The sequence below is a fragment of the Rhodovibrio sodomensis genome (assembly GCF_016583645.1).
GTDB lineage: Bacteria > Pseudomonadota > Alphaproteobacteria > Kiloniellales > Rhodovibrionaceae > Rhodovibrio > Rhodovibrio sodomensis.
In genome coordinates this window covers 1-43,156 of the sequence record NZ_NRRL01000033.1, presented here as the reverse complement: position 1 = coordinate 43,156, position 43,156 = coordinate 1, and the positions used below count along the sequence as shown (strand labels likewise).

Genomic DNA, 43,156 nt, shown 5'->3' with positions numbered 1-43,156 from the left:
GGACCACGCGCGCGAGCCCGAAGCGCTTCTTGAGCTTGTCGATCTGGCTGGTGAGCGTGGTCGGGTCGGCGGTGTCGCCCTCGAACACCTCGACCGCGATCGGCACGCCCTCCGGGTCGCAGAGCAGACCGTAGACGATCTGCGGCCGGTCTGCGCGATGATCGCGGCTGTAGCCGTGCCGGGCGAGCGCGCAGCAGCGGCCCTCCAGATAGGACGAGCTGACGTCGTAGAGCGTGCCCTCGCTGAGATGCCGGTTGGCGAGCGCGGTCTCGATGTGCGGCTGACGCGCCACCAGCCAGTCCAGCGCGGCGTAGACCTCATGCTCGCGCACCTCGCCCAGGCCCAGGCGCCCGTTCAGGCTGGAGGCGGCCGTCTCAGCGTTGAGGGCGCGCACGGTGGCGAGCTTGGAGCAGGGCTGGATGATCCGCTGGGCGATCATCGCCAGCACCAGGTCGCGCGACCGCTGATCGGCCGGCCGGCTGCGCCGGCCGAGCAGCAGTTTCGGCAGGCCCAGCCGCTCGGCCGTGCCCAGCACGGCGGCGACGTGGCCGTGCGGCAGCGAGCGCGAGATGGTCAGGGCCTGCTCGGCGCGTTCCACCGCGACGCCGCCTTTGAGCAGGGTCCGCAGGCCCTCGACCAGGTCCGTCGGCCAATCGCTCAGATTGGCCACGGTGCGCTTTTTGATCTTGCCGCCCTCGCGGCGGCTTTCCCGCAGCAGGACGGCGGGCGGCGACTGGCGATTGGGGACTGACTCGATGTACATGGCTCATGCGAATCGTACCGAGATCCTGATGTCAAGGATAGACCACCGTCGTTTACATGGGTACACAAAGCCGCCCACAGCCGGATTCTTTGTTCACATTGAGAAACTTAGCCGGCTACCCAATAAAAAGTTCCGTTTAAAGTTCGCCTTAAGGGAGAACCCATCGTCGCCCTGGTGACCCCGATACCGTTTACCGAGCCGTACTTTCTAAATATGTCCGATGCCGCGCATGCTTGTGTTAGCAGTGCTCAAGGTCGTATGTCCGCTGCAAAGCACTCATCACGAATAGCGGGACGGCTTGGCAGGGACGTGGACGAACGAATTCCCGACTATGCTCAGTCACCTTCACAGCACCCACGCATACGGAAGAAGAGGCAGCCATGAGCGCCATCGTTGAAGTCCGCGGCCGGGAGATCCTGGATAGCCGCGGCAATCCCACGGTCGAGGTCGATGTTCTGCTGGAAAGCGGCGCCTTCGGGCGGGCCGCGGTGCCCTCGGGCGCGTCCACAGGCCAGCACGAGGCGGTCGAGCGGCGCGACGGCGACAAGGGCCGCTACCTCGGCAAGGGCGTCCAGGACGCCGTCGCGTCGGTGAACCACGAGATCCAGGACACGCTGCAGGGCTTCGAGGCGGGCGACCAGGTCAAGCTCGACCGCACGCTGATCGCGCTCGACGGCACGCCCAACAAGGACCGGCTGGGCGCGAACGCGATCCTGGGCGTCTCGCTCGCCGCGGCCAAGGCGGCCGCCGAGGAGGCTGGCCTGGAGCTCTATCGCTACGTCGGCGGGGCCGCCGCGCGCACGCTGCCCACCCCGATGATGAACATCGTCAACGGCGGCGAGCACGCGGACAACGCGCTCGACTTCCAGGAATTCATGGTCATGCCGGTCGGCCAGGACAGTTTCGCCGAGGCGCTGCGCTGCGGGGCCGAGGTGTTTCACGCCCTAAAGGCCCGGCTGAAGAAGCACGGCCACAACACCAACGTCGGCGATGAGGGCGGCTTCGCCCCGGCGGTCAAAAGCACCAACGAGGCGCTGGAGCACATCACAGGCGCGATCCAGGACGCCGGCTACACGCCCGGCAGCGAGGTCGTGCTCGCGCTCGACTGCGCGGCCAGCGAGTTCTTCGAGCACGGCCAGTACGTGCTGGCCGGCGAGGGCAAGACGCTCGATAGCGCCCAGTTCGCCGACTATCTGGCCGAACTGTGCGACAACCACCCGATCGTCTCGATCGAGGACGGCATGGCCGAAGACGACTGGGAAGGCTGGGCCGCGCTCACCAAGCGGATCGGCGACCGGGTTCAACTGGTCGGCGACGACCTGTTCGTCACCAATACCGAGCGGCTGGCGCGCGGGGTGCGCGACGGCATCGCCAACTCGATCCTGGTCAAGGTCAACCAGATCGGCACCCTGACCGAGACGCTGGAAGCGGTCGAACTGGCGCACAAGAACGGCTTCACCGCGGTGATGTCGCACCGCTCCGGCGAGACCGAGGATGCGACGATCGCCGACCTCGCGGTCGCCACCAACTGCGGCCTGATCAAGACCGGCTCGCTGTCGCGCTCCGACCGGACGGCGAAGTACAACCGCCTGCTGCGGATCGAGGAAGACCTCGACATCGCCGCCCATTTCGCCGGGCGCGGCGTTTTGCGGCAGTAACGGCGTGGGCCCGGCGCGCTTTCACCCCGGCGGCTCGGACGTCGTCGGGGTGGGGCCGCCGGACTCGCCAGACGGAATGAGCGACTCCGGCCCGAGTCCAAAACCAGAACATTAAGGAATCGGGTCCAAATTTCTGGAATCCCTGACTTTTCGTCGTTGACGGCTGCGCCGGTGCATGATTCGCTGCGGGCATGGCCATGGTCCGTGAAATACGTCGGCGCGCGCGTCAGATCGCCCCGCAGGTGCTGTTCGCCTGTATCGCGGGCTATTTCGCGTATCACGCCGTGCAGGGCGAACGCGGGCTGCTGGCCTACGTTCACCTGCAGCAGCAGTTGCAGCAGGCGAAGGCGGTGGACCGGGCACTCGATGCCCAGCGCGCCGAGTTGGAACAAAAGGTCAAGCTGCTGCGCCCGGACAGTCTGGACCCCGACATGCTGGAAGAGCGGGCCCGCGAGGTGTTGAACTACACCCGCGAGGACGAGGTTGTCGTGATGTCCCCTCTCGAGAGCCGGCCGCAGACCGGGGGCGATCGGTAGCGCCACCGCGTCCGCGGGCGCCGGCGTCGAGCTGCCGCCGTTGCCGTTCAGACATGGCGCGGTCCGGTTGGCGTCGGGCGCGATGTTGCGCTGCGGGCCTGCGCGCGGCAGACCGCGGCACCGGGCGCGGGCGCCCAATTGCCCGACAGACGTTACTTCGCCTGCCTTAACTAATCTACGGTTATTCATAGAAAATATATGTCTGACAGGCACTTATGCGATCTCCGGGATGCCCGAGAGCGCCTTGCGTTCGGGGGGCTATGGGCCTAGGCTACCTGCGACGCAGGTGCCCAACACGGGCGCTAAGCGATGAACAGCGCCGGTTTAGAGCGCGGTCGATCAACAGGGGTAGGTATGGCCAGTAAGAAGGGCGGCTCCGCCAGCGCCGGGACCACCGGCGCGCGCAAGACGTCGACCAGCGGCAGTTCGACCGCGGCGAGGTCGAAGTCCCGCAGCAGTACCAGCCGGTCGTCCAATCAGGACCCGACCCATGGCCTGTCGAAGGACCGCCTGCTGCAGCTTTACCGCGACATGCTGCTGATCCGCCGGTTCGAGGAGAAGGCGGGCCAGCTGTACGGCATGGGCCTGATCGGCGGCTTCTGTCACCTCTACATCGGTCAGGAAGCCGTCGTCGTCGGCATGAAGGGGATCACCAACGACGACGATCCGGTGGTCGCGTCCTACCGCTGCCACGGCCACATGCTGGCCTCCGGCATGGAGGCGCGCGGTGTGATGGCCGAGTTGACCGGTCGTTCCGGCGGCTACTCCAAGGGCAAGGGCGGCTCGATGCACATGTTCAGCGTCGACAAGTCGTTCTACGGCGGACACGGCATCGTCGGCGCGCAGGTGCCGGTCGGCACCGGCATCGGCTTCGCGATCAAGTACAACGGCGAGAGCAAGGTCTGCCCGACCTACCTGGGCGACGGCGCCGTCAATCAGGGGCAGGTTTACGAGTCGTTCAACATGGCCGCGCTCTGGCAGCTGCCGGTGCTGTATGTGATCGAGAACAACAAGTACGGCATGGGCACCAGCGTCGAGCGCGCCTCCGCGACCACCGAGCTGTACCAGCGCGGCGAGGCCTACGGCATTCCGGGCGAACAGGTCGACGGCATGCACGTGCTCAACGTCATGGCCGGCGCCCAGCGCGCGGTCGACCACGTGCGCTCCGGCAAGGGTCCGTACATTTTGGAGATGCTGACCTACCGCTACCGCGGCCACTCGATGTCCGACCCGGCGAAGTACCGGTCCAAGGAAGAGGTGCAGAAGATGCGCACCGAACAGGACCCGCTGCTGCGCCTGCGTGAGGTCATGGAAAACCACGCCGGGGTCACCGAGGACGAACTCAAGCAGGTCGACCGCGAGATCAAGGATCTGGTCTCCGAAGCCGCGGAGTTCGCGCAGAACAGTCCCGAGCCCGACCCGAGCGAGCTTTACACCAACGTCGTGATGGAGGCGTAGCCCGCGCGCCGGGACGCCCGATCCGCAGATCCGGCGGGCGCCCGACGGGCGCGCCCGCCGATCGAGGCGATGCCTGCCAAACACCCCGGACCGCCGCGTCCGTCCGCACCGCGGGCCGCAGCCGCGTGCGAGGCGCCGCGGCGGAGACCTCCGGGGATCAAAGAAGAACCGCTCTGCTCTGGGAGGGGTGGATGCCCATCGAAGTGCTCATGCCGGCGCTGTCGCCGACCATGACCGAGGGAAACCTCGCGAAATGGCACAAAAAGGAAGGTGACCCGGTCGCCAACGGCGACGTGCTCGCCGAGATCGAGACCGACAAGGCGACCATGGAGGTCGAGGCGGTCGACGAGGGGACCATGGGCCGCATCCTGGTGCCCGAGGGCACCGAGGGCGTTCCGGTCAACCAGGCGATCGCGCTCCTGCTCGGCGAAGGCGAAAGTCAGGCCGATCTCGACAAGGCCCAGCCGTCGGATGGCGGCGGGGGCGCCGGTCAGCCCCAGCCGGAAGCCCAGGCGGCCGATGGCGGCGGCGCGCCGCGCCCTGCGCCCGCGGCCGCCAGTGCGCCGCCCGCGGGCGAGCAGGTCGACAAGGCGATGCGCGACGCCGAGGGCAACGTGAAGATGCCGCCCACGGTCGCCGAGGAGCCGCGCACCTCGTTCCCGTCGAAGCAGCCGGACGAGCCGGAGTGGACCGGACCGACCAAGACCGAGACGGTCCGCGAATCGATCCGCGACGCCATGGCCGAGGAGATGCGCGCGGACGACCGGGTCTTCCTGATGGGCGAAGAGGTCGCCGACTACGAGGGCGCCTATAAGGTCACGGTCGGCATGTTGAAGGAGTTCGGCCGCCGGCGCGTGGTCGACACGCCGATCACCGAGCACGGCTTCACCGGGCTCGGCATCGGCGCGGCCTTCTACGGCCTGCGGCCGATCGTCGACTTCATGACCTGGAACTTCGCCATGCAGGCGATCGACCAGATCATCAATTCGGCGGGCAAGAAGCTCTACATGTCTGGCGGGCAGATCCATTGCCCGATCGTGTTCCGCGGCCCGAACGGCCCCGCGAGCCGGGTCGCCGCCCAACACAGCCAGGAATACGCCAGCTGGTACGGCCACATCCCGGGGCTGAAGGTGGTCTCGCCCTACCACGGCGCCGACTTCAAGGGCCTGCTGAAAAGCGCGGTGCGCGACCCCAACCCGGTGCTGATCCTGGAAAACGAGCTGCTGTACGGCCACAGCTTCGAGATCCCGGACACCGACGACTGGACGGTGCCGATCGGCAAGGCCTGCGTGCGCCGGCCGGGCACCGACGTCACGCTGGTCGCGCACTCGCTGATGGTGCACCGCGCGCTGGAAGCGGCCGAGCGGCTGAGCCGGGACGAGGGCATCGAGGCCGAGGTCGTCGATCTGCGCTCGATCCGCCCGTTCGACGTCGACACGGTGGTCGCCAGCGTGAAGAAGACCAACCGCGTGGTCTCCTGCGAGGAAGGCTGGCCGTTCGCCGGCATCGGCTCCGAGATCGCCGCGCTGTGCATGGAGTACGCGTTCGACTATCTGGACGCGCCGGTCACGCGCGTATGCGCCAAGGACGTGCCGCAGCCCTACGCCGCCAACCTGGAAAAACTGGCCATCCCGGGCAGCGAGGAGGTTTTCCAGGCCGCCCGGCAAGTCTGCTACCGCGCTTAAGCAAGCCAGCCCGCGCCCGACCGCCGGGCGCCGGGCCGCCAGGGGACACGACGCCGCGCGCCCGGGAGCCCGTCTCACGACCGCCCGCGCGGCCGAGATCAAGGGGAGCCGTCAAAGATGCCCGTCAATATCCTCATGCCGGCGCTGTCGCCGACCATGACCGAGGGCAACCTGGCCAAGTGGCACGTCAAGCCGGGCGACACCGTCTCCAGCGGCGACATCGTGGCGGAGATCGAGACCGACAAGGCGACCATGGAGGTCGAGGCGGTCGACGAGGGCACGGTCGGCAAGCTGCTGGTCGAGGAAGGCACCGAGGGGGTGCCCGTCAATCAGGCGATCGCCATCCTGTTGGAGGAAGGCGAGAGCGCGGCCGACCTGGACAAGACGCCCGCCCCGCCAGCCGGCGACGGTGCGGACGGCGGCGGCGCGCAGCCGGCCGCTGAGAGCGGTGGCGGCGGGTCCGCGGGCGGCGCCTCCGGCGCGGGCGGCAGTTCCGCGCCGCAGTCGGCCGCGTCGGCGCCGGGCACGCACGCCAGCCTGGAGAACGCGCCGCCGGCCCCGCCGGCGCCCAAGGACGCGTCGGGCAAGCGCGTGTTTGCCTCCCCGCTCGCCCGGCGGATGGCGAAGCAGGCGGGGATCGACCTCGCCGGCCTGAACGGCAGCGGTCCGCACGGCCGGATCGTCCGCTCGGACGTCGAGCAGGCGATCGAGCGCGGCACCCCGGCGCAGCAGCCCGCGGCCCAGCCGGCCGGCCAGCCGCAGGCGCAACCGCAGCAACCGGCCGCGCAGAAGCAGCCGGCCCCGGCGCAGGGCGTGGACGCCAAGGCTTCCGCCGAGCAGCTCGGCATGGCCTACGAGGAAGTCCCGCTCAACAACATGCGCAAGACGATCGCCAAGCGCCTGAGCGAGTCCAAGCAGACGGTGCCGCACTTCTACCTGTCCGTCGACATCGAGATGGACGAGGTGTTCCGGGTCCGGAAGGAGCTGAACGACCGGGCCCAGGCGCGCGGCGAGGACTACAAGCTGTCGGTCAACGACTTCATCATCCGGGCCTGCGCGCTGGCGCTGAAAACGGTGCCGCAGGCGAACGCCGCCTACAACGGGTCGAGCGCGCTGTTCTTCGAGCACGCCGACGTCTCGGTCGCGGTCGCGATCGAGGGCGGCCTGATCACCCCGGTGATCAAGAAGGCCGAGACCAAGGGCCTGGCGACCATCTCCAAGGAGATGAAGGACCTCGCCAAGCGCGCGCGCGACGGCAAGCTGAAGCCGGAGGAGTACCAGGGCGGCACCTTCTCGCTGTCCAACCTGGGGATGTTCGGGATCACCAACTTCCAGGCGATCATCAACCCGCCGCAGGCCTGCATCCTGGCGGTCGGCAAGTCCGAGCAGCGCCCGGTGGTCAAGGACGACGCGCTGTCGGTGGCGACCATGATGTCGTGCACGCTGTCGGTCGACCACCGGGTGGTCGACGGCGCGATCGGCGCCAACTTCTTGAGCGAGCTTCGCAAATTGCTGGAAGACCCGATGAGCATGCTGCTCTAACTGCTTGAAGAGAGAGCAAGATGCTGAAAGGTGGCTTCACCTTTCCGCATCGTGCTCTAGAGCAGCGCTGGCGGCGTCATCCGGCACCACTGACACGACCCGATAGGACAGGGCGGACCCCATGGCCGAGAACAGCTTCGACATCGCCGTCGTCGGCGGCGGGCCCGGCGGCTACGTCGCCGCGATCCGGGCCAGCCAGCTGGGCTTCAAGACCTGCGTCGTGGAGCGCGAGCACCTGGGCGGGATCTGCCTCAACTGGGGCTGCATCCCGACCAAGGCGCTGCTGCATACGGCGCAGATCAACCATCTGCTGCACTCGCTCGACCAGTTCGGCTTCAAGGCGGACAACGTGTCCTTCGACGTCGCCAAGGTGGTGAAGCACAGCCGCGACACCGCGAACAAGCTGTCGCAGGGCGTCACGCACCTGCTGAAGAAGAACAAGGTCACGGTCATCGACGGCCACGCCAATCTGGCCGGGCAGGGCAAGCTCGCGGTCGAGAAGGACGGCAAGCACGTCCAGGACGTCCAGGCCAAGCACATCATCTTGGCCCCGGGCGCGCGGGCCCGCCAGCTGCCGCACGTCGAGGCGGACGGCGAGAGCGTCTGGACCTACAAGGACGCCATGGTGCCCAAGCAGATGCCCAAGAAGATCCTGGTGATCGGCTCGGGCGCGATCGGCATGGAGTTCGCCTCGTTCTACCACGACATGGGCGTCGACGTGACGGTGGCCGAGGTGGTCGATCGCATCCTGCCCGCCGAGGACCGCGAGATCTCCGACTTCGCCCGCAAGACCTTCGAGAAGAAGGGCATCAAGATCCATACCGAAGCCAACGTCGAGAAGGTCGACAAGGGCAAGAACGGCGCGACCGCGACGATCAGGACGAAGGACGGCAAGACCCAGCAGCTGGCGGTCGACAAGGTCGTCCTGTCGGTCGGGATCGTCGCCAACACCGAGAACCTCGGCCTGGACGGCACCAAGGTTCAGGTCGAGAAGTCGCACATCAAGACCGACCAGTGGATGCGTACCGGCGAGCCCGGCGTGTACGCGATCGGCGATGCGACCGGCGCGCCCTGGCTGGCGCACAAGGCGAGCCACGAGGGCGTGATCTGCGTGGAGAAGATCGCCGGGCTGAACGATGCCCACCCGCTGGACTACAAGAAGATTCCGGCGTGCACCTACTGCAGCCCGCAGGTCGCCTCCGTCGGCCTGAGCGAGCAGGCGGCTAAGGACGCCGGGCACAAGGTCAAGGTCGGCCGCTTCCCCTACCGCGGGAACGGCAAGGCGCTCGCCATGGGCGAGGACAACGGCATGGTCAAGACGGTGTTCGACGAGACCACCGGCGAACTCCTGGGCGCGCACCTGATCGGCGCCGAGGTCACCGAGCTGATCCAGGGCTACTCGATCGCCCAGACGCTCGAGACCACGGAGACCGACCTGATGCATACCGTGTTCCCGCACCCCACGCTCTCGGAGATGATGCACGAGAGCGTGCTTGACGCCTACGGCCGGGCCATCCACTTCTAACCGACGGATTACAGCGTCACGGGGCGACATGACGACAGTGGACAGCCAGCCGACCGAGAGCGCCACCAGCCGCACGTTCAAGGGCCAGACCAAGGACCTCAGCGGCAAGGTCCGGCATCCGGAAAAGGCGCACAAGCCGGACAATCCGGTGGCGCGCAAGCCGGACTGGATCCGCGTCAAGGCGCCGACCTCGCGGGAGTACCAGAACACCAAGAAGGTGGTCCGCGACAACAAGCTCCACACCGTCTGCGAGGAGGCCGGCTGCCCCAACATCGGGGAGTGCTGGGCCAAGGGTCACGCCACCATGATGATCATGGGCGAGACCTGCACGCGCGCCTGCACCTTCTGCAACGTCGCCACCGGCAAGCCGGAGCCGCTCGACCCGTTCGAGCCCGCGCGCGTGGGCGACGCGGTCGCCCAGCTGGGCCTGCAGCACGTGGTGATCACCAGCGTCGACCGCGACGACCTGGATGACGGCGGGGCGGAGCACTTCGCCCGCGTGATCCGCGCGATCCGCCATCAGGCACCCGGCACCACGATCGAAATCCTGACCCCGGACTTCCTGCGCAAGGACAACGCGCTGGAAACCGTCGTCGCGGCCAGGCCGGACGTCTTCAACCACAATCTGGAGACGGTGCCGCGGCTCTACGTCCCGGTCCGTCCGGGGGCGCGCTACTTCGCCTCGCTGCGCCTGTTGGACCGGGTCAAGGACCTCGACCCGACGATGTTCACCAAGTCCGGCATCATGGCCGGGCTCGGCGAAACCAAGGAAGAGATCCTGCAGGTGATGGACGACCTGCGCAGCGCGCGGGTCGACTTCCTGACCATCGGTCAATACCTGCAGCCCACCCGCAAGCACCACCCGGTCGACCGCTTCGTCCCGCCGGACGAGTTCAAGACCTACGAAAAGCGCGCCTACAACAAGGGTTTTCTGATGGTGTCCGCGTCCCCGCTGACGCGCTCCAGCTACCACGCGGGCGAGGACTTCGAGCGCCTGCGGGCCGCCCGCGAAGCCCAGCAGGCCGCCGCGCAATAAACCCGCCCCGCGCGCGGCATCCGTACCCGCGCGTCGACGCCAGCGAGGCCCCATGCCCACGCATGCCGAACAGCGGGCGCTGCCGTACACGCCCCAGCAGATGTACGACCTGGTGGCGGACGTCGACCGCTATCCGGAGTTTCTGCCGTGGTGCATCGGCTCGAAGATCCGCCGCCAGCGGGGCAACACGATCGTCGCGGACCTGGTGATCGGCTTCAAGATGATCCGCGAGCGCTTCACCAGTGAGGTCAAGCTGCAGCCGGACGGCATGCGCATCGACGTGCGCTACCTCGAAGGGCCGTTCAAGTACCTGAACAACTCCTGGGTGTTCTACGAGCACGAGAAGGGCTGCCTGATCGACTTCTACGTCGATTTCGAGTTCCGCACCCGCTTCCTGCAGCGGATGATGGAGCCGCTGTTCAACGAGGCGGTCCGGCGCATGGTCAAGGCGTTCGAAACCCGCGCCGGCCAACTCTACGGCACCGGCCCGCAGCGCCGCGGCGCCCGCGGCCAGTCCAGCGGCACCGCCAGCCGCGGCGCGTAGCGGTCAGCCGCCGGGGTCGGTAATCATCGCAGCAAGCCGGTGCCGAAAGGCCATCGCGCCAGCCCGAATAACTGTCACCCGCCGGCGCCCGGCAGCGGCGCGCCCTGGCTGACGGCGGCGTAGAGAACCGTGGTCACGATTGCGTTGTACAGGCCGTGCACGATGATCGGGGCCCAGATCGTGCCGGTGATCTCGTAGATCCAGGCCAGTACCAGTCCCAGCACCGCGATCGCTGGGATCAGGCCCGGGATCCCGTGCAGCACCGAAAAGCCGAGCGCGGAGCCGAACGCGGCGATCCAGATCCCCAGACGCTCGCGCAGCCAGCGGTAGAGCAGGCCGCGGAACGCCAGTTCCTCGACGACCGGCGCCAGCACGCCCGCGACCAGCAGCATCCCGAGGTAGAGGTCCCAGCCGAACCGCTCGGGCTTCAGCAGGTCCATCTGCGGGTTCTGGATCGGCTGGCCCATGATCTGCATCTGCAGGTAGCTGACGAAGCTGACCAGCGGGAACGCCGCGATCGCGACCATGACCGCCCGCCGGATCCAGCGGGTGTCGATGGGCCGGAACCCCAGGTCCGCCCAACTCACCCCGCGCCAGGCGACCGCGACGCCGTAGATCACGGCGAACAGGAACGCCGTCTGCACCGCCAACAGGCCCAGGATCACGGCCGTGCCGGGGCCGCCCTGGTCCATCGGCGTGACGCCGAATGGCTGCAGTAGGACCGGCAGCAGCAGGCGCGATCCGCCGAGCGCCAGGATCACGATCAGCAGCAGATCGGTGACCGACAGGGGCAGGCGGCCCGGGCCGCCGGCGGGCGCTGAGGAGGGGGCGGGCGCGTTGGGATCGGTCATTCGGGTGCGACGATATCCGGTTTAGGAAGCGCGCGCGTCGTTCAGCGCGCGGTGGAACAGGTCGAAGGCGATGGCCAGGCTGGCGTGGCGGATTTGGCCGCGGTCGCCGGTCAGGTCGTGACGGACCGTGTGCGTTTCCAGGCCGGTCGCGGCAAGTGCGAATTCCACCCGCCCGACCGGCTTCTCCGCCGTGCCGCCGCTGGGCCCGGCGACTCCGGTGACGGCGACCGCGGCGTCTACCGGCGCGCGCGCCAAGGCGCCCTCGGCCATCGCTTGGGCAACTTGCCGGCTGACCGCGCCGTGCGCGTCCAGCGTCGCCGGCGGCACGCCCAGCATGTCCCGCTTGGCGGTGTTGGTATAGGTGACGAAGCCGCGCTCGACGACCGCGGAGGAGCCCGGGATCTCCGTCAGCAGCGCGGCGATCAGCCCGCCGGTGCAGCTTTCCGCGGTGGCGAGCATCCAGCCGGCGTCCTTGTAGGCGTCGAGCAGGCGTTCGGCCTGGGTGCGCAGGTCGTCCGGAAACATCAGAACTGCCCCGTCAGGTAGAGGCCGGAGGCGCCCAGCGCGGCGGCGACCAGCCCGGCCAGGGCGTCGTCGGCCATGATCCCGATGCCGCCCGGCAGGCGCTCCAGCGCGTTGATCGGCCAGGGTTTCAGGGTATCGAACAGCCGGAACGCGGCAAACGCGACCAAAAAGTGCAGCGGGTCCAGGGCGAGCGGCGCCAGCGCGAGCCATTGCCCGCCGACCTCGTCGATCACGATCTCCTCGGGATCGGTCCCGCCGACCCGGCGCAGATAGGCGTGCGCGCCCCACGCGCCGCCCAGGAGCGCCGCCGCGCCCGCCGCCGCGAGCGCCCAGCCGCCGCCCAGCCACAGCAGCAGCGCGCCTGGCGGCAGCGCCGCCAGCGAGCCCCAGGTGCCCGGCATCCTGGGCAGATACCCAGCGCCCGCGAAGCTCAGCAGCAGGGCCAACGGCGACCAGCGGCCTGGGGTGTCGGGCGCGCGCGTCGCCATGGGGGGCTAGCGCTCCGCCGGGAGTTGGACGGTCACGGCGGCCTGCGCGGCGATCCCCTCGCGCCGGCCGGTGAAGCCGAGTCCCTCGGTCGTCGTCGCCTTGACCGAGACCCGGGTACTGGGCAGCTGCAGCAGGTCGGCGATCCGGGCGGCCATGCGCGCGCGATGCGGGCCGACCTTGGGCCGTTCGCAGATCAGCGTGACGTCGACGTGGACCAGCCGGGCGCCGCGGGCCTGCGCGATCTCCCGCGCGCGGGTGACGAACTGAGCGGACTCCGCGCCCTTCCACCGCGGGTCGCTGGGCGGGAAGTGGTGGCCGATGTCGCTTTCGCCGAGCGCGCCCAGCAGCGCATCGACCACGACGTGCAGGCCGACGTCGGCATCGGAGTGCCCGGCCAGCCCGACTTCGTGGTCGATCGCCACGCCGCACAGCATCACCGGTCCGGGCGTCTCGGCGAACCGGTGGACGTCGAAGCCCTGGCCGACCCGCGTTTCGGCCGCGCCCGCCAGCCAGCGTTCCGCACGGGTCAGGTCGTCCTGTGTGGTCACCTTGACGTTCTCCGGGTTGCCGCCGACCAGCGCGATCCGGTGGCCGGCCTGTTCCATCACGGCGGCATCGTCGCTCGCGTCCGCCGATCCGGCGGCCGCGCGGTGGGCGGCCAGGACGTCGGCGAAGCGGAAGCCCTGCGGCGTCTGCGCCCGCCACAGACCGGCGCGTTGGACGGTCTCCGCGATCGCGCCGTCGGCCGTGCCGCGCTTCAGCGTGTCGGCGACCGGGAGCGCCGGGATCGCGCCCGGATCCGTGGCGAGCGCGCTCAACACGCGGTCGATCGTCGCGGTGTCCACGAACGGGCGCGCCCCGTCGTGGATCAGCACCCGCGCCGGCGGGTCCGCCGCCAGGCTCTCCAGTCCGTAGCGTACCGATTCCTGCCGGCTGGCCCCGCCGTGCACCGGCGCCATCACGTTCAGGCCGGCCGCGGCCGATGCGTACGCCTGGGCGTCGTCCGGATGGATCACCGCGCGCACGCCGTCGATCCCCGGATGGGCGGCCAGCGCGCGCAAGCCATGGCGCAGGATCGGCTGGCCGGCCAGGGGCATGTACTGCTTGGGACGGTCGCCGCCCAGCCGGCTGCCGCGGCCGGCCGCGACGACCAGGGCGATCGTCTGGCTCAAGGGTTGTCCGTCGGCTCCCGGCTTGCGAAAAGGTGGCCGCGCACCGGCGCGCGGCCGGGCGATTGCCGGCCGAAGCCTAGAGCAAGATCGGGCGAGGTAAAATCACCTTGCTCCCGGAATCTCGCCCGTCAATGTCGCCGCGCTTTCCGAGCGGTCGCGTGCGCCGTGTCGCGCCGGCTCAGAGGTGATATAACGCCCGCGTCATGACCGCTCTGACCCTGTCGCTCGCCGCCACGATCGCCATGCTGCCGGCCGCCCTGCGCCCGCTGCGCCGGACGGATGCCGTGCCGGACGCGCTGTACTGGTGGCTGCTCGCCGTCGCCGTGCTGGGGCCGGTCGCCGATGTCGCGGTCGAGCTGTCGAGCGGCTGGCACACCGGCTTGAGCGCGACCCTCTGGGTCACCGTCGCGGCGAGCGCCCTGCTGTTCGCCGGGCTCGCCCTGACGGTGCGCGAAGCCTGGCGACTGGCGCCGCTGATGCTGGGCTATTTGGTTGTGCTGGCGCTGATCGCGACCGCCTGGACGCTGGCACCCGCCTCGGCGCGGGTGTCGATCCCGGTCGGGACCTGGGTGTTGGTGCACATCGTGCTGTCGGTCGCCGCCTACGCGCTCGCGACCGCGGCCGCGGTGGCCGGCGTGTCGGTTTTCCTGCAGGAACGCGCGCTCAAGGCGAAACGGCCGACCCGGGTGACCGCGATCCTGCCCTCGGTCGCGGATTCCGAGCGGCTGCAGATCGGCCTCCTGACCGCGGCCTGCGTGGTGCTGGGCGTCGACATCCTGTCCGGCATGGCGGTCGAGCTGGTCACCAGCGGCCAGCTGATGCGGTTTTCGCACAAGACGCTGCTGACCATGCTGGCGTTCCTGCTGATCGCCGGCCTGCTGGTCCTGCACAGCCGCACCGGCGTCCGCGGCCGCCGTGCCGCGCGGCTGGCGCTGCTCGCCTACCTCCTGCTGACCCTCGGTTACCCCGGCGTCAAGCTCGTCACCGACGTCCTGATGGGCTAGCGGCCACGGCCTGCACCCACGCGCGCTCGGGTGGAGTCACGGCTTAGGCGCCCGTGTTGGCGTCCCTTTGGATGACGATTCCGTTGCGCGGGCGGCGGAAGGTCCGTACAAACAGGCCGGGGGAAGCACGTTTTTTAGGCAGCGCGAAGGGTGTGCCTAGCTTATGGGCATGAACGTGGGTGCGATCGAGCTCGGCGGCGTCCGCCTGGACACACCGGTGATCCTGGCGCCGATGTCGGGCGTGACGGACAAGCCGTTCCGGCGGCTGGTCGGCCGCCTGGGCGCCGGGCTGTTGGTATCCGAGATGATCGCGAGCGAGGCGTCGGTGCGCGCGGCGCGCCGGGCGATGCGCGCGCGCAAGCTGCAGGAGGACTACGGCGACGAGGGGCCGATGGCGGTCCAGCTCGCCGGCTGCGACCCCGATACGATGGCTGAGGCCGCGCGCATCCAGCGCGACCGCGGTGCCGCCATCGTCGACATCAACTTCGGCTGCCCGGTCAAGAAGATCGTCACCAAGTACGCCGGCTCCGCCCTGATGCGCGAGGAGGCGCTCGCCGGGCGCATTCTGGAGCGGGTCGTGGAGGCGGTGCACCCGCTGCCGGTGACCCTCAAGATGCGGCTCGGCTGGGACCGCGACAGCCTGAACGCGCCGGCCTTCGCCCGGATGGCGCAGGACGCCGGGATCCGGCTGATTACGGTGCACGGCCGGACCCGTCAGCAGCTCTACAACGGCACCGCCGACTGGGCGGAGGTCGCGGCCACCAAGCAGGCGACCGACCTGCCCGTGATCGTGAACGGCGACATCGACACGGCCGCGGATGTCCGCGGCGCGCTGGCGGCTTCCGGCGCCGACGGGGTGATGATCGGCCGGGCGGCGTGCGGGGCGCCGTGGCGTCTGGGCCAGGTCATGCAGCTGCTGCAAACCGGGCGGATGGGTGCGGCCCCGGCGCTCGCCCGGCAGGCGGAGATCGCGCTGACGCATTACGACGCGCTGCTGTCGTACTACGGCAGCCACCGCGGCGTGCGGATCGCGCGCAAGCACATGGCCTGGTACGCCTCCGGCCTGCCCGGCGCGGCGGCGTTCAAGCGCGCGGTGATGGCCGCGGAGCGGCCGGATGCCGCGAAGGCCCTGGTCCGGCAGCTGTACGCCGACGCGCAGGATGCCGGTTCCGCAACCGCGCGCCCGCGGGCCGCCTGATGAGCGACCCGAAGAAGCCGCGCAAGCAGCCGCTGCCGGAGGCGGAATCCAGCGCGATCCTGAACGCGCTCGCCGATCCGGTGTTCACGGTCGACGCCGAGGGGCGCTTCGCCTCCCTCAACAACGCCGCCGAGCAGTTCCTGGGCTCCAGCGCCCGGCACATGGTCGGCCGGGCGCTGACCAAGGTGGTGTCGCAGGACAGCCCGCTGCACGCCCTGGTCGATCAGGTGCGCCGGCAGATGACCAGCGTGTCGCAGTACGGGGTCACGATCGAATCGCCGCGCTTCGGCAGCCGGTACGTCTCGATCGACGTCGCCCCGATCCCGGAGATGCCGGGCACCGTCGCGGTGACGCTGCAGGAACGCTCGATCGCGCGGAAGATCGACCATCAGCTGACCCACCGCAACGCCGCCCGGTCGGTCACCGCGATGGCGGCGATGCTGGCGCACGAGGTCAAAAACCCGCTGTCCGGCATCCGCGGCGCCGCGCAGCTGCTGGAGCAGGGCGCCAACGCCGGCGATCAGGCGCTGACCTCGCTGATCTGCGAGGAAGCGGACCGGATCGTGGCGCTGGTCGACCGGATGGAGATGTTCTCCGACGAGCGCCCGATGGAGCGCGGGCCGGTCAACATCCACGAGGTCCTGGAGCACGTCCGCCGGGTGGCGCAGACCGGCTTCGCCCGGAACGTCCGGGTGCGCGAGAGCTACGATCCCTCGCTGCCGCCGGTGCTGGGTAACCGCGATCTGCTGATCCAGGCGCTGCTCAACCTGGTCAAGAACGCCGCCGAGGCGGCCGGCGCGGAGAACGGGGAGGTGGTGCTGTCGACCCGCTATCAGCAGGGCGTGCGTCTGGCGGTTCCGGGCGGCGGGGCGCGCGTCGACCTGCCGCTGATGGTGACGGTGCAGGACAACGGCTCGGGCATCCCGGACGACCTGCAGGAGCATCTGTTCGATCCCTTCGTCACCACCAAGCCCGCAGGCAAGGGGCTGGGCCTGGCGCTGGTCGCCAAGATCGTCGGCGACCACGGCGGGGTGATCGAGTTCGACACCGAGCCGAACAAGACCGTCTTCCGGATCATGCTGCCCAAGGCCGAGGGAGAGGCGCCGCAATGATGCCGGCGACGATCCTGGTCGCGGACGACGACCGCGCGATCCGAACGGTGCTGAGCCAGGCGCTCGGCCGCCACGGCCACGAGGTCAAGGCGACCGGCAGCGCCGCGCAGCTGTGGCAGTGGGTGCAGGCGGGCTACGGCGACCTGGTGATCACCGACGTGGTGATGCCGGACCAGAACGGGCTGGAGCTGATCCCGTCGATCAAGAAGGCGCGTCCGGGCCTGCGGATCGTGGTGATGAGCGCGCAGAACACCCTGCTGACGGCCGTCAAGGCGACCGAGCGCGGGGCGTTCGAATACCTGCCCAAGCCGTTCGACCTGCGCGAGGTGATCAACATCGTCGAGCGCGCGCTGTCGGCGCCGCAGGTCAGCCCGTCCGCCGCCGGCAGTTCGCAGAACCCGACCGACGCGGAAGGCGAGGAGGAGCAGCTGCCGCTGATCGGGCGGTCGCCGGCGATGCAGGAAATCTACCGGGTGCTCGCGCGGCTGATGGGCACCGACCTGACGGTCACCGTCTACGGCGAGTCCGGCACCGGCAAGGAACTGGTCGCCCGCGCGCTGCACGATTACGGCAAGCGCCGCGCCGGGGCGTTCGTCGCGCTCAACATGGCGGCGATCCCGCGCGAACTGATCGAAAGCGAGCTGTTCGGTCACGAGAAGGGCGCCTTTACCGGCGCCAACCAGCGCTACGCCGGGCGGTTCGAGCAGGCCTCCGGCGGGACGCTGTTCCTGGACGAGATCGGCGACATGCCGCTGGAGGCGCAGACCCGTCTGCTGCGCGTCCTGCAGGAAGGCGAGTACACCACCGTCGGCGGGCGCACGCCGATCAAGGCGGACGTCCGGATCATCGCCGCGACCCACCGCGACCTGCGCCAGCTGGTCCGCGACGGGCTGTTCCGCGAGGATCTGTTCTACCGCCTGAACGTTGTTCCGCTGCGCCTGCCGCCGCTGCGCGAGCGCGCGGAGGATATCCCCGAGCTGGCCCGCCACTTCTTCGCCCGCTGCGAGAGCGAGGAGCTGTCGCTCAAGACGCTCGACGCGGATGCGATGAGCTACCTGAAGAGCTACCGCTGGCCGGGCAACGTGCGCGAGCTGGAAAACCTGATCCGCCGCCTGACCGCGCTGTACAGCCAAGAGGTGATCGACCTCGCCATCCTGCAGTCGGAGCTGGGCGACGCGCCGGCGGAGAAGGCCGAGCCGGCTCAGGCGCCGGTCGCGGGCGATTCCCTGGGCGGCGCGGTGGAACGCCACCTGCGCGACTACTTCGAGGCGCACGGCGAGAGCCTGCCGGCCTCCGGCCTGTACGACCGCGTGCTGCGCGAGGTCGAGCGGCCGCTGATCGAGCTGTCGCTGGCCGCGACCAAGGGCAATCAGCTGCGCGCGGCCAAGCTGCTGGGGCTGAACCGGAACACGCTGCGCAAGAAAATCCGCGACCTGGAGATCGACGTGGTTCGCGGATTGAAGTAGCTGTGGTTTTCAGGCAACAGTACCTGTAGCGCTAAGGTCACGCTCTCCGGCGGATCGTTCGGATCTGCGCGACCGCCGCCCGAGCTCGCCCGCCCGGGTCCGCCCGCCAAAAGCCGCCGCCGTCCGTTTGCTGGACCTTCCCGATGAGCGCTGACACCGAAACCGCCGAGACCGGCCACGCGCAGCATCCGGACGCCCCGCGGCCGCGCCGCGGCATCGGCCGGCTGGTCGCCTGGGCGGCGCGGCGGAACCTGGAGCGCAAGCTGGCGATCGTCCTGGTGGTGGGCGGGGTCGCCAGCGGGCTCGCCACCTTTGCCGCCATGACCGACAACTTCTCCGGCGTGGCGGATCCGACGACGATCCTCTTGCTGCTGAACGCCGACCTGGTGTTCCTGCTGGCGATCGGCGCGCTGATCGCCCGGCGGCTGGTGATGGTCTGGGTCGCACGCCGGCGGGGCCGGGCTGGGGCCCGCCTGCACGCGCGCCTGGTCGGGCTGTTCAGCCTGGTCGCGGTGGCGCCGGCGATCGTGCTTGCCGTGTTCTCGGTGCTGTTCTTCAACTACGGCCTGCAGGGCTGGTTCTCCGAGCGGGTGTCGACCGCGCTCGACGCCTCGCTGGAGGTCGCGCAGTCGTATCTCGCCGAGCACCGCGAGACGATCAACGCCGACGTGCTGGCGATGGCGAACGACCTGAACCGCGAAGGGCCGCTGTTGATGTACAACCAGCGGCGCTTCCAGCGCACGCTGGCGACCCAGGCGGCGCTGCGCTCCCTGACCGAGGCGGTGGTGTTCGATAGCTCCGGCCGGGTGATCGCGCGCGCCGGCTTCTCGCTGATGCTGGAGTTCGACCCCAAGATTCCACAGTGGGCGATGGCGCGGGCGAAGGAAGGCGACGTCGTCACCCTGACCGCGGACACCGAGGACCGGGTGCGGGCGCTGATCAAGCTGGACAACTTCGTCGACGCCTACCTCTACGTCGGGCGTCTGGTCGATCCCAAGGTGCTCAATCACATCGACCGCACCGAAAACGCCGTGCAGCTGTACAAGCAGCTGGAGGGCAAGCGCTCGACCATGCAGATCACCTTCGCGCTGATCTTCATGGTGGTGGCGCTGCTGCTGCTGCTCGCCTCGGTGTGGGTCGGGCTCGCCTTCGCCAACCAGCTGACCCAGCCGATCGGCCAGCTGATCATGGCGACCGAACGGGTGCGCAGCGGCGACCTGACCACGCGCGCCACGCCGCCGGACACGCGCGACGAGGTCGACAGCCTGACCCGGGCGTTCAACCGCATGACCGGCCAGCTGCAGACGCAGCAGACCGCGCTGGTCGATGCCAACCGCCAGCTGGACGAACGCCGGCGGTTTACCGAGGCCGTGCTGTCCGGCGTCACCGCCGGCGTGATCGGCCTGGATGCCGACGGCCGGGTCGACCTGCCCAATACCAGCGCCTGCCGGCTGCTGGAGACGACGCGCGACCGGCTGATCGGCCAGCCGCTGCACGAGGTCGCCCCGCAGATGGGCAACCTGTTGGAGCGGGCGCGCAGGCGGCCGGGCCGCGGCGCGCAGGACCAGATCCAGTTCACCGCCCAGGACGGCCGGACCCTGACCCTGCTGGTCCGGGTGACGGTGGAGCAGGAGGCCGGCCGGTCGATCAGCGGCTTCGTCGTGACCTTCGACGACATCACCGAACTGCTGGCAGCCCAGCGCAAGGCGGCCTGGGCCGACGTCGCCCGCCGGATCGCGCACGAGATCAAGAACCCGCTGACCCCGATCCAGCTTTCCGCCGAGCGGCTGAAGCGCCGCTACCTGAAGCAGATCGAGCAGGACCCGGAAACCTTCCAGGCCTGCACCGACACGATCGTGCGCCAGGTCACCGACATCGGCCGGATGGTCGACGAGTTCTCCAACTTCGCCCGGATGCCCGAGCCGGTGATGGAGGCCGAGGACCTGAATCAGCTGGCCGAGCAGGCGGTCTTCCTGCAGGAGACCGCCAACCCCGACCTCGCGTTCGTGCGCGAGTTGGCCGGGCAGCCGGCGCGGATCGCCTGCGACCGCCGGCAGATCGACCGGGCGCTGACCAACCTGCTGCAAAACGCGATCGAGGCGGTGCGCGCGCGTCCCGGCGGCCCGGACCTGCCGCCGGGCGAGGTGCGGATGCGGGTGCGCGCCGACGAGCAGTCCTGGACGGTCGAGATCCTGGACAACGGCCGCGGCCTGCCGCCGGAGGAGCGCGACAGGCTGACCGAACCCTACGTCACCACGCGCGCGCGCGGCACCGGCCTGGGGCTCGCGATCGTGAAGAAGATCATGGAAGACCACGGCGGCGAGATCGCGCTGACCGACCGGCCGGAAGGCGGGGCGTGCGTGCGCCTGATCTTCCCGTTCGGCGAGGAGCCGGGCCAGACCGGCGGCGCGCACGCCGGCGACGACCCCGAGACCACGGCCGGCCAGGCCCGTGCGCAGGCCTGAACGACCGACCCCGACACGCCTTTACGGATACCGGACCGAAAACGCCATGGCGCACGACATCCTGATCGTCGACGACGAAGCCGACATCCGCTCGGCGGTCACCGGAATCCTGGAAGACGAAGGCTACGAATGCCGGACCGCCGGCGACAGCGATCAGGCGCTGGAGGCGATCCGGACCCGCCGGCCCAGCCTGGTGCTGCTCGACATCTGGCTGCAGAACTCCGCCATGGACGGGCTGGAGATCCTGCAACTGCTGCACCGCGAGCACACGGACCTGCCGGTGGTGATGATCTCCGGCCACGGCACGATCGAGAGCGCGGTCTGGGCGATCAAGGAAGGCGCTTACGACTTCATCGAAAAGCCGTTCAAGACCGACCGCATGCTGCTCGTGGTCGAGCGCGCGATCGAGGCGGCGCGGCTGAAGCAGGAGAACGCCGAGCTGCGCCTGCGCGCCGGCACCGAGGCCGAACTGATCGGCCAGTCGCACCCGGTGCAGACGCTCCAGCAGTCGGTCCAGAAGGTGGCGCCGACCGGCAGCCGCGTGCTGGTCACCGGCCCGCCCGGCGCCGGCAAGGAGGTCGTCGCCCGCATGCTGCACCGCAAGTCGCGCCGGGCCCAGGGGCCGTTCGTCGTACTGAACTGCGCGATCATGCACCCGGACCGGCTGGAGACCGAGCTGTTCGGCGTCGAGGCGGAGGCCGACCAGTCGGAAAGCGGCGGCAAGATCGGCCAGTTCGAACGCGCCCACGGCGGCACGCTGGTGCTCGACGAGGTCGCCGACATGCCGCTGGAGACCCAGGGCAAGATCGTGCGCGTGCTGCAGGACCAGCGCTTCCAGCGGGTCGGCGGCAGCAAGCGGGTCGAGGTCGACGTCCGGGTGATCGCCTCGTCCAACCGCGACCTGGAGCAACTGCTCGAGGAAGGCCGGTTCCGGCAGGACCTGTATTACCGCCTGAACGTGGTGCCGCTGAGCGTGCCCAGCTTGCGCGAGCGGGTGGAGGACATTCCCCAGCTGGTCGACCACTTCATGAAGCGCGCGGCGGAGAGCGCGGGCCTGCCGCCGCGCCGGCTGAGCGACGACGCGATGGCGGCGCTGCAGGCGTACGGCTGGCCCGGCAACGTCCGGCAGCTGCGCAACGTGATCGACTGGCTGCTGATCATGGCCCCGGGCGAGGCGCACGACGCCGTGCGGGCCGACATGCTGCCGCCGGAGATCGGCTCCAGCGCGCCCGCGGCCCTGCGCGCCAACCACGACGGCGAGATCATGTCGCTGCCGCTGCGCGAGGCGCGCGAGTTGTTCGAGAAGCAGTACCTGGAAGCCCAGGTCCTGCGCTTCGGCGGCAACATCTCCCGCACCGCCCATTTCGTCGGCATGGAACGCTCGGCGCTGCATCGGAAGCTAAGGTCGCTGGGGATCCAGCCGGCGACCGAGCCGCGGTGAGCGGGGGCAGGGCGGCGACTTCGTTCGAGTCCCTCTGCCCGGTGGGAGACACTTGTGCACACGGCAGGATCCGCCCGGATGGGGTCCGTCGACACGGACGCCTGCAGCGTCCTACTCAGGATGAAGAGTAAGGTTTGTCAGGAACTTAACGATAGCTTCATGCCGAGGTGCCAACCGCAGGCTGGCGTGTCGAAGCACCCCATACGGGTGCTTGTGCCCGCGTCCAAGAATCGCCTGTGGGCGGAAGCGACGAAGGACGGGGGTTGCCGCACTGTCGCAGGCGGCGACTACTGCCTTTCCAAGACCGTCGCCTTCCGCGTGGCGGAGAGGAGAGCTGTGGCGGGTGCCGGGCAAAAGCCGTTTGGGCTGTCCTAGGTCAATAGCAGGCCAGGGCCGGGTACACCCGACCGCTACTCCGCCTTGTCCGCCGAGCCCGAGTTCAACAGGGTATAGCGTTCCTCGCCGATCCGCTCCATCAGGCCGAGCTGGGTTTCCAGGTAGTCGATGTGTTCCTCCTCCTCGCGGAGGATCTCGCGGAACAGGTCGCGGCTGGGGTAGTCGCCGATGCTGTCGGCGTACTTCGCCGCGTCGCGCAGCTCGGGGCAGGCGTCGTATTCGATTCGAAGATCGCACTCGAGGACCTCCTTCACGCTTTCGCCGATCTGCAGCTTGCCCAGGTCCTGCAGGTTGGGCAGGCCCTCCAGGAACAGGATGCGCTGGATCAGCTTGTCGGCGTGATTCATCTCCTCGATCGACTCCTGGTACTCCTTGGCGCCCAGCTTGGTGACGCCCCAGTCGTCCAGCATCCGGGCGTGCAGGAAGTACTGGTTGATCGCGGTGAGTTCGTTCTTCAATGCCTGGTTCAGGTATTGGATGACCTTGTTGTCGCCTTTCATGGCGCTGTCCCCTTCTGACCCGTCGAATACGCAGGCCAGTGTGGCGCACACATGCGGCGTTGACGAGATGAAATCGTCAGTCCGAAGGCTTGGCGGCGGCGCCTTCCAGATAGGCGCCGGTGGCGGCCGGCCGGGGCGCCATGTCGTTCAGGATCGCGCGGATCGAGCCGGCGCACTTGCCGCACTGCGCCTGGCAGCCGCAGGCCCGGTAGACGTCGGAAACCGTACAGCGGCCCTGGCCGGCGCAGACGCGGACACGCGTGTCGGAGATGGCGTTGCACAGGCAGACGTACACGGCTTGGGCAATCCTGCAAGTGAGACTGAATTGCAATTGCACCATCGACGGCGGGCGGCGTCAAGCACGGATCGACGGCCTTTCGATCGGCGCGCGGGATAGCCCGCCATGTCGCCTGCCGCCCGCCGTTCGGGCGGGTCGCGGAAGCGTTTTCCAAGCGTCCCGCCGTGATCTAGGCTGGCGCGCAAACGGGATACCGCGCGCCGCTCGCTTTCTGCAGGCCCGGCGCCGGTCCCGCCACATCACAACGGCAGGCAGCCATGAAGGTCATCATCTGCGGGGCCGGGCAGGTCGGCTTCAACATCGCGCGCTACCTGGCGAGCGAGAACGCCGACATCACGGTCATCGACCGCTCGCAGGAGCTGATCCAGCGGATCACCGATACGCTGGACGTGCAGGGCCTGGTCGGCTTCGCCTCCCACCCGGACGTGCTGGAGCGCGCGGGCGCGCCCGACGCCGACATGGTGGTCGCGGTCACCTACGCCGACGAAGTGAACATGGTGGCCTGCCAGATCTGCCACTCGATCTTCGAGGTGCCGACCAAGATCGCGCGGGTCCGCCACCAGTCGTATCTGGACCCGCAGTGGTCCGACCTGTTCTCGCGCGACAACATGCCGATCGACCACATCATCTCCCCGGAGATCGAGGTGGCGCGGGCGATCGGCCGGCGGCTGCAGGTTCCGGGCGCGTTCGACGTGATCCCGCTGTCCGACGGCAAGGTCTCGCTGATCGGCGTGCACTGCACCGAATCGACGCCGATCCTGAACACCCCGCTGCGCCAGCTGACCGGCATGTTCCCCGACCTGCACATCGTGATCGTGGGCATCCAGCGCGAGGGCCGCGGCATCGTGCCGACCGCCGACGACCAGCTGATGGAGGGCGACGACGTCTATTTCGTCGCCGAGACCTCGCACCTGATGCGCGCGATGGCCGCGTTCGGCCACGAGGAGCGGGAGGCGCGCCGGGTGATCATTGTCGGCGGCGGCAACATCGGCCTGAACCTCGCCCGCCAGGTCGAGGAGCACAACCCGCACGTCGCGCTCAAGCTGGTCGAGGTCGACAAGGCGCGGGCCGAGGAGGTCGCGCAGACGCTGGACCGCACGGTGGTGATCCACGGCAGCGCGCTCGACACCGAGATCCTCGAGGAGTCCAACGTCAAGTCGGCGGAGGCTATCGTCGCCGTTTCCAACGACGACGAGGTCAACATCCTGGCCTCGCTGCTGGCCAAGCGCTACGGCTGCCGGCGCGCGGTCACGCTGGTCAACAAGACCAGCTACGGCGGGCTGATCGGTTCGCTCGGCATCGACACGGTGGTCAGTCCGCGCGCGATCACCGTGTCGACCATCCTGCAGTACGTCCGGCGCGGGCGGATCAGGTCCGTGCACTCCCTGTCGGAAGGCTTCGGCGAGCTGATCGAGGCGGAGGCGCTGGAGACCTCCAGCCTGGTCGGCGTGCCGATCAAGGACGCGCGTCTGCCGGAAGGCGTGCTGATCGGGGCGATCGTGCGCGGCAAGCGGATCGTGATCCCGCGGGGCGAAACCGTGGTGCGCGCCGGCGACCGGGTGATCATCTTCTCCACCACCTCCAGCGTGAAGAAGGTGGAGCGGCTGTTCTCGGTGAAGCTGGAATTCTTCTAACCGCGGCTTAGCTGGATTCCTGCCCGCCGGATCGCTACACAGGGCCCGGCAATCCGACGTTTTCGACGCATCAGCTCGCGCTAGAGAGGCTCAACCGATGCCGCGCTACGCCTACGCCAACGGCCGTTTCCGCCCGCACAACCAGGCCAGCGTCCACATTGAGGACCGCGGCTACCAGTTCGCCGACGGCGTCTACGAGGTTGTGCCGGTGCACAAGGGGCAAGTGGTCGACGAGGAGCCGCACCTGGACCGGCTGGCGCGCTCGCTCGGCGAACTGCGTATCGACATGCCGATGTCGCGCCACGCCCTGAAGCTGGTCAGTCACGAGCTGATCCGGCGCAACGCGCTGACCAACGGCTTCATCTACATGCAGGTGACCCGCGGCGTCGCCCCGCGCGACCACAAGTTCCCGAAGGCCAAGCCGCGCCCGGCGCTGACCATGACCACCCGGCAGCTGCCGGCGAAGTCGGACGCGCAAGTGGACAGCGGCTTCGCGGTGATCACCGCGCCCGACCAGCGGTGGAAGCGCTGCGACATCAAGTCGATCTCGTTGCTGCCCAACATCCTGGCCAAGCAGCAGGCGGCCGAGGCCGGCTGCGACGAGGCCTGGCTGATCGACGCCGACGGCAACGTCACCGAGGGCGCGGCGACCAACGCCTGGATCGTCACGGACGACAAGAAGGTGATCACCCGGCAGGCGGACGCCTCGATCCTGCCGGGGATCACCCGCCTGTCGCTCACCCAGGTGATGGCGCGCGCCGGCTATGAGCTCGAAATCCGCCCGTTCAGCCAGCAAGAGGCGATGAACGCCACCGAGGCGTTCCTGACCTCCTCGACCAACTTCGTCATGCCGGTCACCAGGATCGACGGCCAGCCGGTCGGCAACGGCCATCCGGGCATCCTGACGATGCAGCTGCGCCAGACCTACATCGACGAGGTGGTGACCGGCGGCCGCGGCGCCGCGCCGGGCGACGTCTACCGCTCGATGGCGGTCTAGCGGAGCGGCGACGTGAGCCCCCGTTCGAGCGCCGAAGCGACCCCGGTCGGCCTGCTGTTCGACTGGGACAACACCCTGGTCGACAGCTGGGCGGCGATCCACCACGCGCTGCAGGTGACCTTCACCGAGCTGGGCCACCGCCCCTGGACGCTCGACGAGACCAAGGCCAACGTACGCAAGAGCGCGCGCGAGGCGTTTCCCGAGCTGTTCGGCGCGGCGGCGGCGCGGGCGATGGAAATCTTCTACGCCACCTTCGAGCAGGACCATTTGGCGAGCCTGACCCCGCTGCCGGGCGCCCATGCGCTGATCGAGGGGCTGGCGGCCGCCGGCTACCGGTTGGGCGTGATCTCCAACAAGCAGGGCCGGCTGTTGCGCGCGGAAGCGGCCGCGCTTGGCTGGGACCGGCACATGCTGGTGGTCGTGGGCGCCAACGATGCCGCGCACGATAAGCCGGATCCGGCGGTGGTGGACTACGCGCTGGCCGGCGGGCCGCTCGAACAGGCCGATCGGGGGCGGCTCTGGTTCGTCGGCGACACCGACATCGATCTGGCGTGCGCGCACAACGCCGGCTGCACACCGGTGCTGCTGCGCGCGGCCGCGCCGGGTCCCGGGGAGTTCGCGGACTGTCCGCCCAGCCGCCATTTCCCCGACTGCGGTGCCTTGCGGACCTATTTGCGCGGCGATTAGGGGTGTTTTTGCTCCGCACATCTTGATAGGCACCCCCGCGCATCCGACATTCCCGAGCGAGCGCGGAGCCATTTCGACGGGTTTCGTAAGCTGGAGGCGGGACCGTCGGTGAACTGTCGGCGTCGGCTCGAAAAGCGGGCCGGCGGCGAACCGATGCCGGCGGCTGGACGTAACAATAAGGGCGCGGTTTCGCACGCAATCCCCGCGGCGACCGACGCTTAAGACCGAACATAACAAAAGAGGGGACTACTGAATGGCCGCTGAAAAGTCCCAGAACGTTCAGGACGTGTTCCTGAACCACATCCGCAAGCACAAGGTCCCGGTGACCGTGTTTCTGGTCAACGGTGTCAAGCTGCAGGGCATTGTCACCTGGTTCGACAACTTCTGCGTCCTGCTGCGCCGCGATCAGCATTCGCAGCTCGTGTACAAGCATGCCATCTCGACCGTGATGCCGGCGTCGCCGATCTCGCTGTTCGAGGGGCAGAAGGAGGAGGCCGAAGCCTAAGTGAGCGGCAACCGGCCCGAGAAGGGCGTTCTCGACAGCGCGGTTCCCGGCCGCACCGACGACCGGCGCGCGTCCAACTACCGGGCGCTGGTGGTCCACCCGGACCTGCGCACCGGACAGGCGCTGTCGCGCACGCCCGAGGCCCGGTTGGCCGAGGCCGCCGGCCTCGCCGAGGCGATCGACCTCGACATTATCGAGGCGGAAGTCTGCCGCGTGCAGCGGCCCAATGCGGGTACGCTGCTGGGCAGTGGCAACGTCGAACGCTACCGCCTGATGGTGCAGGTGGAGGAGATCGGCATCGCGATCGTCGATGCCGATCTCTCTCCCGTGCAGCAGCGGAACCTCGAGCGGGCCTGGAACTGCAAGGTCGTCGATCGGACCGGCCTGATCCTGGAGATCTTCGGCGCCCGCGCGCGCACCAAGGAAGGCCAGCTGCAGGTCGAGCTGGCCGCGCTGACCTACCAGCGCTCCCGCCTCGTGCGGTCCTGGACCCACCTGGAGCGCCAGCGCGGCGGCTATGGCTTCATGGGCGGTCCGGGCGAGCGCCAGATCGAGATGGACCGCCGGATCATCGACGACCGGATCACCCGGCTGAAGCGCGACCTGGAAGAGGTCCGCAAGACCCGGGACGAGCACCGCAAGCAGCGCCGGCGCGTGCCCTATCCGGTGATCGCCCTGGTCGGCTACACCAACGCCGGCAAGTCCACGCTGTTCAACCGGCTCAGCCGGTCCACCGTGTTCGAGCACGACATGCTGTTCGCCACGCTGGACCCGACCATGCGCGGGGTCCGGCTGCCGGACGGCCGGGACGTCATCCTGTCCGACACGGTCGGCTTCATCTCCGACCTGCCGACCCAGCTGGTCGCCGCCTTCCGAGCCACCCTGGAGGAGGTGCAGGAGGCCGATATCATCGTCCACGTCCGCGACGTTTCGCACCCCGACAGCGAGGCGCAGAAGCAGGACGTCGAGCAGGTCCTGCGCGAGCTCGACGTCGGCCCCGCGGTCGACGCGGGCCTGGTCGAGGCGCTCAACAAGATCGACAAGCTGAGCCCGGAGCAGCGCGACGTGGTTGCCCAGCAGGCTGCGCGCGACCCGAACAAGGTCCCGGTGTCCGCCCAGACCGGCGAGGGCGCGGAGGCCCTCGGCCGCGCGGTCGAGGCGCGCTTGTCGTCCGGCTTCCGCTGCGTCGATGTCCACGTACCGCTGGAAGACGGCCGGGCGCTCGCCTGGCTGTACGACCGCGGGCACGTGATGGACCGGCAGGACGACGAGCGGTTCGCCCACCTGAAGGTCAACCTCGACCCAGCGGACGTGGAGCGCTTCCAGCACCGCCACGGCGGTCACATCCAGGTCGACCGCTGATCCCCGCAGCAGGCGGGTCGTGCTGCTGCGCTGCGCAACGGCGAACCGGCTAAATATTGCCCATGCCGGCTGGTTGACGGTCGGCGTTCGGGTTCGTATATGGCGGATAGCACTCGGCGGGCGAGAGTGCTAACAGCCGCGCCCGCAAGGCTCACCGGCCAAGCCCATCACGGCCGGTGGATACGTGCCAAGCCAACCTTTAAGTACGCAGACCGCGTAACCAAAAAGCCGAAACGTTAAACCGCCAAAAAGACAGTCGAGAGGGGTCCCATGAAATTCCGGCCGCTGCATGACCGAGTTGCCGTCGAGCCGATCGAGCAGGAGGAGAAGTCCTCCGGCGGCGTGATCATCCCGGACACGGCGAAGGAAAAGCCGATGCAGGGCAAGGTCGTCGCCGTGGGCGACGGCGCCAAGGGCGAGGACGGCAAGAAGGTGCCGCTCGACGTCAAGGAGGGCGACACCGTCCTGTACGGCAAGTGGTCCGGCACCGAGATCAGCCTGGACGGTCAGACCGTGCTGGTGATGCGCGAGTCCGACGTCATGGGCGTGGTCGCCTAGGACGGTCCGGGTCCAAGTAGCAAGAGAGACGGCTCAAGGAGGGAACGAGACGATGGCAGCCAAGGACGTACGCTTCAGTCAGGACGCCCGGCAGCGGATGCTGCGCGGCGTCGACATCCTCGCCGACGCGGTCAAGGTCACGCTGGGCCCGAAGGGCCGCAACGTGGTGATCGACAAGTCGTTCGGCTCGCCGCGGAGCACCAAGGACGGTGTGACGGTCGCCAAGGAGATCGAGCTTCAGGACAAGTTCGAGAACATGGGTGCCCAGATGGTCCGCGAGGTCGCGGTCAAGACCTCGGACGTCGCGGGCGACGGCACCACCACCGCCACCGTGCTGGCCCGCGCGATCGTGCGCGAGGGCGCCAAGGCCGTGGCGGCCGGCATGAATCCGATGGATCTGAAGCGCGGCATCGATCAGGCCATGCAGACGGTCATCGAGGACGTGCGCAAGCGCAGCCGCGACGTGTCCACCTCGGAGGAGATCACCCAGATCGGCACGATCTCCGCCAACGGCGACCCGGAAATCGGCGGCATGCTGGCCGACGCGATGAGCAAGGTCGGCCAGGAGGGCGTGATCACGGTCGAGGAGGCCAAGAGCCTGGAGACCGAGCTCGACGTCGTCGAGGGCATGCAGTTCGATCGCGGGTATCTCTCGCCGTACTTCGTGACCAACAGCGAGAAGATGCTCTGCGAGATGGAGAATCCCTACATTCTCCTGCACGAGAAGAAGCTGAACAGCCTGCAGCCGCTGCTGCCGCTGCTGGAGAGCGTGGTCCAGTCCAACCGCCCGCTGCTGATCCTCGCCGAGGACGTCGAGGGCGAGGCGCTGGCCACCCTGGTGGTCAACAAGCTGCGCGGCGGCCTCAAGGTGGCGGCCGTCAAGGCGCCCGGCTTCGGCGATCGCCGCAAGGCGATGCTGGAGGACATGGCGATCCTGACCGGCGGCCAGGTGGTCTCCGAGGATCTCGGCATCAAGTTGGAGAACGTCACCCTGGACATGCTGGGTGAGGCCAAGAAGGTCGAGATCACCAAGGACGAGACGACCGTCGTCGACGGCGCCGGCAAGCAGAAGGAGATCGACGAGCGCGTCAAGCAGATCAAGGCGCAGATCGAGGAAACCACCTCGGACTACGACCGGGAGAAGCTGCAGGAGCGCCTGGCCAAGCTCGCCGGCGGCGTGGCCGTCATCAAAGTCGGCGGCGCGACCGAGGCCGAGGTGAAGGAGCGCAAGGACCGCGTCGACGACGCCATGCACGCCACCCGCGCGGCCGTCGAGGAAGGCATCGTGCCCGGCGGCGGCACGGCGCTGCTCTACGCGGTGCACGCGCTGGACGGTCTGCAGGGCAAGAACAACGACCAGACCGTGGGCATCGACATCGTCCGCCGGGCGCTCCAGGCCCCGGTGCGCCAGATCGCCGAGAACGCCGGCTACGACGGCTCGGTGATCGCCGGCAAGCTGCTGGAGCAGAAGGACTACAACTACGGCTTCGATGCCTACACCGGCCAGTACACCGACCTGGTCAAGGCCGGCGTGATCGACCCGACCAAGGTCGTGCGCACCGCCATGCAGGACGCCGCGAGCGTGGCCGGCCTCCTGATCACGACCGAGGCCATGATCGCGGAGCACCCGGACGAGAGCTCCGAAAGCCAGGGCGGCGGCGGTGCCGGCGCCGGTGGCATGGGCGGCATGGGCGGTATGGGCGGTATGGGCTTCTAACAGCCCGTTCCCCCGTCGACCGCCCGGCCCAGCCCGAGCGTCCGGGAAAACGGTCCGACAGATTGGGGCCGCGGGGTTTCCTCGCGGCCCCTTTCTTTTGCCGGTATCCTCGTCGATATTGCGGGCACCATGCCCCGTTTCGATCCCGACACCGTCACCCGCCTGATCCGCGAAACCGCCGAAGCGGAGATCCTGCCGCGCCTCCGCCACCTCGCCGACGCGGACGTGATGCGCAAGCAGGGCGGCGAGTTGGTCACCGTGGCCGACGAGGCCGCCGAGGCGCGGCTGTCGGAGTTGCTGCGCGACCATCTGCCGGGTTCGGTGGTGCTGGGCGAGGAGGCGGCCGCGCGCGATCCCGGCGTGTTCGACCGGCTGCAAGGCGGCGACCCGGTCTGGGTGATCGATCCGATCGACGGCACCAACAATTTTGCCCGGGGCAGCGAGACGTTCGCCGTCATGGTGGCCCTGGTCCAGGGCGGCGAGACCCTGGCCGCCTGGATCGACATGCCGGCCAAGGGCACGCTGGTCGCCGCGGCGGCCGGGGGCGGGACCACGCGCGACGGCAAGCGCGTGCGGCTCGACCAGCCCGAACTCACGGCCGCGGAGATGCCGGGCACGCTCAACGCCAGCACGTTCGCGACCAAGGAGATGGCCCGTCAGGTCGACCGGCGCCGCGGACGTGTCGGCGCGGTCAGGACGCTGGGCTGCGCGGGCGCGGAGTACGTCCGGCTGGTCGCCGGCGAGATCCGCTTCGCCCTGTTCACCAAGCTGATGCCCTGGGATCACGCGCCCGGTTCCCTGATCCTAGCGGAAGCCGGCGGCGTCCCGCGCCTCCTCGACGGCCGCCCGTATGCGCCGACGGTGCGCGAGGGCAGCGGCCTGCTGCACGCCCACAGCGACCACGGCTGGCACACGATCTACGACGCCCTGTTCGGGGACGCGCAGGCCGGACCCGCCCGCCGACCGCCGGAAAACTAGACACACGCGCGCTGCCGCGCCATCTGTCGGCCATGATCGAATGGCGCGACGAGGGCATCGTGCTGTCCGCCCGGCCGCACGGCGAGGACGCGGCGGTGGTGCAGCTGCTGACCCGCGCGCGCGGCCGGCACGCCGGGTTGGCGCGCGGCGCGCAGTCGAAGCGCCAGCGCGGCACCTTCCAGCCCGGCAACCGGGTCGACGCGGCCTGGCGCGCGCGGCTGCCGGACCATCTGGGCAACCTGACGTGCGAGCCCTTGACCAGTCCGGCCGCGCGCCTGTTCGACCATCCGGCCCGGCTGGACGCGCTGTCCGCGGCGATGGGGATCGCCGAGCACGCGCTACCGGAGCGCACCGCGCATCCGGCGGCGTTCGAGGGCACCGGCGCCCTCCTGGACGCGCTCGACGGCGACCACTGGGCGGAGTCGCTGGTGCACTGGGAACTGCTGCTGCTGCGCGAGGTCGGCTTCGGCCTGGACCTGACGCAGTGCGCCGGCGGCGGACCCAACGACCAGTTGGCCTACGTCTCCCCGCGCACCGGCCGCGCGGTCTCGCTCTCCAAGGGCGAGCCGTACCGCGACAAGCTGCTCAGCCTGCCGGGCTTCCTCGCCGGCTATGGCGGCGGCGGCGCGCATGAAGTCGCCCTCGGCCTGAAGCTGACCGGCTATTTCCTGCGCCGGCACGTGTTCCATCCCGAGGACCGCGACCTGCCGGCCGCCCGCCTGCGGGTGGCCGAGCGGTTCGAACGCGACGCGGGCGCGGATGCCGGCGCGACCCTGGACCCGGCCCCCGGGACCGGCTAGACACCGGGGCCATGGCCAGGGCCAAATCCAACGTACCCCAGACCCCAGAGCCGCACCGCCCGCACGTTGTGATCGTCGGCGCCGGCGCGGTCGGCGTCGCCGCCGGGCTGCAGCTGCAGCTGGCGGGCGCGCAGGTCACGCTGATCGACCGCGGCGCGCCGGGCGAGGGGGCGACCTACGCCAACGGCGCGGTGATCGGCGAGGAGCACGTCGTCCCGGTCGCCACGCCGGGCGTGCTCCGCCAGCTGCCGCGGATGCTGCTGGACGGCAAGAGCCCGCTCGCGCTGCGCTGGTCCTACCTGCCGCAGCTGGCCCCCTGGCTGTGGCATTTCGTCAAAAGCGCCCGCTGGTCGGAGGTCGAGCGGATCTCGGTCGCGCTGAGCGACCTGCTGGACGGCTGCATGGGCGCGTTCACGCCGCTGCTGGATGTCGCGGGTGCGCGCGACATGCTGCGCAAGACCGGCTGGCTCGGCCTGTACGAGACCAGGGCCGGCTTCGACGGCTACCAGCGCAGCCTGGCGCTGCAGCGCCGGCGCGGCGTGCGCGCGGACGTGATCCCGGCCGCCGAACTGCGCCAGCTGGAACCCGCGCTGGGCGACACCGACCGCTTCCACGCGGGTATCTACTATCCCGACGTCGGCTACGCCGCCGACGGCCTGGGCCTGGTCCAGGCGCTGGCGCGCGCCTTTCGCCAGCAGGGCGGCCGGATCCTCCGGGAAGAGGTGCGCGACTTCGAGATCGGCGCCAACGGGCCCAAAACCGTGGTGACCGACCGCGGCCGGCATCCCTGCGAACGGCTGGTGATCGCCGCTGGCGCCCACTCGCGCGCGCTGACCCGGCGCCTGGGCAGCGATCCGCCGCTGGATACCGAGCGCGGCTACTCCCTGACCCTGCCCACCCCGGGGGTCCGCCCGCGCATGCCGGTTTATTCGACCGAGCGCGGGCAGGTCTGCACCCCGATCGACGCCGGCCTGCGCCTCGCCGGCACGGTCGAGCTGGCCGGCCTGGACGCGCCGCCGGACTGGACGCGCGCCGACCTGCTGCTGGAAAACGCCCGGCGCTGGTTTCCGGACCTGGACGGCACCGGGGCCGCGCGCTGGATGGGCTTCCGCCCGTCGATGCCGGACAGCCTGCCGGTGATCTCGCAAAGCCCGCGCTTCGCCAACACGGTATTCGCGTTCGGCCACGGCCACTGCGGCCTGATGCTGTCCGCGCGCACCGGCGAACTGGTCCGCGACATCATCCTGGACCGCCCGACGTCGATCGACGTGGCACCGTTTAGGGTGGACCGGTTTTGAGCCAGCCGAGACCGCATCAGTCGTTTGCGGTTGTGGCACAGCGCTGCAGCGGGTCCCTCTCCCTTGAGGGGAAAGGACAGGTGAGGGTGGGATTCCCCGGCGCATGCCGAGGAGTCCCACCCTCACCCTCCCACGCGATCTAACGATCGCGCGGGTCCCTCCCTCTCCCCTCAAGGGAGGGGGGAGGTCACATCGCCCTCAATCAACCAAAGGACCGCCCACCATGCTTGCAGCCCGCATCATCTGTGCCCTGTCCGCGCTCGTCTGCCTGCTCGTCGGGGTCTGGAGCCTGCTCGATCCCGGCGGGGTCGCCGGCATGGTCGGCTACGTCTTCGCCGGGCCCGTTGGGCAGATCGAGTTCGTCACCATCTACGGCGGCTTCTACACCGGGCTTGGGTTTTTCCTGGCGCTGGCGGCGATCCGGTCGGACTGGCTGGTCGCCGGCTTGGCGATGTCGACCTTGAGCGCCGGCGGCGCGTTCGTCGCGCGGCTGGCGGGGATGCTCGCGGTCGGCGCGGCGCCGGGGCTGACGCTCAACCTGCTGATCTCGGAAGCGATCTGGGCGGGGGCGAGCGCGCTCGGCTGGTACCTCGCGGCCCGGCGCGGCTGAGGGCCCGTTCCCCGTTGTTGTGGCATTAACCGACCGTCTCTACTGTATTTCGTGTCCGTGATCCCGAGTCGGAGTTCCCGATGAGCGACCTGCTGGCCGACGAGCCGGGCGGCAACGTCCGCGACGTGCGTCTGAGCGAGGCGCTGAGCGAGCGCTATCTCGCCTACGCCCTGTCGACGATCGTCTCCCGCTCGCTGCCCGACGTGCGCGACGGCCTGAAGCCGGTGCACCGCCGGCTGCTGTACGCCATGCGCCAGCTGCGCCTGGAGCCCAGCAGCGGCTTCAAGAAGTCCGCGCGCGTGGTCGGCGACGTGATCGGCCAGTACCACCCGCACGGCGACCAGGCGATCTACGACGCGCTGGTGCGCCTGGCGCAGGACTTCGCGCTGCGCTACCCGCTGATCGACGGGCAGGGCAACTTCGGCAACATCGACGGCGATAATCCGGCGGCGATGCGCTACACCGAGGCGCGGCTGACCGAGGTCGCGATGGCGCTCTTGGAGGGGATCGACGAGGACGCCGTCGACTTCCGCCCGACCTACGACGGCGAGGGGCAGGAGCCGGTCGTCCTGCCGGCCAGTTTCCCCAACCTGCTGGCGAACGGCGCGCAGGGCATCGCGGTCGGCATGGCGACCTCGATCCCGCCGCACAACGCCGGTGAGGTGTGCGATGCGCTGCTGCATCTGATCGAGCATCCGAACGCCCGGATCGAGACGCTGGTCGAGCGGATGCCGGGGCCGGACTTCCCCACCGGCGGCATCCTGGTCGAGCCGCGCGGCACGCTCGTCGAGGCCTACACCCACGGCCGCGGATCGATGCGGGTGCGCGCGCGCTGGCACCGGGAGAGCCTGAAAGGCGGCACCTACCAGGTGGTGGTGACCGAGATGCCCTATCAGGTCCCCAAGGCCCGGCTGGTCGAGAAGATCGCCGACCTGCTGGCCAACCGGAAGCTGCCGGCGCTGCACGACGTCCGCGACGAGAGCACCGACGAGGTGCGGCTCGTCCTGGAGCCGAAGAGCCGCAACGTCGAGCCGGCCGCGCTGATGGAGAGCCTGTTCAAGCAGACCGAGCTGGAGACCCGGATCGGGCTCAACATGAACGTGCTGGACGCCGACACCACCCCGCGGGTGATGGACCTGCGGGAGGTGCTGCAGGCGTTCCTGGACCACCGGCACGAGGTGCTGGTCCGACGCACCCGCCACCGCCTGGGCGAGATCGCCAAGCGGTTGGAGGTGCTGGACGGCTATCTGATCGCGTATCTGAACCTGGACGAGGTGATTCGGATCATCCGCGAGGAGGATCACGTCCGCCAGACCCTGATCGACACCTTCAGCCTGACCGAGATCCAGGCCGACGCGATCCTCAACATGCGCTTGCGCGCGCTGCGCAAGCTGGAGGAGATGAAGATCCGGGAGGAGCACCAGAAGCTCACCGAGGAACAGGCGGACCTCCATGACCTGATGAACGACGAGAGCCGGCGCTGGCGGCGGATCGGCGACGACCTGAAGACGCTCCGCGAGCGCTTCGGCAAGGACACCGGCCTGGGCCGCCGCCGGACCGAGCTGGGCGAGGCGCCGGCGGAGATCGACGTGCCTGTCGAGGCGTTCGTCGAGCGCGAGCCGATCACCGTGATCTGCTCGCGCAAGGGATGGATCCGGGCGATGAAGGGGCACCTGACCGACACCGGCGAGGTCAAGTACAAGGACGGCGACGGCCCGCGTTTCGCGGTGCACGCCCAGACGACCGACAAGATCCTGATCTTCGCCACCAACGGGCGGTTCTACACGCTGAACCCCGACCGGCTGCCGGGCGGGCGCGGCTACGGCGAGCCGCTGCGGCTGATGATCGACCTGCCGAACGACGCCGACGTGGTGCAGATCCTGAGCCACAAACCCGGGCGCAAGCTGCTGGTCGCCAGCGACAGCGGCCACGGCTTCATCGTCGAGGAGGCGGAGACGGTCGCGCAGAAGAAGGGCGGCAAGCAGATCCTGACCGTGCCCAGCGGACACGAGGCCAAGCTGTGCCGGCCGGTGCCGGACGACGCCGACCACATCGCGGTGGTCGGCGACAACCGCAAGCTGCTGGTGTTCCCGCGCAACGAGCTGCCCGAGCTCTCCAAGGGCCGCGGCGTGTTCCTGCAGCGCTACAAGGACGGCGGGCTTGCGGACGCCAAGGCGTTCAAGCTGGACGACGGCCTCAGCTGGAAGATCAACGCCGAGCGCACCCGCACCGAGACCGACCTGCGCGCCTGGCTCGGCAAGCGCGCGACCGCCGGCCGGATGGTTCCCAACGGGTTCCCGCGCAAGACCGGCTTCGGCGCGTAGGGCGGCGTCGCGGGCGCGAATTCTCTCCGGCGAACCGCCTCTTTGCAGCGCCGAAGGCGCGCGTTTATAACAGCCGCCAGGCGCGTCACAGGCGCGCACCCGACGTCCCAACAGGCTTCAACCCCAACGCGACACAACAGGGGAACCGCACCCATGAGCACGAAGGCGATGCCCGCCACCCTGGCGGACGCGGTCTGGACCACACAAAGCGGCAGCCGGACCTGGCTGCGCAACGGCGCGCTGGCGCTGGTCGGCAGCCTGTTCGTGGCCGCCTGCGCGCAGATCCAGGTCCCGATGTGGCCGGTGCCGATGACCATGCAGACGTTCGCCGTGATGACCGTCGGCATGGCGTTCGGCTGGCGTCTGGGGGGCGCCACGCTCGCCCTCTACGTGGCCGAGGGGGCGGCCGGTCTGCCGGTGTTCGCCGGTCTGAGCGCCGGTCCCGGTGTCCTGATGGGCCCGACCGGCGGCTACATCCTGCCTGGCTTCATCCTCGGTGCTGCCTGTGCCGGTTGGCTGGCGCAGCGGGGTTGGGACCGTGGGCTTTGGACCAGCGCGCTCGCCAATGTGGCGGCAACGGCGCTCGTGTTCATCCCCGGCGTCGCCTGGCTCGCGACCTTCTATGCCGCGGCCAGCGGGCCCAGCATTTCCGGCACCGGCGCGGAGACCGCGCTGGGTGCCGCGATCGCCACCGGCGTGACGCCGTTCCTGCTGGGCGCGGTGCTGAAGATCTCGCTCGCCACCGCCGTCGTCCGCGCCGGCTGGGGCGCGATCAACCGCCTGCGCGGGTAAATCGCCCGGCTGTCATACGGCTGGTCACGACAAGCCGCCGGCTCTCGACGTGGAGCCGGCGGTTTTTTGTGCCGTAGGGTGGGTTCGCGCGGCAACCCACCGAGCGGTGGCTAGGCGCGGCACAACCGCTGCGATGAGTTGCCGCGTGCGCGGCGACCCCACCCTACGGACCCGGTCTGCACGGCACGCCAGCGGGGTCCCTCTCCTGCCGTGGGAGGAGAGGGCATGAGTTGGGGCTTTGCGCGGCCTACCCGAAGATCACGCCGGGCAGCCAGGTGGCGATGCCGGGGAACAGGGCGAGGATCGCCAGGCCGGTCAGCTGGATGGCGACGAAGGGCAGGGCGCCCAGGTAGATGTTGCGGGTCGGGATTTCCTTGGGCGCCACGCCGCGCAGGTAGAACAGCGCGAAGCCGAACGGCGGGGTCAGGAACGAGGTCTGCAGGTTCATCGCCATCATCACCCCGAGCCAGACGGGGGAGATGTCGGACTGCAGCAGCACCGGGGCGACCAGCGGCACGACGACGAAGGTGATCTCGATGAAGTCCAGGAAAAAGCCCAGGACGAACATCACCACCATGACGATCGCCACCCCGGTGTAGATGCCCCCCGGCATGTCGGTCAGGAACTCCTGGACCAGCTCCTCGCCGCCCAGGCCGCGGAACACCAGCGAGAACACCGTGGCGCCGATCAGGATCACGAACACCATCGAGGTGATCTGCAGCGTCGAGCGTGTCACCGGGGTCAGGATGCCGGAGCGCCAGATCCGCAGCAGGCACACCAGCAGGCCCCAGGCCAGCAGCAGCGACAGCAGCATCGCCGCGCCGATGCCGATCATGTCACCGGTCGGGATGACATCGCGGGTGATCCGCAGGTCGACATAACTCTGCAGCGCCAGCATGCCGGCAAGGCTGGCGAAGGCGATGTAGACTGGCGACCGGCCGTCGTTGTCGAGCAGCCGGGTCAGGGTCGCGGTGACCCGCCCCTCGGCCGATGGCAGCGTTTTCAGCTCGACCAGGCGCAACCCGGCCAGGAGCGTCGCGCCGATCGCGCCGACACTGGCGGCCTCGGTCGGTGTGGCGACGCCGGCCAGGATCGAGCCCAGCACCGCGACGATCAGCACGATCGGCGGGATCAGGGCGTGCAGCACCTTGCCAAGGATGGCACCGCCGGTGTCGTCGTCGTCGCGAGGGATCGGCGGCGAGCTCTCCGGCCGCAGGAACGCGATCACGGCCTGGTAGGCGATGTACAGGCCGACCAGCATCAGCCCCGGCAGGAGCGCGCCGGCGAACAGGTCGCCGACCGATACCGGGTCCGGCGACCAGTTGCCCATCTGCCGCTGCGCGGTGGTGTAGGCGTTGGAGATCTGGTCGCCCAGCAGCACCAGCACGATCGACGGCGGAATGATTTGGCCCAACGTTCCGGAGGCGCAAATCGCCCCGCATGCCAGCTTCTGGTCGTAGCCGCGGCGCAGCATGGTGGGCAGCGACAACAGGCCCATGGTGACCACGGTCGCGCCCACGATGCCGGTGCTGGCCGCCATCAGGGCGCCCACGATCGCGACCGAAAAGCCGAGGCCGCCGCGCAGCCGGCCGAACAGCTTGCCCATCGTATCCAAGAGTTCCTCGGCCACCTTCGAGCGTTCCAGCATGACGCCCATGAAGATGAACAGCGGTACCGCGATCAGGATCTCGTTGGTCATCGCGTTGCCGTAGATGCGCGAGGGCAACGCGCCGAAGAGCGACATGTCGAACACGCCGAAGCTCCAGCCGACCAGCGCCCAGATCATTGCCGTGCCGGCCAGCGTGAACGCCACCGGGAAGCCGAACAGCAGCAACCCGCACACGCTGACGAACATCAGGACGTCGAGGATCTCGGCGATCTGCATAGGGTGTCGGTATCCGGGTGGTTGGGCTTGGCTGTCGGGCGGGGCGACTTGCGGGCGGGGTTTCTACTGGGCGCTGGCGCGCGCGTCTTCGGTCGGGTCCGGCTCGCTTGGATAGACGTCGGCCGCGCGCGCCCGGCCTGTCAGGACCAGCAACGCCTTCAGGCCCTGGGCCAGGCCCTGCAGAATCATCAGCACGCAGAACACCAGCACCACCGTCTTGAGCAGGAACACCGCCGGGATGCCGCTGATCTCCCGCGAGCCCTCCAGCGACGCCCAGGAAGACACGACGTAGGGCCAGGAGTAGATCAGGATCAGCGCGCACACTGGGATCAGGAACAGGACGTGTCCGGCGACGTCGACCTTCGCCTTCCACCTGGGATCGGCGTCCCGGTAGAATATGTCGACCCGCACGTGGCCGTTGTGCAGCAGGGTATAGGCGCTGCCCAGCATGAACATCGCCCCGTGCAGGTAGACGATCGACTCTTGCAGGAACAGCCAGCCCACGCCGAACACGTAGCGCAGCACGACCACCAGGAACTGAACCAGCACCATGGCGAGCGCGAACCAGGCCACGCTGATCCCGATGCCGTTGTTCAGGCGGTCGATCGCCCGGATAAGCGTGCGCGCCATCGAGATGACCCCGGAGATTGGGAGGTAGGTGTTAGAGCAAGATGCCGAAAGATGAAGCCACCTTTCAGCTGAATCTTGCTCTCTCTTCAAGCAGTTAGAGCAAAATTCACGATCAAGGTCAGCTCGACCTTCATCGATTTTGCTCTAGAGGTGCGGCAGGGCAAAGCGCGCGTGGTTTGGCCGCTGGACGCATCCGCCGGCAAGCCGAACGGCCCCGTATCCGCTGGACGGGCCGGCGGGTCCGGGGCCGAGGGCAACGTGCGGGTCGCATGCGGCCTTGAGCCGGCCGGTGGGCGCCCGGTTATGCCGCGCTAGATCACCGCGTCACTGGTCGTACTGGAAGTTCAGGGCGCGGGCGTTCAGGAAGCCGCGGTTGGCGATGTTGGACCACCGGATCATTTTCCGCCTGAAGTCCATGTAGCTCTCGTAAATGCGCTTGGTCAGTTCACTTTCGTTCGCCGTACTGGCGACGACGTCGCCGGACGCTTCGCCAAAGGCCTTCAGGATCTCGTCGGAGAACTTATGGAGCTGGACACCGTGTTCGTTGATCAGGGTGTCGAGCGCATCCCCGTTGTTCGCGTCGAACTCGGCCAACGAATAGTTGGCTTCGGCGAGGCACGCAGCCTCGACCAACGCTTGGTCGCTGTCGGAGAGGCTGTCCCACACCGACCGGTTGATGCCGCAGGTGAGCGCCGGGCCCGGCTCCTGGTAGCCTGGGTAATAGTAGTGCTTGGCGATCTGGTGGAAACCGAACGCCAAATCGTTCCAGGGTCCGACCCATTCAGCCGCATCGATTGCGCCGGATTGGAGCGACGTAAAGATCTCGCCACCCGGGAGGGTGACCACGTTGACACCGAGCTGGCGCATGACTTCGCCGCCCAGACCCGGTGTCCGGAACTTCAGGCCCTTCAAATCTTCCAGAGATTCAACGGGTTGCCGGAACCAGCCCGCCATCTGGGCGCCGGTGTTGCAGCACAGGATCGGCTTGACGTTGTATTGCCCGGAAAGCTCGTCCCAAAGCGCCTGACCGCCGCCATGGTGAAGCCAGGCGTGCATCTCCTGAGGGGTAAAGCCGAAGGGAACGGTCGTGAAGAAGGCGAAACCGCTGGACTTGCCCTGCCAGTAATAATCCGGCGCATGGTACATGTCCGCCGTTCCGCCGGAGACGGCCTCGAAGCTTTCCAGGGCCGGGACCAGCTCGCCGGCGGCATAGACCTGGACGTCCAGCCGACCGTCGGAAGCTGCGGTGATCCGGTTGGCCAATCGCTGTGCGCCCGTGCCCAGGCCCGGGAAGTTCTTCGGCCAGGGCGTTACCATCCTCAGCGTCCGCTTGTCCTGCGCGATCGCGGGCGCGCTGAACGCGGCGGCGCCGGCGGCCACCGAGCCGGCGGCGGTCGTACGGATAAAGTCGCGACGTTTCATCGAGCGCTTAGCCTCCCTGAAGCGAATTGAACAGTCGGATCGCGGCGCGCGCCGCGTCCCTGCCGGCCGGGCCGTTGGATCGCCCCGGCGTCTTGTCATCTGGGCCCGGCTGGGCGCGGGCGGCGTCCAGCCGGGCACAACCGAGCCAGCGTTAGTCGACCGGAACCATACGGGCGATACTTCGGCCGGGCAAGCAAGGGTCCGGTCAAAAACCGCCAGAACCTGCGGGTTTCGGTATCGCTAGGCTGCGTCGCCGTCGGCCGCCGCGGTTTGCTGGCGCGCGATCGCCGCGTCGTCGAGGTCGCGCCAGCCGTGCGGGCCGAGGGCTTCCAGCGGCCGGAAGCGCGTCTTGTAGGCCATCTTGCGCGACTGCGCGATCCAGTAGCCGAGGTAGACGTAGCGCTGGCCGCGCATCAGCGTGTCAGCGATCGCCCAATGGATCATGTAGGTGCCCAGGCTGCGCGCCTGCTCGTCCGGTTCGAAGAACGAGTAGACGGCAGAACAGCCGTCGTCGAGCAGATCCAGAAGGCAGCCGCCGACCAGTTGGCCGTCGCGGTCGCGGAACTCGGCCATGCGGGTGGCGGCGCTGGTCTCCTCCACCATGGCGCGGAAGTCGCCGTAGCTCATCCGCGCCATGTCGCCGTCGCCGTGCCGGCGTTTCAGGTAGCGCTGGAACAGCAGGTACTGCTCGTAGGTCGACACCGGCGGACGCAGCGTGCCGGCGAGGTCGGCGTTGCGGCGCTCGATCCGGCGCAGCGACTTGGAGGGCCGGTAGCGCGCCGCGTCGACGCGCACCGGGACGCAGGCATCGCAGCCCCGGCAGGCCGGGCGGTAGGCGAACAGGTGCGAGCGCCGGAAGCCGGCGCGCGACAGGTCGGAATAGCTGTTGGGCCAGCCGCGCGGGCTCAACTCGGTGACCAGCTTGCGCTCCATCCGGCCCGGAATGTAGGGGCACGGCGTCTCGCGCAGCACGAAGAAGCTCTGCGGCCGGCGGCTCAGCGTGCCTGACGCGTCGGGTCGACCGGCAAAAGAGGAACCGTCGTTCATACACCTAACAGTGACCCTGCGTCGGGCCTGCGTCCAGACCCACGGGGCCCATGCGCAGGGCAATCGGGTGAAAAAGGGGGTGACATGTAGATGAGGCTCTGAATCGATGGAAGGCCTCCGATTCGGTTAATGGAGGCGAACGATGGATCGAGCGGGTGCTCTGGGCGAGGCGGTTGTTTTTCTTGATCATTTTGCGGATGTGACGGATCCGCGCCAGGCCGGGAAGGTGGCCTATCCGTTGGACGA

38 protein-coding genes are annotated in these 43,156 nt (G+C 69.0%); 27 read left to right on the top strand and 11 right to left on the bottom strand.

The window, feature by feature from the left end:
• The coding region (locus tag CKO28_RS13210) for an IS1634 family transposase (RefSeq protein ID WP_437127628.1) at positions 1–763 on the bottom strand (763 nt) is incomplete at its 3' end.
• 380 nt (positions 764–1,143) lie between these two features.
• Here CKO28_RS13210 and eno point away from each other — a divergent pair.
• From eno to CKO28_RS13170, 8 genes are all read left to right on the top strand, one after another.
• Positions 1,144–2,421, top strand: coding sequence for a phosphopyruvate hydratase (gene eno / locus CKO28_RS13205; protein WP_200341255.1), 1,278 nt, complete (start codon positions 1,144–1,146; stop codon positions 2,419–2,421).
• Between the two features lie 191 nt (positions 2,422–2,612).
• Positions 2,613–2,957, top strand: coding sequence for an FtsB family cell division protein (locus CKO28_RS13200; RefSeq protein ID WP_242480544.1), 345 nt, complete (start codon positions 2,613–2,615; stop codon positions 2,955–2,957).
• Between the two features lie 354 nt (positions 2,958–3,311).
• On the top strand, positions 3,312–4,415 hold the full coding sequence (pdhA, locus tag CKO28_RS13195) for a pyruvate dehydrogenase (acetyl-transferring) E1 component subunit alpha (protein ID WP_200341254.1): 1,104 nt from the start codon (positions 3,312–3,314) through the stop codon (positions 4,413–4,415).
• A gap of 191 nt (positions 4,416–4,606) precedes the next feature.
• Positions 4,607–6,100, top strand: a complete 1,494-nt coding sequence (locus CKO28_RS13190) for a pyruvate dehydrogenase complex E1 component subunit beta (RefSeq protein WP_200341253.1) — start codon at positions 4,607–4,609, stop codon at positions 6,098–6,100.
• A gap of 117 nt (positions 6,101–6,217) precedes the next feature.
• The gene (locus CKO28_RS13185) at positions 6,218–7,642 is read left to right on the top strand and encodes a pyruvate dehydrogenase complex dihydrolipoamide acetyltransferase (RefSeq protein ID WP_200341252.1); all 1,425 of its coding nucleotides are present in this window, start codon (positions 6,218–6,220) and stop codon (positions 7,640–7,642) included.
• A 121-nt stretch (positions 7,643–7,763) separates the two neighbouring features.
• Positions 7,764–9,167: a dihydrolipoyl dehydrogenase gene (gene lpdA / locus CKO28_RS13180; protein ID WP_200341251.1), complete on the top strand. Its 1,404-nt coding sequence runs from the start codon at positions 7,764–7,766 to the stop codon at positions 9,165–9,167.
• Positions 9,168–9,195: 28 nt separating this feature from the next.
• Positions 9,196–10,203, top strand: coding sequence for a lipoyl synthase (gene lipA, locus CKO28_RS13175; RefSeq protein WP_200341250.1), 1,008 nt, complete (start codon positions 9,196–9,198; stop codon positions 10,201–10,203).
• A gap of 52 nt (positions 10,204–10,255) precedes the next feature.
• The gene (locus tag CKO28_RS13170) at positions 10,256–10,747 is read left to right on the top strand and encodes a type II toxin-antitoxin system RatA family toxin (protein ID WP_200341249.1); all 492 of its coding nucleotides are present in this window, start codon (positions 10,256–10,258) and stop codon (positions 10,745–10,747) included.
• Positions 10,748–10,821: 74 nt separating this feature from the next.
• On the opposite strand, the gene CKO28_RS13165 is transcribed toward CKO28_RS13170, so the two are convergent.
• Genes CKO28_RS13165 through CKO28_RS13150 form a run of 4 tightly spaced genes read right to left on the bottom strand, consistent with a single transcriptional unit; the run spans position 10,822 to position 13,784 of the window.
• The gene (locus tag CKO28_RS13165) at positions 10,822–11,598 is read right to left on the bottom strand and encodes a CPBP family intramembrane glutamic endopeptidase (protein ID WP_200341248.1); all 777 of its coding nucleotides are present in this window, start codon (positions 11,596–11,598) and stop codon (positions 10,822–10,824) included.
• Positions 11,599–11,619: 21 nt separating this feature from the next.
• Entirely contained in the window at positions 11,620–12,123 is a 504-nt protein-coding gene (locus CKO28_RS13160) for a CinA family protein (RefSeq protein ID WP_200341247.1), read from the bottom strand.
• On the bottom strand, positions 12,123–12,611 hold the full coding sequence (locus tag CKO28_RS13155; protein WP_200341246.1) for a phosphatidylglycerophosphatase A family protein: 489 nt from the start codon (positions 12,609–12,611) through the stop codon (positions 12,123–12,125). The genes CKO28_RS13160 and CKO28_RS13155 overlap by 1 nt, the downstream gene beginning before the upstream one ends.
• 6 nt (positions 12,612–12,617) lie before the next feature.
• Positions 12,618–13,784 carry a bifunctional 2-C-methyl-D-erythritol 4-phosphate cytidylyltransferase/2-C-methyl-D-erythritol 2,4-cyclodiphosphate synthase gene (locus CKO28_RS13150; RefSeq protein WP_200341245.1) on the bottom strand — a complete coding sequence of 389 codons (1,167 nt, stop codon included), beginning with the start codon at positions 13,782–13,784 and terminating at the stop codon, positions 12,618–12,620.
• A 203-nt stretch (positions 13,785–13,987) separates the two neighbouring features.
• Between CKO28_RS13150 and ccsA the strand changes: the two genes are divergently transcribed.
• From ccsA to ntrX, 6 genes are all read left to right on the top strand, one after another.
• Positions 13,988–14,788 (top strand): cytochrome c biogenesis protein CcsA, encoded by an 801-nt coding sequence (gene ccsA, locus CKO28_RS13145; RefSeq protein ID WP_200341244.1) that lies wholly within the window; start codon positions 13,988–13,990, stop codon positions 14,786–14,788.
• Between the two features lie 163 nt (positions 14,789–14,951).
• A complete protein-coding gene (dusB, locus tag CKO28_RS13140) occupies positions 14,952–15,986 on the top strand; it encodes a tRNA dihydrouridine synthase DusB (RefSeq protein WP_200341243.1) in 1,035 nt (344 codons plus the stop codon).
• Positions 15,986–17,098: a two-component system sensor histidine kinase NtrB gene (locus CKO28_RS13135; protein WP_200341242.1), complete on the top strand. Its 1,113-nt coding sequence runs from the start codon at positions 15,986–15,988 to the stop codon at positions 17,096–17,098. Before dusB ends, CKO28_RS13135 begins: the two co-directional genes overlap by 1 nt.
• Complete coding sequence (ntrC, locus tag CKO28_RS13130; protein WP_200341241.1) at positions 17,095–18,564, top strand: nitrogen regulation protein NR(I); 1,470 nt, start codon at positions 17,095–17,097, stop codon at positions 18,562–18,564. The genes CKO28_RS13135 and ntrC overlap by 4 nt, the downstream gene beginning before the upstream one ends.
• Positions 18,565–18,707: 143 nt before the next feature.
• Positions 18,708–21,029, top strand: a complete 2,322-nt coding sequence (locus CKO28_RS13125; protein WP_200341240.1) for a sensor histidine kinase NtrY-like — start codon at positions 18,708–18,710, stop codon at positions 21,027–21,029.
• Positions 21,030–21,075: 46 nt separating this feature from the next.
• Positions 21,076–22,470, top strand: a complete 1,395-nt coding sequence (gene ntrX / locus CKO28_RS13120) for a nitrogen assimilation response regulator NtrX (protein WP_200341239.1) — start codon at positions 21,076–21,078, stop codon at positions 22,468–22,470.
• A 410-nt stretch (positions 22,471–22,880) separates the two neighbouring features.
• Here ntrX and bfr read toward each other — a convergent pair whose 3' ends face one another.
• The gene (bfr, locus tag CKO28_RS13115; protein ID WP_200341238.1) at positions 22,881–23,366 is read right to left on the bottom strand and encodes a bacterioferritin; all 486 of its coding nucleotides are present in this window, start codon (positions 23,364–23,366) and stop codon (positions 22,881–22,883) included.
• Positions 23,367–23,442: 76 nt separating this feature from the next.
• A complete protein-coding gene (locus tag CKO28_RS13110) occupies positions 23,443–23,661 on the bottom strand; it encodes a (2Fe-2S)-binding protein (protein ID WP_200341237.1) in 219 nt (72 codons plus the stop codon).
• A 260-nt stretch (positions 23,662–23,921) separates the two neighbouring features.
• Between CKO28_RS13110 and trkA the strand changes: the two genes are divergently transcribed.
• From trkA to CKO28_RS13045, 13 genes are all read left to right on the top strand, one after another.
• Positions 23,922–25,298, top strand: coding sequence for a Trk system potassium transporter TrkA (gene trkA / locus CKO28_RS13105; RefSeq protein WP_200341236.1), 1,377 nt, complete (start codon positions 23,922–23,924; stop codon positions 25,296–25,298).
• A gap of 97 nt (positions 25,299–25,395) precedes the next feature.
• Positions 25,396–26,295: a D-amino-acid transaminase gene (locus CKO28_RS13100; RefSeq protein WP_200341235.1), complete on the top strand. Its 900-nt coding sequence runs from the start codon at positions 25,396–25,398 to the stop codon at positions 26,293–26,295.
• Between the two features lie 12 nt (positions 26,296–26,307).
• Positions 26,308–26,982 carry an HAD hydrolase-like protein gene (locus CKO28_RS13095; RefSeq protein WP_200341234.1) on the top strand — a complete coding sequence of 225 codons (675 nt, stop codon included), beginning with the start codon at positions 26,308–26,310 and terminating at the stop codon, positions 26,980–26,982.
• Between the two features lie 253 nt (positions 26,983–27,235).
• On the top strand, positions 27,236–27,487 hold the full coding sequence (gene hfq / locus CKO28_RS13090; protein ID WP_200341233.1) for an RNA chaperone Hfq: 252 nt from the start codon (positions 27,236–27,238) through the stop codon (positions 27,485–27,487).
• Between the two features lie 90 nt (positions 27,488–27,577).
• Entirely contained in the window at positions 27,578–28,849 is a 1,272-nt protein-coding gene (gene hflX, locus CKO28_RS13085) for a GTPase HflX (RefSeq protein WP_200341257.1), read from the top strand.
• A 270-nt stretch (positions 28,850–29,119) separates the two neighbouring features.
• Positions 29,120–29,407, top strand: a complete 288-nt coding sequence (locus tag CKO28_RS13080; protein ID WP_200341232.1) for a co-chaperone GroES — start codon at positions 29,120–29,122, stop codon at positions 29,405–29,407.
• 52 nt (positions 29,408–29,459) lie between these two features.
• Positions 29,460–31,124: a chaperonin GroEL gene (gene groL / locus CKO28_RS13075; protein ID WP_200341231.1), complete on the top strand. Its 1,665-nt coding sequence runs from the start codon at positions 29,460–29,462 to the stop codon at positions 31,122–31,124.
• Between the two features lie 129 nt (positions 31,125–31,253).
• Positions 31,254–32,102: an inositol monophosphatase family protein gene (locus CKO28_RS13070; RefSeq protein WP_200341230.1), complete on the top strand. Its 849-nt coding sequence runs from the start codon at positions 31,254–31,256 to the stop codon at positions 32,100–32,102.
• A 32-nt stretch (positions 32,103–32,134) separates the two neighbouring features.
• The gene (gene recO, locus CKO28_RS13065; RefSeq protein ID WP_200341229.1) at positions 32,135–32,902 is read left to right on the top strand and encodes a DNA repair protein RecO; all 768 of its coding nucleotides are present in this window, start codon (positions 32,135–32,137) and stop codon (positions 32,900–32,902) included.
• An 11-nt stretch (positions 32,903–32,913) separates the two neighbouring features.
• Positions 32,914–34,200 carry an NAD(P)/FAD-dependent oxidoreductase gene (locus CKO28_RS13060; RefSeq protein ID WP_200341228.1) on the top strand — a complete coding sequence of 429 codons (1,287 nt, stop codon included), beginning with the start codon at positions 32,914–32,916 and terminating at the stop codon, positions 34,198–34,200.
• Between the two features lie 223 nt (positions 34,201–34,423).
• Positions 34,424–34,810: a DUF4345 family protein gene (locus CKO28_RS13055; RefSeq protein ID WP_200341227.1), complete on the top strand. Its 387-nt coding sequence runs from the start codon at positions 34,424–34,426 to the stop codon at positions 34,808–34,810.
• A gap of 80 nt (positions 34,811–34,890) precedes the next feature.
• Entirely contained in the window at positions 34,891–37,134 is a 2,244-nt protein-coding gene (gene parC, locus CKO28_RS13050; RefSeq protein ID WP_200341226.1) for a DNA topoisomerase IV subunit A, read from the top strand.
• Between the two features lie 153 nt (positions 37,135–37,287).
• Positions 37,288–37,926: a biotin transporter BioY gene (locus CKO28_RS13045; RefSeq protein ID WP_200341225.1), complete on the top strand. Its 639-nt coding sequence runs from the start codon at positions 37,288–37,290 to the stop codon at positions 37,924–37,926.
• A gap of 247 nt (positions 37,927–38,173) precedes the next feature.
• Here CKO28_RS13045 and CKO28_RS13040 read toward each other — a convergent pair whose 3' ends face one another.
• From CKO28_RS13040 to CKO28_RS13025, 4 genes are all read right to left on the bottom strand, one after another.
• A complete protein-coding gene (locus CKO28_RS13040; RefSeq protein ID WP_200341224.1) occupies positions 38,174–39,811 on the bottom strand; it encodes a TRAP transporter large permease in 1,638 nt (545 codons plus the stop codon).
• 63 nt (positions 39,812–39,874) lie between these two features.
• Positions 39,875–40,441 (bottom strand): TRAP transporter small permease subunit, encoded by a 567-nt coding sequence (locus tag CKO28_RS13035; RefSeq protein ID WP_242480543.1) that lies wholly within the window; start codon positions 40,439–40,441, stop codon positions 39,875–39,877.
• A gap of 324 nt (positions 40,442–40,765) precedes the next feature.
• Positions 40,766–41,863, bottom strand: a complete 1,098-nt coding sequence (locus CKO28_RS13030) for a TRAP transporter substrate-binding protein (protein WP_200341223.1) — start codon at positions 41,861–41,863, stop codon at positions 40,766–40,768.
• 240 nt (positions 41,864–42,103) lie between these two features.
• Complete coding sequence (locus CKO28_RS13025) at positions 42,104–42,910, bottom strand: arginyltransferase (protein ID WP_200341222.1); 807 nt, start codon at positions 42,908–42,910, stop codon at positions 42,104–42,106.
• Positions 42,911–43,156: the final 246 nt, after the last annotated feature.

What these genes read in the sequence shown, in the direction of transcription:
- eno (WP_200341255.1), top strand. Translation starts at nt 1,144, where the DNA reads ATGAGCGCCATCGTTGAAGTCCGCGGCCGGGAGATCCTGGATAGCCGC.
- CKO28_RS13200 (WP_242480544.1), top strand. Translation starts at nt 2,613, where the DNA reads ATGGCCATGGTCCGTGAAATACGTCGGCGCGCGCGTCAGATCGCCCCG.
- pdhA (WP_200341254.1), top strand. Translation starts at nt 3,312, where the DNA reads ATGGCCAGTAAGAAGGGCGGCTCCGCCAGCGCCGGGACCACCGGCGCG.
- CKO28_RS13190 (WP_200341253.1), top strand. Translation starts at nt 4,607, where the DNA reads ATGCCCATCGAAGTGCTCATGCCGGCGCTGTCGCCGACCATGACCGAG.
- CKO28_RS13185 (WP_200341252.1), top strand. Translation starts at nt 6,218, where the DNA reads ATGCCCGTCAATATCCTCATGCCGGCGCTGTCGCCGACCATGACCGAG.
- lpdA (WP_200341251.1), top strand. Translation starts at nt 7,764, where the DNA reads ATGGCCGAGAACAGCTTCGACATCGCCGTCGTCGGCGGCGGGCCCGGC.
- lipA (WP_200341250.1), top strand. Translation starts at nt 9,196, where the DNA reads ATGACGACAGTGGACAGCCAGCCGACCGAGAGCGCCACCAGCCGCACG.
- CKO28_RS13170 (WP_200341249.1), top strand. Translation starts at nt 10,256, where the DNA reads ATGCCCACGCATGCCGAACAGCGGGCGCTGCCGTACACGCCCCAGCAG.
- CKO28_RS13165 (WP_200341248.1), bottom strand. Translation starts at nt 11,598, where the DNA reads ATGACCGATCCCAACGCGCCCGCCCCCTCCTCAGCGCCCGCCGGCGGC.
- CKO28_RS13160 (WP_200341247.1), bottom strand. Translation starts at nt 12,123, where the DNA reads ATGTTTCCGGACGACCTGCGCACCCAGGCCGAACGCCTGCTCGACGCC.
- CKO28_RS13155 (WP_200341246.1), bottom strand. Translation starts at nt 12,611, where the DNA reads ATGGCGACGCGCGCGCCCGACACCCCAGGCCGCTGGTCGCCGTTGGCC.
- ccsA (WP_200341244.1), top strand. Translation starts at nt 13,988, where the DNA reads ATGACCGCTCTGACCCTGTCGCTCGCCGCCACGATCGCCATGCTGCCG.
- dusB (WP_200341243.1), top strand. Translation starts at nt 14,952, where the DNA reads ATGGGCATGAACGTGGGTGCGATCGAGCTCGGCGGCGTCCGCCTGGAC.
- CKO28_RS13135 (WP_200341242.1), top strand. Translation starts at nt 15,986, where the DNA reads ATGAGCGACCCGAAGAAGCCGCGCAAGCAGCCGCTGCCGGAGGCGGAA.
- ntrC (WP_200341241.1), top strand. Translation starts at nt 17,095, where the DNA reads ATGATGCCGGCGACGATCCTGGTCGCGGACGACGACCGCGCGATCCGA.
- CKO28_RS13125 (WP_200341240.1), top strand. Translation starts at nt 18,708, where the DNA reads ATGAGCGCTGACACCGAAACCGCCGAGACCGGCCACGCGCAGCATCCG.
- ntrX (WP_200341239.1), top strand. Translation starts at nt 21,076, where the DNA reads ATGGCGCACGACATCCTGATCGTCGACGACGAAGCCGACATCCGCTCG.
- bfr (WP_200341238.1), bottom strand. Translation starts at nt 23,366, where the DNA reads ATGAAAGGCGACAACAAGGTCATCCAATACCTGAACCAGGCATTGAAG.
- trkA (WP_200341236.1), top strand. Translation starts at nt 23,922, where the DNA reads ATGAAGGTCATCATCTGCGGGGCCGGGCAGGTCGGCTTCAACATCGCG.
- CKO28_RS13100 (WP_200341235.1), top strand. Translation starts at nt 25,396, where the DNA reads ATGCCGCGCTACGCCTACGCCAACGGCCGTTTCCGCCCGCACAACCAG.
- hfq (WP_200341233.1), top strand. Translation starts at nt 27,236, where the DNA reads ATGGCCGCTGAAAAGTCCCAGAACGTTCAGGACGTGTTCCTGAACCAC.
- CKO28_RS13080 (WP_200341232.1), top strand. Translation starts at nt 29,120, where the DNA reads ATGAAATTCCGGCCGCTGCATGACCGAGTTGCCGTCGAGCCGATCGAG.
- groL (WP_200341231.1), top strand. Translation starts at nt 29,460, where the DNA reads ATGGCAGCCAAGGACGTACGCTTCAGTCAGGACGCCCGGCAGCGGATG.
- CKO28_RS13070 (WP_200341230.1), top strand. Translation starts at nt 31,254, where the DNA reads ATGCCCCGTTTCGATCCCGACACCGTCACCCGCCTGATCCGCGAAACC.
- recO (WP_200341229.1), top strand. Translation starts at nt 32,135, where the DNA reads ATGATCGAATGGCGCGACGAGGGCATCGTGCTGTCCGCCCGGCCGCAC.
- CKO28_RS13060 (WP_200341228.1), top strand. Translation starts at nt 32,914, where the DNA reads ATGGCCAGGGCCAAATCCAACGTACCCCAGACCCCAGAGCCGCACCGC.
- CKO28_RS13055 (WP_200341227.1), top strand. Translation starts at nt 34,424, where the DNA reads ATGCTTGCAGCCCGCATCATCTGTGCCCTGTCCGCGCTCGTCTGCCTG.
- parC (WP_200341226.1), top strand. Translation starts at nt 34,891, where the DNA reads ATGAGCGACCTGCTGGCCGACGAGCCGGGCGGCAACGTCCGCGACGTG.
- CKO28_RS13045 (WP_200341225.1), top strand. Translation starts at nt 37,288, where the DNA reads ATGAGCACGAAGGCGATGCCCGCCACCCTGGCGGACGCGGTCTGGACC.
- CKO28_RS13040 (WP_200341224.1), bottom strand. Translation starts at nt 39,811, where the DNA reads ATGCAGATCGCCGAGATCCTCGACGTCCTGATGTTCGTCAGCGTGTGC.
- CKO28_RS13035 (WP_242480543.1), bottom strand. Translation starts at nt 40,441, where the DNA reads ATGGCGCGCACGCTTATCCGGGCGATCGACCGCCTGAACAACGGCATC.
- CKO28_RS13030 (WP_200341223.1), bottom strand. Translation starts at nt 41,863, where the DNA reads ATGAAACGTCGCGACTTTATCCGTACGACCGCCGCCGGCTCGGTGGCC.
- CKO28_RS13025 (WP_200341222.1), bottom strand. Translation starts at nt 42,910, where the DNA reads ATGAACGACGGTTCCTCTTTTGCCGGTCGACCCGACGCGTCAGGCACG.